A 52,659-nucleotide genomic window follows, 5' to 3' on the forward strand; every position below is an offset into this window, starting at 1 on the left:
GTCGCTCGAAGCCGTCGAGGACTGGGAGTTCTACCTCCGCGTCCTTGCAGTCGGGACGCTCGGCTTCATCGGGGGAGCGCCGCTGGCCTTCTGGACGCAGCGTCCGAGCGCGTCGGGTGCCGAGGGGAACAGCATGTTCGCGCTCGAGCACCTCCACGACCGCGACGACATGGTCGTTCGCGACCGCGAGCTCCGTGCCTGGGTGGCGGCGAACGGCGCCGGATTACCGCTCTACCTGGGCGCCATGGAGCGCCGCATCGTCGCGGAGCTGCGGAGCGAGGCCGAGTCGCTGCGGCGCGAACAGCGCGAGCAGCGCGCCGCGATCCGCGCTGACATCGACGCCCATCAGCCGATCTGGTCGCGTCTGCGCCGTCTGCGGCGCCGGATGTCGCGTCGACCGTCCCCGTAACGGACAGATGACGAATGGGGCGTCGACGCTGTGTGAACGAGGCGAGGGCCGCAGAATGAGAGGGTGACCTCTCTCCGCGCGCGCAGAACAACGTCCTCGGTGACCGCCACGAGCTTCCGACTCTTCGGGGGCCTCGTGATCGGCATGCTGGCCTTGACCGCCTGCGCCACGCCCGTCGGCGGTGCGATGACTCCGTCTCCGACGCCGACGGCGACGCTGGAGAGCCCGACGCCCGAGCCGACCCCGACGGCGGATGACACTGCGACGCCGGATGTGCCGGCCCCGACCGAGACGGTCGAGGTGGACACCCCCTACAACGGGGAGGTCCTGATCGTGACGGCCGAGCAGCGGGGGCCGACGCTCGAGGTAACGGCGATGATTCCGGGGGTCAGCGAGGATGACGGCACCTGCACGCTCCGCGTCGACGGCGTAGGAGTGGCCACCATCACCAGCACGGCCGGTAACGGTGTGACGTACTGCGGTCTCATGTCGGCCGACGTCGCGTCCGACTCCGCCGCGACGCGCTTCGACGTGCAGTACGAGTCCTCGTCGACGCGGGCGCGTTCCGCCGACTCGAGCGTCGAGTCGAGCCAGTGAGCGCGCGCCGCAGCATCCGCTCGTCCGTCGCGGTCCTCGCCGCATGGGTGTGCGCCGTCGCCCTGCTCGTCGCGGCACCGGTCGCGCTGTCGTCGTCGATCGCTCCGGCTCCGGCAGCCGCGGCCGCATCGGGCTCTGACTTCAATCCGGGCAACATCATCAGCGACGCCGCGTTCTACGACTCGAACGCGATGGGATCGTCGGAGATCCAGGCGTTCATGGAGCGTCAGGTGCGGTCCTGCTCGTCGGGCTACACGTGTCTGAAGGACTACCGCCAGAACACCGACAACCGTCCGTCCGACCGTTACTGCAACGGCTACGAGGGTCGCGGCAACGAGAGCGCGTCCACGATCATCGATCGCGTCGCCCGCTCATGCGGCATCAGCCAGAAGGTCATCCTGGTCCTGCTCGAGAAGGAGCAGTCGCTGGTCACCTCGCCTTCCCCCACCGCGCGCGCCTACGCGGCGGCGACCGGACAGGGATGTCCCGACACGGCTCCCTGTGATTCCGCGACGCTCGGTTTCTTCTACCAGGTCTACTACGCGGCCCGGCAGTACAAGATCTACAAGGCGTTCCCGCAGGACTTCGGCTACCAGGCCGGCCGCTGGAACAACATCCTGTACCACCCGTACAACAACTGCGGCACCCAGCGCGTCTACATCGAGAATCAGGCGACGGCGGGTCTGTACATCTACACCCCGTACGTCCCCAACCAGGCCGCACTCAACAACCTGTACGGCACGGGCGACACCTGCTCCTCGTACGGCAACCGCAACTTCTGGCGGCTCTACACCGACTGGTTCGGGTCGACGCAGGCCGATAACGAGAGCCCGTTCGGTGGTTTCAACGTCGAGGTCTCCCGGGGGATAGTCGGAATACGCGGCTGGGCGCTCGATCCCAGCGACCCACGGGCGGCTCTTACCGTCGTCGTCACAGCGAACGGGGCTCGTCTTGGAGAGTTCCGCGCGGACGATCCGCGTCCCGACGTCGCGGCCGCTCATCCCGGCTACGGACCCAACCACGGCATGCGCGCCGACTTCGAGGTCGTCGGAGGTACGACTGAGATCTGCGTCACGGTGCGCAACGTGGGCAGAGGGTCGGACACGGCTTTCGAGTGCCAGACGGTCGAGGTTGAGACCGCTTCGCCCTACGGGGGTACGACGGTCGAGGCGTTGAGCGGAGGCGTGCGCATCACCGGCTGGACGCTCGACACCGACACCCGGGATCCGCTCGACATCCACGTCTACATCGACGGTCAGGGGTCGGTCCACAAGGCGGACCGCCCTCGGCCGGATGTTGCCGCGGTTTTCCCGGGGTTCGGGCCGAATCACGGCATCGACGTTTCCATTCAGACGCCGGTCGGCAGCCACCAGGTATGCACGTACGGAATCAATGTCGGGCTTGGTATGAACAAGCTTCTCGGCTGCCAGACGGTGCAGGTCACGCGGAGCGCCGACCCGCAGGGAATGGTCGATGACCTCTACCCGGTGCCGGGCGGCTTCCGCGTGCGCGGGTGGGCTGTAGACCCCAACACCACTGAGCCCATGACTGTTCACGTGTACAGAGGAAGCTCGGGGCGTGCGATCCAGACGAGCGTGATCCGAGACGACGTTCTGAAAATCTATCCGAGCGCGAATCGCAGGAGTGGATTCGACGAGTTCATCAGCGCCCCCGCCGGGTCATCCACCGTGTGCGTCTACGGCATCAACGTCGGTTGGGGGCAGAACTCAACGCTCGGGTGTCGCAATCTGGAGGTGCGAGCGGGGCAGGCGTTCGGCGGCATAGATACGACGGTCACGGGAGAATCGGTTCGGATGCGCGGATGGGCCATCGATCCCGATACTCGGGACTCGCTGACGATTCACACATATATCGACGGAACGGCCGTCGTCGGGAGAGCCGATGTCACTCGAGCCGATATCGCGCGGGCCTACCCTGGTTATGGGGCCGATCACGGGATAGATGAGACTTTCGAGCTCGATCCTGGAACCCACCGGATTTGCGCGTACGCCATCAATGTCGGCCCCGGCACGAACCAGCTCCTCGGTTGCGAATCGCTCGTCGTCGAGAACCATTCGCCTTTCGGCGGTACTGACGTGACCGTCGAGGCCGGAGGCGTGCGGCTACGCGGCTGGACAATCGACCCTGACACGTCCGCATCACTCCAGGTTCACGTGTATGTCGATGGTGCCGGCTTCGCGGTCGCGACGGCCGCGGTCGCACGTCCCGATGTCGCGCGGGCGTACCCCGGGTTCGGGGACGCACATGGCATCGACCTCAGGCTGGCGCTCAAACCCGGACGGCACCAGGTATGCAGCTACGCGATCAATCAGGGCCCCGGCAGCAACTCCACGCTCGGCTGTCACAGCGTCTTGGTGCCCTGACCAAGGCGTTCCCGCACCGGCGCGGTAGGATCGGGTGATTCCTGGCCGCGTACGAACAGAAGCAGCACGAATGTTCTCATCCCCGGGAGACCCAGACCCCCGCGCACTTTTTACCCGAGACCGCAGAGGCGACCGAAGGTGGGAACGCTGGATCGCTCCCACGGCAGATGGCCTCCCGTCTCGACGCGTGCTGGCTTTGCCGTTGGCATTGCTCGCCGGTGTTTTCGTGGTGCTGGTCGCCTTCGGCGTGACGGGCAGCTCGACCGGGGTCCTCCATTCGATGGTGTCTGGCGGCGATGACCCCCGTCTCGTCGCCGGCGAGCCGCGTGAAATCCGCAGCGACGAGTGGTTCGTGCAGTCCAGCTGGGTGATCTCGCAAGTCGAGCAGTCACTTCCGGTCGAGAACGAGACATTCCCGGGCGGCATGGACGCGACCGTGCAGAACGACCTCCCGAACGCCGACTGGTCGACTGCCTTCCGGCCTCACTTGCTCGGCTTCTTCTTCCTCCCCCTGGACCAGGCGATGGCATTCCGCTGGTGGTTCCCGGGCCTCGGCGTCATCGCGGCGACATATCTGTTCGCGGTCACACTCCTTCCGCGGCGCCCGCTGACGAGCTTGGCGCTGGCGGTGGGATTCTTCTTTGCGCCCTTCTTGCAGTGGTGGTACCTCTCGCTCACGCTGTACCCCGCCTTGTGGGCGATGCTGGTCATGTCAGCGATCATCTGGTCGTTGCGATCGCGGAAGCGAGGACCCGTATGGATACTGGCCGCGCTCGTCGCCTACATCACTCCGGCGTTGGCGATGGGAATCTACGTTCCGTTCATCGTTCCTGTGACGCTCGTGGCGGCCGCCTTCGGCCTCGGGGCCGTCATCGCCCGTGACGTCGGTCGACCTCCCTTCACACAGCGGCTGGTCGACATCTCGCCGGTCCTGGTGGCGGGGCTCGCCGGCGGCCTGGTGATGGTGATCTGGATCCTGACCCGTCTGCAGACGATCCAGGCATTCACCTCGACGCTCTATCCGGGGGAGCGGCTCCAGCAGGTCGGACAAGCCGGCGTCAACGAGATGTCGCAATTGTTTTCCGCGTTCTCGTCTTTCGCTCTCGAACGCACACAGGGTGCCCCATTGAGCGTGAACTCATCCGAGGCCTCCACCTTCTTCCTTCCTGGCGTCTTTCTCGTGGTGGTGCTCGGTTGGCTGGTCTGGGCTCGACGGAAGAACGGCGCTGCGCTGGACATCCTGGCGATCGCGGTGGTCGGCGCGCTCGCCCTGATGTTCGCCTATCTTCTCGTGCCTGGCTGGGACCCGGTCGCGCATCTGCTCTTCCTCGACAGGACGACGAACGCTCGGATGCGAATCGGTTTCGGCGTCGTCAGCATCGTGCTGGTGGTACTCACCGCCGCGCGGTTCGACGATGCCCGGTCGCGTGGCCTCGTGCCGCCGCTATGGGTGAAGGCGACCGCGACGACGCTCGCGGCGGGGTCGGTAGGCGTGGTGGCTTGGCGAGCGGTCGACATCACGGGATCCGTGGATGCTATTGCACGGCGTGATCTGGCGCTGCTAGCGATATTCGCCGCGGCATTCGTGCTGATCGTGTGGCTCATGGCTTCGGGACGCTTCCTCACCGCGGCGACCGGCCTCCTCGTGCTGACCCTGGCGCAATCAGGGCTTGTGAACCCGGTCTACGTGGGAGTGTTCGATCTCCGCCAGACTGAGACCGTCCAGCGCATTGAGCAGATCGATGCGCGGGACCCCGGCGCGTGGGTAGGCATCAATACATCGCTCGTCACCACGATGATGCTCGTCGAGTCCGGCGTTCAGTCCTACAACGGTGTCCAAGGATCCCCCGCCTCCGAGATGTGGGAAGCAATCGATCCGACCGGTTCGTCAGAGCAAGCTTGGAACCGTCTCGCCACCCTCTCATGGGTTCCGGGCGAGGGTGAGCCGGCCCCACGCAACCCGGCACCTGACCAGATTCAGATGACGTTCGATTCCTGCAATCGGTTCGCCGCGGAACACGTCTCGTATGTGCTCACCCAAGCACCCCTCGACCAAGGATGTCTCGATCTCATCGAGAGCGTAGAGCAAGGGCCGGGTGTGATGATGATCTACGCCGTCCGGGGCGAACAGTGACCGGCGTTCCCTCGTTCGAGCGCGATCGGACGCCCGCGATATCATGCTGAGGATGTCTGAACAGCCGCCTAAGACGCTCGTGATCGTCCCGGCGTGGAATGAGGCCGAGAACGTCGGGAACACCGTAGCGGAGGTTCTGGCGGCGAGTCGCGACTATCACGTCCTTGTCGTCGATGACGGTTCGAGCGACGGTACCGGCACTCGAGCCCGCACGGCTGGCGCGACTGTGCTGACTCTTCCGTTCAACATGGGCGTGGGCGGCGCGATGCGCGCGGGGTTCACCTACGCGCAGCGGCATGGCTTCCGGCGAGCGATCCAGGTGGATGCCGACGGTCAGCACAACCCGCGCGATATCGCCGCCGTTCTCGCGGGACTCGACGTGGCCGACATCTCTATCGGGGCGAGGTTCGCTGACGTCGGTGATTACTCCGCGAAGGGGCCGCGCCGGTGGGCGATGAAGCTGCTCGCTGGTGTCCTGTCCCGGGTGGCGAAGACCACTCTCACGGACGTGACGAGTGGTTTCCGTGCTGCGAATGAGGTCGCGATCGACCAGTACGTCCGGTACTACCCGGCCGAGTACCTCGGCGACACGGTCGACTCGCTGGTGAACGCGCTGCACGCGGGTTTGACGGTCACGCAGGTGCCGGTCGCGATGCGGCCCCGGGCCTTCGGCCGGCCCAGTCAGAACCCGTTCGGTGCCACGGTCTACCTGACGCGATCGGTCTTCGCCCTGACCCTCGCGTTGATGCGCGGCCCGGCCAAACCCGTGGAAGCAGCATCATGATCATCGCCGCAGGAATAGCATTCGCTATCGTCGTCCTTGCGATCATCATCGGCCTTCTCCTGAAGCGTCAGCTTCGCGAGAAGTACGCCACCCTCTGGCTGATCATCGGCCTCGCCCTCCTCGTCATCTCCGTGTTCCCCGGACTGCTCCTGCAGCTGACTGAGGTGCTGGGTGTCGAGGTGCCGGCGAACCTCATCTTCGCCCTCTCCATCGTGCTTCTCGTTGGAGTCGCTCTCCACCTCTCGTGGGAACTCTCCCGGGCCGAAGACGAGATCCGTCGCCTCGCAGAGGAGTCCGCGATCCTCCGTACTGACCTGGACGAGTTGCGAACGCGAATGGATTCCCAGGTAGCAGGCTCCGGGGTTCAGGGTGATCCGCCTCGGGACGCGCCTGCCGGGTGAGAGTGCGTCGACGCTACTCGCTGCGCGCCGGCGGGAAGATCCAGTAGCGGTAACCGAAGTAGTTCCACACCGTCGTCGACGCGACGGCGATCCCTTTCCCCACGGCCCACGGCCAACCGAGAGCGTCGATGCCGGTGACGACCGCGGTGGTGGCGAAGGCGTTGAAAATGACGAGTGCCGTGTACTTGACGGCGCTCGATCCCCATCCGGCGCCGGTCTGGAACGTGATCGCCCGTTGCATCAGGAACGTGAGCGCGAAGCTCGTGAAGAATGCGACCGGCGTAGCGATGACCAGGTCGATGTGGACGAGGTCATGCAGGACGAACAGCAGCCCGAAGTCGACGAGGAAGGCTACGCCACCCACGACGACGTACCTGACCGCACTGTTCTTCCACATCCGCTTGATCGGTGCGGGGACGAGTGCGCTCAGCCGCACCGTCGGACACCCGTGTGAGGTCGAAAGACGGGGCCCAGCGTCGTGCAGCAGGGCAGCGTCACGATTTCAGGTAAGTGAGAAGGGCGTCGGCGCTGTCGGCGGGCGTGAATCCGGTAGCCTCCAGTGCGGACAGATCCAGTTCGCTGTTGCGCGGCCTCGGCGAGATCGGGTGCCCTAGCCCTGCGAAGTAGTCTTCCGTGCTGACCCCGCTGACTCGGCTGGCGTCATGACCGGTTTGCGCGAAGACATCCCGCGCAACGTCGAACCAGCTCGATGGCGTGCCCGCCGAACTGAGATTGTACGTGCCGTGTGCGGCCGCGCTCTCGATGAGGTGCCGGATGCCGCGCGCGATGTCATCGGTGAACGTCAGGCGCCCGATCTGGTCGTCGACGACCTTGGGGTCGATACCCCGCTCGGCGAGCGAGGCCATCGTGCGCACGAAGTTGTTGCCGTCGCCGATCACCCAGCTGGTGCGGACGATGTAATGACGGGGAACGACCGATACGACGGCATCCCCGGCGGCCTTCGTCTGCCCGTAGACGCCGAGGGGTGACACGGGATCGTTCTCGGTGTAGGCGCCGTCCTTCGTTCCATCGAACACGTAGTCGCTCGAGACGTGGACAAGAGTGATGCCGTTCACCGTCGCGATGCGCGCCAGCGCGGCGACCGCGGTGACGTTGGCCGCCCAGGCGTCGACGCGCCCCTCGGGGGTCTCGGCGAGGTCGACCTTGGTGTACGCGGCAGCGTTGATGATCGTGCTGTAGTCGCGCCACCGACGCGCGGAGGCGAGGTCGGGCGACGTCAGGTCGAGCTCGTCCCGTCCCGCGTACTCCATCCAGGGGTGATCGCCGAACTCGGCGCGCAGTGCCCGGCCGAGCTGGCCGTTCGCTCCGGTCACCAGGATGCGCTTGGGCGGCATCGGAACCACATCGGAAAGACGCGGGTGGTTCTTGTCCTTCTCACTGATCTCGACCTGATCGAGCGGGATCGGCCACTCGATCGCGGCGGTCTCGTCGGCGAGATTCAGGAAGGTGTAGGTCGCATCGGGCGACCAGTGGTCGTTCACGAGGTACGTGTAAGCGGTGTCGGGCTCGAGCGTCTGATACGAGTTCCCGACGCCGCGCGGGACGAAGATCGCTCGCGAGGGGTCGAGCTCAGCGGTGTAGACGGCCCCGAAGGTCGGCCCCTCGCGAAGGTCGACCCACGCGCCGAAGATGCGGCCCGTGGCGACGGAGACGTACTTGTCCCAGGGCTCGGCGTGGATGCCGCGGGTCGTGCCCACCGCGTCGTTGAACGAGATGTTGTTCTGCACCGGGCCGAAGTCGGGCAGGTCGATGCCGGCAGCGGTCATCTTCTCGCGCTGCCAGTTCTCCTTGAACCAGCCCCGTGAGTCGCCGTGCACGGGCAGATCGAGGACGATCAGCCCCGGGATGGGGGTCTCGATGACCGTGAGCGTCTTTCCGAACTCGATGGCCACGGTTCACTGTCCCTTCGAGGCGTAGAAGGCTTCGACGCCGTCTTTCGCGGGCGCCCACCAGTCCTCGTTGTCGCGGTACCAGTCGATGGTGGCTTTCAGGCCGGCTTCGAAGTCTTGGTAGCGGGGTGTCCAGCCGAGTTCGGTGCGGAGCTTGGTGGAGTCGATCGCGTAGCGGAGGTCGTGTCCGGGGCGGTCGGTGACGTGGTCGTACGCGTCGGTGGGGTTGCCGGTGAGGGCGAGGATGAGCTCGACGACGGTCTTGTTGTCCTTCTCGCCGTCGGCGCCGATGAGGTACGTCTCGCCGATGACGCCGCGGTCGAGGATCGTCAGAACGGCGGAGGAGTGGTCGTCGGCGTGGATCCAGTCGCGGACGTTCTCGCCCTTGCCGTAGAGCTTGGGGCGGATGCCGCGCAGGACGTTGGTGATCTGGCGGGGGATGAACTTCTCGACGTGCTGGTAGGGGCCGTAGTTGTTCGAGCAGTTGCTGATCGTCGCTTTCACCCCGAACGAACGCACCCATGCGCGCACGAGCAGGTCGGAGCCGGCCTTGGTGCTGCTGTAGGGCGAGGACGGGTTGTACGGGGTGGATTCGGTGAACCGTGCCGGGTCGTCGAGTTCGAGGTCGCCGTACACCTCGTCGGTGGAGATGTGGTGGAAGCGTTTGTCGTGCTTGCGTGCTGCCTCGAGCAGCGTGTACGTGCCGACGATGTTCGTGTCGAGGAACGGACGCGGGTCGTGGAGGGAGTTGTCGTTGTGCGACTCGGCGGCGTAGTGCACGACCGCGTCGACCTGCCCGAACAGCTCGTCCACGAGCGCGGCGTCGGCGATATCGCCCTCGACTAGCCGCACCCGGCCCTCGGGCAGGCCCGCCAGGGATGCGGCGTTGCCCGCATAGGTGAGCTTGTCGAGCACGATCACCGAGTGGTCGGTGTTGCCGACGACGTGGTGAACGAAATTCGAACCGATGAACCCGGCACCGCCGGTCACAAGAAGCGTGGACACGCCCACCAGGGTACCTGCCTACACCTGGCGGCTGAGGAAACGCGCCTGGAGCGCTCACGCTCGCTCGATAGAATTCAGCGGCCGCAAGCTGCGGCGCGAAGGGAGCCGTCCGCCGACATGGATCAACCGGCAGAGCGCGTACGACGCCGACTGGTGTATGCCGTCGAAGGCCCCCGCGCGGTGGTGGACGACCACGTCATCCACGCGCTCTCGGCGTTACGGCCGCTGATGGACGACATCGTCGTCATCGCGCCGGACGCGCTCGAAGTCGCCCAGCGCCAACGCCTTCGCACGATCTGTGACTCGATCGCCGAGCCCGCGGCATCGGTGTTCCAACCGACCGACTACCGCGATGCGATCCGACAGCGCGCGGACGAGTCGGGGCCCGCGCACGAGGTGATCCTGAGCGGTGACTCGTGGTTCGGACCCGTCTCGGACTTCTCGGCGGTGATGAACCGCATGGACGGGGTTTCCTGCGCAGCCTGGCAGCTCGTCGAGAACGCTCATGGTCATCAGCCGGAGTCCTTCCCCGGCGAGGGCTTCCCGCTGCTGACCGCGCCCTGGGTGTGGACGGTTCTGCGCGAGGAGGCACAGAGCAGCGAAGCCCTCGAAGACTTCTGGGCCTCGCACGCGGAGCTTCCGCACGACGCGGAGTACCTCCTCCCTCGTGCGCTGCGTGAGGGAGGGCTGGCAGTCGAGTTCGCCTTTCCCGCGTCTGCTTTCCGTAGTGGCGACCCGCTCGTCTTCAGTGCGCATGCGCTGTTGAACGCGGGGTGCCCTGTCGTAGGCAAGGCGCAATTCCGGCTCTTTCCCCCGTATCTCGACCAGCACGCGGTGATCGGGCGGGAGGTGCTGGCGCGCCTGGACGAGGACGGTTTCGCCACGGGCCTGGTCCGACAGAGCCTCGCGCGGACGGTCCCCCCGAAGGCGCTCAACACGAATGCCGGCATGCTCGACGTCCTGCCTCTGCAGGCACGCCCCGACACGTCAGCCGTGGACTCCCTCGCCATCCTCGTCGTCCTGCACGTCAGCGAGTTCGTCGGACTCGACGAGGTGCTGCAGGCGATGCGGAACGTTCCCGCTGGATACGACCTCCTGGTCACCGCGGGAGACGGCATGACCGCCGCACAGGTGCAGGCCCACCTGGAGGAGCGCGACGACCTCGGTTTCGGTTCGCTCGAAGTGCGCGTCGTGCCGCCCGGCCCGGGCCGCGACATGAGCGACTTCTTCGTCGGCTGCCGCGATGTGCTCCTCAACGGCGGGCATGACATCGTGATCAAGCTCCACAACCGGCCATCGCCGCGGAAGACCTTGAACCTGCGCCGCTACTCGCGGCGATACCAGCTCGACAACCTGCTGGGCAGCCGCGGGTACGTGGTCAATCTCTTGCAGTTGTTCGTCCGCGAGCCGGGTCTGGGCCTCGTCTTCCCCCCGATGGTCCACATCGGCTTCGGGACGATGGGGCGCGGATGGGCCGGTCTCGAAGGGCCGACGAAACGACTGTTGGACAAGCTCGGCATCCGAGTCCCTGTGGATGCCGTCTCGCCGCTTGCACCATACGGCGGCATGTGGGTGGCGCGTCCTGACGCACTCCGCAGAATGGTCGAACCGCGATGGCGGCACGCCGACTACCGTCGCGGAAAGCGTGATCGCGAACTCGCGCACGTTCAGGAGCGGACCGTCGTGCTGGCTGCCGCCGAGGACGGGTTCCACGCGCGAACCGTGCTGACGCCGGAGCACGCCAGCATCAGCCACACCGCGCTTCAGTTCAAGACCGATCAGGTCTCGATGTCTGTTCGTGGCTACCCGATCGATCAGATCCGATTCCTTCACGGTGCCGGCGGGATGGGATTCGGCGGCCCGGTGGCGTTGTTCCGCATGTACCTGCGCCTCAACCACTTCAGCGTGGCGCGGCGGCTGCTGCCGGTCTACTACGCGGCACGCCGCGGGTACGGTGTGGTGTCGCGCGTCAGGCGCATGGTGTCGCGCGGTCTGCGACGCGGGGAGGAGACGGAATGAAGACTGCGGAACTCGTGAACTTCCCGGCCCGCGCGGCTGCGGAGTTCCCCGAAGGCGGGAAGCGCGCGCTGATCTACGTCGTCTACGACCGTCGCGGAGACGTCGAGGCGTACATCCCTTATGCGCTCCAGCAGCTGCGCGCCCATTGCGACCACGTCCTCGTCGTCGTCAACGGCCTCCTCACCGATGCCGGCCGCGACGCGCTCGAGCCCGTCGCCGATGAGATCCTCGTGCGCGAGAACCGCGGCTTCGACATCACCGGTTACAAAGAGGGCCTCGAACACCTGTCCGATCGCCTCGCTGATTGGGACGAGGTCGTCCTCGCGAATGACACGTGGTTCGGACCGATCGGCGATTTCGCCCCGCTCTTTGAGCGCCTGGACAAGCGGCCCCTGCACTTCTGGGGAATGACCGACCATCCACGTGTCGAACCGAACCCCTTCACCGGGGACTCGTATCTCGCCTACCACCTCCAGTCGTACTGGATGGCGGTTCGGCGCGACATGTTCCTATCGGACGAGTGGGCCCAGTACTGGCGCGATCTGCCCTCGCTCGACAGCTACTCGGACGCGGTCGCCAAGCACGAGGCGGTCTTCACCGAGAGGTTCGTCGACTGCGGTTTCGTCGCGGAGGTCGCGTTCCCGAGCCTGACCGACAAGATCGAGAACAATGCCGTGCTCTACGCGCAGCAGCTCATCGAGGCGGGATGCCCGACGCTGAAGAGGCGGCCGTTCTTCCAATGGCCGCCGTTCATGGACCGGCTCTCGGTCATCGGCCGGTGGACACTCGAGGCCGCTGAGCGTCGCGGGTATCCGATGGAGCTGATCTACCAGGATCTCGCGCGAAACGTCGAGCCGCAGACACTGAACGCGGATGCCGCGATGCTTGAGGTGCTCGCGGAGGAGGATGACGGAACGTACGACCCCTCCCGTCCGCTGCGCACCCTTGCGGTCGCCCACATCTACTACCCCGAGATGACCGACGAGATCATGGATCGAATCGACACCCTTCCGGGTGCGTACGACCTGATGATCACGACCCCGGAGGAGGACCGCGCCCGTAGCATCCGCGATCATCTGTCTCGGCGTGCCGCGCGGGGCTCGGTCGAGGTGCGGGTGCTTCCCTCGAACAACGGCCGCGATCAGGCCGCGTTCCTGATCGGCTGCCGCGACGAGCTGCTCGACGGGGGATACGACCTCGTCGTGAAGGTGCACTCGAAGAAGACGCCTCAGGACTCCGACAACGTCGGACGTCACTTCAAGCTCCAGCAGTTCGAGAACCTGCTCTTCTCGAGCGGCTACACCGCGAACCTCGTCGCGCTCTTCCAACGCGAACCCGGCCTGGGCATGGCCTTCCCCCCGGTCGTGCACATCGGGCATCCCACCCTGGGGCACGGGTGGTGGGCGAACAAGCCCGGTTTCCTCGAACTGATGGCGAAGATGGGCGTGCGCGTCCCCGTCGACGAGGGGACGCCGCTCGCGCCCTACGGATCGATGTTCTTCGCCCGCCCCGAGGCGCTGCGTCGCCTCGTCGAGCAGCCGTGGGACTACGACCAGTTCGGCGGCGCGGAGGCGTACATCGACGGCGGGCTGGCGCACATTCTGGAACGTGTCCCCGCGTACGTCGCGGGCGACGCCGGGTACCACACGCGTACGGTGACGTCACCCGACTACATGGCCGTCAGCTACACCGCGCTGGACTACAACTTCGATCAGATCTCGGTGACGCTACCGCCCGCTTCGACGATGGAGCAGATCGAGTTCCTGCGCCGGGCCGGCGAGTTCGAATGGGGAACATTCCGCGATTTCCTGAAGATGTACGCCAGGCTGCACCGGCCCCAGCAGGAGGATCGCCTCCTGACGGCATACGACCGATCGGTGGTGTGGCGACGACGGGTCAGGCGGATGCTGCGTCCGCTGCGACGTCGCTAGCGCCGCTGGCCGCGTTCCGGCGCCGTGCGCTCGCGCAGCGCCGTCTCGAGCAGCGTTGTGGCGCGAGCGTCGAACGAGTGCAGGTGCCGGATGTCTGTCGAGATGAGCTCGGCCGCCTCTCCGGACGGGAAGACGTGCTGCGGGTCTTGCCGCAACAGATCGAGAAGCTCGGGAACGGTGCGGTACGTGCGCACCATGCCCCCGAACAGCTCGTCGATTCCCTCGACGTCGTCGCTGATGGCACGTCCGCCCGCGGCGACGACGTCGAAGAGCCGGTTCGATATGAACCCGGATGCCTGCATCGCCGGCCAATGGTCGTTGAGGACGAGGCGCGCGCCTTCGTAGAGCTGGGGAAGTTCGGCGTTCGCCACCCCCGACGCGACGACGGACGACGCGGGGATCCAGCCCGTCCAGTCGGGGCCATAGACGTCGACCTGGATGCCGGCGCGGATCGGCTCGATGACGGAGGGGCGCGGGATGCCGCGGGCCGTGCCGACGAACACGATCCGGTCCGTGTCTGCTGCGCCCGTGGGGTGGAAGCGGTGCACGTCCGTGCACTGCAGCAGCGGCTCGATCGGCCCCAGCGATCCGGCCGTCGACCGGATCCACTTCTCGGAGGCGGCGAAGACGTGGTCGAACGCGGCGGTCTCGTCGCGTGTCAGCTGGTCGGGGTGGCTGATGATCCACAGCAGCGAGATAGCCGATCGGTGGGGATCGATCCGCTCCGGTCCGCGCAGGACGACTTCGACGTCATCGAGATGGTGTGACGGCCGATTACGGGCCCCGATGGAGTCGATGACGACATCCTGTCCCCGGCGCCGGAGCGCATCGGCGAGCCCGCGCGCGAAGTGCGTGTCGCCCCACCACTCCGCGCCGAGTCCGGCTGGAGCAGCGGTCTTGAGCGCCCATCGCAGCCGCGGCGCCCCTGATCGAGCCGCGGGCGCGCGGCGTCTGAGTCGCGCGTCGTCGTCGTCGACCGTGGCCAGGCCGATACGGGCGACCAGGTGGTCGAGGTCGTCGGTCATGCCCCGGGCCGCCTCGACCCGCGCATGCGCCGGCAGATGATGCTCAGGGGAGATGACCCACGCGTCGGTGCGGACCTGGGCGGTGTCCGGCATCGGCGAGGTGCCCACGGTTACGGCGAACGTCGACGAGGCGATGCCGTCGACGGACACGCGCTGCCCGAGTCCGCGCGCATCCTCCGCGGGGTGTCCGAGCAGGAGCGGATGCAGCCGCGGCCCGCGCCGCACGAGCCCGCAGTTGATCACGACGCCGTCGACATCGAGGACGAGGGGCGACGTGATCCCGGCATCCATCTCGGCGAGGGTGACGACGCTCTCGGTCGTGATCTCGTCACCAGGCCCGCGGACGATCAGGCGAGAACCGGGAACAATCCGATCCGTGGCTCCGCTGACGACGGAGGACCGCGGCTCGTCGGCGATGACGAGTGTTCCGATGGTGCCGGCTGAGGCGACTACGGCCGGCAGCCAGGCATCCGGTCGTTCGCCATTGACCGCAAGGACGAGACGAGCACCGATGCGGCGACTCGCCTGAGTGGCCGTGGCCAACGTCAGGCTGAAGTCGCGCTCGTGCCCGGCGAGGCGCCACAGGAGGACGACGGGGCTGGATGCGAGTTCCGCGAGGTCGCTCTCGCCCGAGATCCGCCCTGCTCGGGACAGCGCTCGGGTCACGAGAGCCGAGATCCGGTCCGCGCGCATCTGCGCACGATCGCCCGGGAAGCCGAAGGCCAGGGCTGATCCCGCTTGCAAGCCGCGCCAGGCGTGACCGAGCGGACCGGCGGGGTCATCGGAGGACTCGGGGTGGGCGAGAGCGTAGCCGGGGGCGTCCCACAGCAGGCTCGTCCGGATGCGGCGGCGGTCGTTCACCAGGTACGCGTACAGCGCCGGAACCCTCCCGGCGTCGGAGAGCTGCATCGACACCATCTGTTCCGAGAACAGCGGGTTCAGGACGAAACCGTCGCGGAAGCCCCGGCGGACGTAATGTCGCACGGCGGCGCGTGGGCTCAGGCCGGGCCGCTGGGCGGAGACGGCGACCGGGTCGACGATGTCGGCACGGTTGATGGTCCGCGCCCACCAGACCCGGTCGATGCGACGGATGATGGGGCCGCCCCACCAGGAGTCCCGGACGTCTCGCACGCGCGAGCGGGCGACCGCGGCCGCGCGCCGGATCATCGTCCGGACGATGGTGCCGGGCGACGCGGCGCGGGGCGTCACCGACCGCGCTCGAGGACCTCGAGCAGGTACGTTCCGTATCCGGACTTCACGAGCTTCGCCGCGCGGTTGCGCAGTTCGTCGTCGGAGAGGAACCCCTGACGCCAGGCCACCTCCTCGGGAACGCCGATCCGCAGCCCCGTCCGCCGCTCCATCGTGCGCACGTAATCGCCGGCGTCGGTCATCTGATCGAAGGTGCCGGTGTCGAGCCAGGCGGTTCCGCGGGGGAGGACCTCGACCTGCAGCTTGCCCCGTTCGAGGTAGGCGCTGTTGATGTCGGTGATCTCGTACTCGCCGCGGGGCGAGGGCTGAAGGTTGCGGGCGATGTCGATCACATCGTTGTCGTAGAAGTACAGACCCGGCACCGCGAAATTGCTCTTCGGCTCGCGGGGCTTCTCCTCCAGCGAGACGGCGCGACCCTCGTCGTCGAACTCCACCACGCCGTACGCGGAGGGCTCGCCCACCCAGTACGCGAAGACAGCCCCGCCGTCGACGTCGGCGTAGCGCTTGAGCTGTGAACCGAGGCCCGGACCGTAGAGGAGGTTGTCGCCGAGGACGAGGGCGACCTTGTCGTCGCCGATGAAATCCGCTCCGATCGTGAACGCCTGTGCCAGCCCGTCCGGGGACGGCTGCTGCGCGAACGTCAGGGAGATGCCGAACTGCGTTCCGTCGCCCAGGAGCCGCTCGAAGAACGGCGCATCGTGCGGCGTCGTGATGATCAGGATGTCGCGGATGCCCGCGAGCATCAGCGTCGACAGGGGGTAGTAGACCATCGGCTTGTCGTACACCGGGATCAACTGCTTCGAGACGCCCAACGTGATCGGGTGCAGGCGCGTGCCCGAACCGCCGGCGAGAATGATGCCCTTCATGGTGGTCAAGTCTGCCAGACCTACAATTCAGGTCTCACCGGAGGGGTGTCCTGGCTGCGAGGCGAGGTCGAACGCCAGTAACCCGGTTCGCGCATGCGTATCGACCGGGCAAAGCCGATGCTCGAATCGATCCCGTCCCGTGGGAGCTCTCGCTTAGTGACCTTGCGGCCTTTTCTCCACCCGTCGATTCGGCCGCGGAGGGAGGCGACATCGCGTCGCAAGACGAGCCGGGCAGTGCACACGATTGCTTCCGTCGCCAGTGCCCGGATCATGTGGCGCGATCGCAATACGTCGTATACGCGCAGGGTGTATCCGCGTGCGAAGCCCGACAGGTAGCGCTGGCGACGAGACTCTCGGCCAGCGGAGGCTCCGCCCAGATGAACGCCGAGCTGGTGTGGGATGGCGACTGCAAGCCAGCCGGCGGCACGCAGCCGGTACGCGAGATCCAGTTCTTCGCCATACATGAAGATGTTCTCGTCGAAGGCTCCGACCTCTGCAAGCGCCGCTCGCCGATAGACGGCGACAGCTCCATACGGGCCGAGAAGGCGTGGCTCACTCGGATCTGTGGCGGACAGATCCGCTCCATGGAATCGAACGAAGCCGGCGCCGGTGACGTCGGCGACGATTCCGAACGAATCGACGGTGCCGTCCGGTGCGCCGAGAATCGGGCTCGCACTGCCGACACGCGGGCCTCGCTCGTCGAAGGTGGCTACCGCGGTTTCTACGGCGTTGGCGCCCAGCTCCACGTCGCTGTTGACCAGCATGACCAACTCATTCTCGCCAGCAGCGATGCCGACGTTGCAGCTGCGAGCGAAGCCGAGGTTCTGCGGGTTGCGGATGAGGCGCACCCGAGGGTAGGTCGCGGCGATCCGTTCCGGAGTGTCATCCGGCGACGCGTCGTCGACGACGATGACGTTCGCCTGGATGGTCTGCGCGAGGGCAGCGGCGATGCACGTCTCGACGAATTCCCATCCGCCATGAACGGGGATGACGATGTCGACTCTGGGCCTCGCGTGCGCCATCATCATGCTTCCTCCCGCACCAATCGTTGCAATGCTGTGGTCGTGCGCCGTAAGAGAAGCGCTGTCGAGATGGTCTCCGTCGCGGCGTAACCAAGTGCGACGCCAAGCGGGCCCCACAGTGACGCTCCGATCAACATCGCCGGAACGCCGACGACGGTTGCTGTCAATGTCGCCCGCATCACGCTCCTCTGCTCGGCTGCGGGAAAGAGTATGTGACGGGTCATCGACGTCCGCAGCGAGTACATCGCGAACGCGAAGCCGAGTGCGAAGCAGACACCTACCGCCGCGGCGTTGGGGCGACCGAAGATCATCGCTGTCACCGGCGGACCCGCTAGGCCGAGCACGACGGTGCCGAGCAACCCGAAGCCGCCATGCATCGTGAGCGCGATCTTCAGTCGCTTGCCGCGCTCACTTCCCCGCACCTCGGCGGTCCACGATTGCAGGGCGTTCGCGAGCGTGAGGGGAAGGAACTGACCGAGCTTGGCCAGCTTGTCCGCCGAGGCGAAGCCCGCGGCGGCGGAGCCAGAGGCGATCGTGTTCACCAGGGGCATCGGCACGGAAGAATATGCGCCGAGCGCGCCGTCATTCAGGGCCACGGGCGCACCGACGCGGAAGAGGCCGGGGACCTCGCGCAGCGGAGGCCAGGGCGAGGGGTACCGGCGCAGGAGACCCAGGGTGTAGGCCGCGGTACCGATCAGAGTCACGAGGATGCCGGCGATCGGATAGACCTCGACGGGAACCCCGTTCACGATCGCGAGCATCGCGACCACCGCGACGCACAAACGCGGAATCGCGTCGTAGAACAAAATAGAGCGCGGGTCGCCGACGCCGACGGCGAACCAGGTGAAGGAGAGACCGATGAGCGCGCCCTGAAGGCCCATCAGCGAAGCGAGGAGAGCATGCCCCGGGGCCGCGATGACCGAGCAGAGGACGATGAGTAGCGGCAGGGCGACCACGGACATGGCCAGCCGCACCACGACAGCGTCTCTGTAGAGCCTGCCGCGACGAACGTTGTCGATCGTTCCCGCGATGAGAGCCGGCCCGACCGTCGTCCAGCCGTAAGCGACGGCGATGGCGGCGAACGTTCCCACTGATTCTCCGGCGATAGCGCTCGCCCACCCGTCCTCGCCCGCGGAGCGCGACACGGCGGGCAGCACCACGAGGGGAGAGACGGCGGCGATTGCCGGGATCAGCGTGAAGCCGAAGAGACGCGAGCGGAGACTGCTGGTCTCACTCATGAGTGCGCGCCGTGTGCAGTTCGGATCGCAGAACCGCCGCGACAGCCTCTGCTGCGGCGTCCCAGTTGAATCGTTCGGCCCACGCGCGGCCCTCGGACCGACGCCGGTCGCCCGCGGCGCGGTCGAGATCGAACGCACGGGAGATCGCTGCGGCGAAGGCTGTCGGATTCGTCGCGTCCGCGTAGAACGCATACTCACCGCCCACCTCGTGCAGGACGGGCACGTCGTTGGCGACCACGATGCATTCTGCCCGTAGCGCGTCGACGACCGGGAGTCCGAAGCCCTCGACGAGAGACGGGCAGGCGTACACGCCGGCAGCCGAGTAGAGCGATGCCAGCTGGTCGTCAGACACCCAGCCGGGAAGCACGACGTCGGCGTCGAGGCCGCGCGCTGCCACGGCCGGCGTGAGGGGGTCGTCGGGTCCGCCACCGACGATGACGGAGCGCGGACGCTGATCGGGGGACAGAGCCGCGAGGGCGTCGAGCAGGCCGACGAAGTTCTTATGCGGCATTCGATTGCCCGCGCTCAACAGCAACGGGCGGCTGGCGTCGATGCCGAGCGGCTCCAGAGATTCCCATGGATTCTCGACGGTCCGAGGTTCGGCGCTCCCATTGTGCACCACGCTGATCCGCGCGGGAGGAACGCCGAGGTGTCGGGCGATGGCGGACGCCGCAGCATCCGACACGGTGAGAAGGCGGTCGGCGCTCCGCGCCGTCCTGGTCATCAGCCATGCCGTAACGGAGCGGGCGAGGCCCGCCAGCCCCGATCCGCGGACTTCGTGATAGATCACGTCATGCACTGAGACGATCCGGCCGGCTCCTCCACGAGTCAGGGGGCCGAAGTTCGCGGGTGACCAGATCAGATCGGCGCCGACGCGGCGGGCTGTGCGATTGACAGCCACTATCTCTCCCGCGGCCCACGTGGCACGGCCGCCGCCCACCCAGCGGATCGTCTCGACCGGTCCGGGGAAGAATGCGGTCACTCCCACGATCCCGGCCCGACCGGTCAGTGCGATGAGCTCGACTCCCGGAAGATGCTCGTGCAGCCGGGGGAGCAGCTCCCGCACGTACGTCTCGGTGCCTCCCCGGCCACCGGTATAGCCGAGGAGATCGACGAGGACGCGCACGGGTCAGCTCTCGATGACGGCTTCGGGCTTCTGCTCGCGGCGCGGCGTCGTGAGCACGCCCGAGAAGAAACTCATCATGACCGTCTGGAACCCGAGGATGATGCCCAGGGCGCTGGGGATCGCGATGCGGACGGCCTGCGCAGCATCCTGTGTGCCGAAGTCGATGCTGCCCCACCGGACCACCTGGACGACGCCGATCACGACGCCGAGCAGGAAGAGGCCAAGGCCGATGAGCAGACCACGCTCGGCCGACCACTTAGCCACGATCGCCCGATAACGGGCACTTGTGGGGAGGAAGCCCTCCTGGGTCGCGTAGAGCTTGGTGAGCCAGAAGAAGAGGAGGGATTGATACCCGAGAACCGTTAGTGCGCTGGCGTAGACCATCGTCGTGACATCGAACCCGATGCCGGCCACCTCGATCCCACCGAATGCGAGAACCGCGACGGTGACGGCTCCGAGGAAGAACGCGACGAGACCCGGGTAGACGAAGAGCCAGCGCGGAGCGAACAGCAGGAGGAACCGGAGGTGACGCCACCCGTCATGCCAGCTGCGCAGGTGCGGGGGACGCGATCGGCCATCTTTTTTGAGCGTGGTGGGAACTTCTTCGATGCGGTACTTCGACAAGGACGCCCTCACCACCATCTCGGACGCGAACTCCATGCCCGTCGTCTGCAGAGCGAGGTCGCGGATGCGGTCGCGATTGAATCCGCGCAGACCGCAGTGGAAGTCGCGCACGTTCGGCCGGAAGAAGAGCTGACCGATCGTCGAGAGCACGGGGTTGCCGAGATATTTGTGGAGGGGAGGCATGGCGCCCGGAGCGATGCCTCCAGCGAAGCGGTTGCCCATGACGAGGTCGGCGCCCGCGCGGAGCCGCTCGACGAACGGCTCGAGGTTCTCGAAGTCGTAGCTGTCGTCGGCGTCGCCCATGATGATGTAACGCCCGCGAGCGGCTTCGATCCCATTGATCAGAGCGGCGCCGTACCCACGACGGGGGGCGGGGGACACGCGAGCGCCGAGCCGGGTCGCGATCTCCTGGGATCCGTCGGTGCTGCCGTTGTCGGAGATCAGCACTTCGCCGCTGATTCCGGTACGGGCGAGGAAGCCCTGCGCCTTCCGGATGCAGACCTCGAGTGTCTCCGCCTCGTTGAGGCACGGCATCAGGATCGTCAGCTCGATCTCGGGCTGGTCGTTCACAGAGGTCCTTCCTGCGCGGAGGCTGAACGCGCCCCGCGGGTCTTCTTTCGGGCGCGGTCGAACGCCGCGAGGATTCCATCCACGGTACGCCCGATCGTGCGGGTCCGCACGGCGTCGTCGTACCAGGCACGCGTGCTGTGTCGGAGGTCGGCCCCGCCGCGCAGGACGGTCCGGATCGCCCCGCCCAGCGATGCTGGGTCGATGTCGGGGGCGATAGCGCCATTGACCCCGGGGCTGACGAGCTCGATGGCGGCGTTCGATGGGTCCGCGACGAGGACGACGGGAGTGCCGGATGCGGCGGCTTCCACCACGACCAGACCGTAGCCTTCGCGGCGAGACGGATTCACGAGCACGGCAGCCGTACTCATGAGCTCCGTCAACGTCTCCTCTGAGACGAACCCGGGACGCTCGCTCCAATCGGCGCCGTTGACCGCGCGGATGGCCTCATCGATGGCCGCGCTCTGCGGCCCCTCGCCGAGGATGACGAGTCTGAGGTCGGGGAAATCCTCGCGGGCGACAGCGATGGCGGCGGGAAGCGCCTCGACTCTCTTGTCGGGGATGTGACGCCCCGCGTAGAGGACGAAGGGAGGGTTCGCGACGGGTGCCGGTTGAGACGACGCGTCGGCCGTGCGATCGTCGATCAGTCCCGGACTGAGGAGGAGTTCTCCGCGGAACCCTTCCGCCCGGAGGCGGTTCGCGCTCAACTGCGAGTGGCAGGTGGCGATGGGCGTCACCGCGATAGCTAGCCGCTGGAGGCCCCATGCCACGTTGCCCATGAGTCCGCCGGCGTATTCGATCCACTGATGCCTGCCCCACACCTCGAGGTAGTCGACAGCCAGGGGCGTTCCGGAGCCCAGCAGGGCCAGACGTGCAGCGAAGACGTTGAGCACGGGCAGGCCGCTCACGAGGACGGCTGAGTAAGCCCGACGCCGGCGGAGGAGCGATCGGAAGAGTCCTGCGGCGAATCGGGCCGCGGCGCTGATACGGCGAACGCCTGAGGCGTCGTGCAGAGTCAGTTCGGGCGTGATCTCTCGGACGGCGAACGATTCGCGCGGGGGGTTCGCATCGTTCCACTGACGGGCGGTGAGGTACTCGACGGATTCGCCGCGACTCACCATCGCCTCGGCGAACGCGCGGTACTGCCGTTCACCGCCGCCGGTGGTGTACGGGAAAAGGCAGTCGTAGGCGACTGCGACGGGTCGAGCACCGCTCATCGATCGCACCCGACGACGCGGTAGAGCTTCGCGTCCGAGCCCTCCGAGTCGATCAGTTCGAGGGACACCGCCGGAGGGAGGTTCTGGATGCCGTCGCGGTCGACTGAGGCCGCCGGGTTGTTCCAGACGTTCTGTGCGCCGAAATCGAGGACGTAATCGACGCCGAGCGCGTCGATGGCCTCGCATACAAGGGGATCGGAGTCGATATTGCGGAGGTTCTCGTCCAAGTAGATCTCATCGGCGTCGCGCGAACCGAAGATGTGCTTCTCGACCACCTCGCGACCGGCGACGGCGTATGCCAGCGAAGTACCCGTCCATGGGCTTCCGGCGATGAGCGCATCCGCCGGAGTCGTCTCATCCAGACGCTCGAGAAGCCGCTGTTCTTCGATCGAGAGAAGCGGGGAGGTCGAGTCCATCATGTGGACGGTGCGTGTGTCACCTGCGACCCGGAGAACGTTGGGCCCGATGCCCACGGAGAAGATCGCGACGGTTGCGGCGGAAGCGGCGACCACCGACACCGCTGCAGGTGCTTGCCACCGTGACAGCAGATACCGCGCTCCATCGACGATCACGACCGCGCCCAGTGTCGCGACAGGAATTCCTGCGACCGGAAGGAGCGCGGCGAGGCGGAACGAGTCGTTGTACCAGGGGTTGGTGACCATCTCGCGAAGAACATTGTTGACGCGGGTCCCGGAGACCAGCACGAACAGGAAGCATGCGACGACGTAGGGCAGGGCGATCGGGTGGAGCCTCGGCCGCCGGACGATCGCGATCAGGCCTACGACGACGAGGACCGAAACCGTCACCGTGACCGGATAGGCGCGGGGCGACAGTAGGAGGGCCTCCCCGGATGCCTGTGCCGTGCTCTGCCAGGGGCCCCATCGCGACATCTCGTAGTTCGTGCGCGAGAGGCGCCAGAGGCCAGCGCCGGCCACCAGGATCGCGACGGCGAGGGTTCCGTTGAGCACCCAGGTCCGACGGGTGGGGTCTGCCATGGTCCGCTTTGCCAACTCGGCGACCGCAAGCACGGCTCCGAATGCGAAGAGCGCGAGGAAGGCGTTCGGGTGCGCAAGGCCGATCCCGGCGCAGAGCACGAGAAGCAGAACTGACCATCGCGCCATGTCGCGAACGGAGTCGGCTCGCAGGAGCCAGATGACGACCGCGACACCGGCCGGCAGGACCGCGTAGGCAGACACGTTCGGGTAAAGGACGCCGAAGAAGAACAGCAGCATCGGGAACGCCCCGAACCCGGTGGCGAGAGCTGCCGCCGAGATGTGAGCCGCGGTCCGGCCGCGGAAGAAGGCTCCCGCCAGTGCGATGCACGAGGCCGGCCATGCGATGGCGCCGATGGCGATGTTCGCGGCGGTCACGGCGACGGGTGTCGTGACACCCGTCGACAGCGCCGCAAGCGAGACGAGACTGTGCCAAGCGTTGGGATAGAACGGGATATCAGACGTGTCCCCGATGTGGAATGCCGAGGCGTCCGCTGTATCGATGGCGTAGGCCGCCGTGTTGAGGTGCACGATCGCATCGAACGTCTGCGAGATGTTCTCGGGCCGCCCGAACGCCCACACCAGCTGACTACCGACGACAGCCGCAGCGATCACGAAAGCGGCCATCGGTGCGAGCGCCCGCCACAGGCCGCGTGGTGCAGCGTTCTGTGGCCCGACCCAGCGACGGAGAGCGAAGGCGACAGCCACCGCTACCAGGGTCAGGAGCGCGAGCGGAATCGGCGACCACGGCAGTCGAATGATGGGAGCGATGGTCGCGGAAACGGCAAGCAGCGCCGTCGACACGGCCGGTGCGACGAAGAGCAGAGAGATGCGCGAAACGCCCCATCCGGCGATGAGGACGGCAAGGCCGGGAAGGATCATCGCCATGGCCGCGATGAGAAACGGCGGTATCGCGACATACCATTCCTGGAGCATCGTGATCCACCTTCTCGAATGACACCAGTGAAACATCGTAGCCGACGCTCTCTTTGGGCTTCCCATGCTCTCCTCAGGCCCGCGGGGCGGCTCGCGTAGAATCACACGATGCCCCTTACCGGGCTGACAGGCTTCTTCCTTGCCCCGAAACGAAAGCGTTCGCCCCATGGACCTCCTCATCGTCGGCTCCGGCTTCTTCGGCCTCACCATCGCCGAGCGTGCCGCGGCATCCGGTCGCAAGGTGACGGTCATCGACCGACGTCACCACATCGGCGGCAACGCCTACACCGAGAACGAGCCGACCACCGGCATCGAAGTCCACAAGTACGGGGCCCACCTGTTCCACACCTCGAACGCGACGGTGTGGGAGTACGTCAACCGCTTCACGCAGTTCACGAATTACGTCCACCGCGTCTATACGACCCACAAGGGCGTCGTGTACCCGCTTCCGATCAACCTCGGAACGATCAACCAGTTCTTCCAGGCGGCGTACACGCCCGGTGAGGCACGCGACCTCATCCAGGAGCTCGCGGGCGAGTTCGACCCGAAGCAGGCGAACAATCTCGAGGAGCGCGCCATCGGTCTGATCGGCCGTCCGCTCTACGAGGCGTTCATCCGGGACTACACCGCGAAGCAGTGGCAGACCGATCCGAAGGAGCTGCCGGCCGAGATCATCTCGCGCCTGCCGGTCCGCTACACCTACGACAACCGCTACTTCAACGACACCTGGGAAGGCCTTCCGGTCGACGGCTACACCGCCTGGCTCGAGCGCATGGCCGACCACGCGAACATCGAGGTGAAGCTGAGCACCGACTTCTTCGACGAGTCGCAGCCGCTGAACAAGAAGGCGACCGTCGGCCAGGTGCCGATCGTCTACACCGGCCCCGTCGACCGCTACTTCGACTACACGGAGGGCGAGCTGTCGTGGCGCACCCTCGATTTCGAGCAGGACGTCCTCGACATCCCGGACTTCCAGGGCACGAGCGTCATGAACTACGCCGACGCCGATGCGCCGTACACCCGCATCCACGAGTTCAAGCACTTCCACCCGGAGCGCGCCGACCGGTACCCGACGGACAAGACCGTCATCGTGCGGGAGTACTCGCGCTTCGCGACCCGCGCCGACGAGCCGTACTACCCGGTGAACACGGCCGACGACCGCGCCGGACTGCTGGCGTACCGCGACCTCGCCAAGGGCGAGCAGGACGTCCACTTCGGTGGGCGCCTGGGCACGTACCAGTACCTCGACATGCACATGGCCATCGGCTCGGCGCTGTCGATGTGGAACAACCACCTCGCGTGAGGACGTCGTGGGTTCGCTGACGGACCGCGTGAGCGGTATCGCCGGACCGAGGACGGAGACGGACCGCTGGGGGTACCGCGCCGACATCGACGGTCTTCGGGCCGTCGCCATCCTGCTGGTCGTGACCTACCACGTCTGGCTCGGGCGCGTATCGGGCGGTGTCGACGTCTTCCTGATGCTGTCCGCGTACTTCCTGACGCGTACGTTCCTGCACCGCATCCACACCGGAGCACCACCGGACATCGCGCGCCGGCTTGTCGGGACGTTCCGGCGTCTTCTGCCCGCCGCCGCGGTCACGCTCGTGCTCGTCCTGCTGCTGGTGCGCCTGTTCTACCCGGCGACGATGTGGCGGTCGCTCTGGGAGCAGACATGGGCGTCATTGCTGTACGTCCAGAATTGGGTCCTCGCGGCTGACGCGGTCGACTACTACAACCGCGGCGAGGGGCTCAGCCCGCTCCAGCACTTCTGGTCACTCTCCGTGCAGGGGCAGGCGTTCGTGCTGTGGGCCGTTCTCTTCGCGCTGTGCCTGCTGATCATTCGGCGATTCCGGCGGTCTCCGGATGCGGTCGTCGCGGTGGTGTTCGGCGCGGTCTTCGTGATCTCGTTGGGGTACTCCGTCGTACGCACGGATGCCGCGCAGCAGCTGGCGTACTTCGACACGGGGGCTCGCCTGTGGGAGTTCGCTGCGGGGTCGTTGCTGGTCGTCGCGCTCCCGTACCTGCGGCCCGGGCCCGCCTTGAGCACGGTCCTCGGCTGGACGGGCATCGCCGGACTGCTCGCCTGCGGGGTCGTCCTCGACGTCGAGGGCGGCTTCCCGGGGTACCTGGCCCTCTGGCCGGTCGTGTGCGCGGCGATGGTCGTGGTCTCGGGCACTGGAGACGCCGGTCACGGGCCCGCTCAGTTGCTCGCGTCGCGCCCCCTCCGGCTGGCCGGCCGTGACGCGTACGGTCTCTACCTCGTGCACTGGCCGATCCTCGTCACGTGGCTCGTCGTCCGCGAACGCACCGAGGTCGGTCTGGTCGGCGGGCTCGCCATCGTCGTCGCCTCCATGGTGTGCGCGCGACTGCTGACGTTCGCCGTGGACCACCCCGTGCGGCAGTGGCGCCGGGCCGAACGCGGCGTCATGCCGTCTCTCGCGGTGGTCGCCGTCGCTGCGCTCATCGTCGTCGTTCCGGTCGGGACGTGGCAGGGCATGACCGCGTACCGGGAGCAGAGGGCCGCCGAACAGCAGCTCATCGCGAACCCGGGTGCGCACGTGCTCTTCGACGAAGAGATCTCCGAGCCCGACGTGGCACTTCCGATGATCCCGCTCGCGACCGCGATCGAAGACGAATGGGTTCAGCTCGAGCTCGAGTGCAGCGGCCCGCGCGCCGTCACCGACGACATCTTGCACGGTTCGTGCTTCGAGATGCCGGGTACCCAGCGCGCGAGCGAGCTGATCGTGGTGATCGGAGACTCGCACGCGCAGCAGATGACGGCGGCTCTGGTGCCGGTCGCCGAGCAGCGCGGCTGGGGCGTCATCACCCTCGTGCGCGGTGGCTGCGCCATGGGCCTGGACGATCCCGGGTTCGATCCCGACTCCTGCCCGCAGTGGCGCGAAGCGGCGATCAGCCATGTGGAGGCGATCATGCCGTCGGCGGTCATGACCGTCGTCACCGCCGCCGACGCGGGCGACGAGGACGAGCGCCTCCGGCCGGGGATCGAGCGGTTCCTCGACCGCATGGACGCCGCCGGCATCCCGATCATCGCCGTGCGCGACAACCCGAGGTTCGGTTACGACATGTTCGGCTGCGTCATCGAATCGGACGACCCGGACGGTTGCTCCATGCCGCGCGGCAGCTCGTTGGCCGCTACGAATCCGGCACGGATCCTGCAGCGAGAGAGCATCACGCACGTCGATCTGACCGAGTGGATCTGCCCGGACGACGTCTGCCCCGCCGTGGTCGGCAACGTCGCGGTTTATCGCGACGACAACCACCTCTCCAGCTCGTACGCGCGCACCCTCGCGCCGGTACTGGAGGCTCAGCTGGGGGAGCGCTGGTGACCCGCGCCCTCCGCGGGCGGTTCACAGACGCCGCGCTGTATCGTTGGTCGTTGTGCCTGGCGAATCGAATGGAACTCCGCTGTGACCGATAGCGCTCTCGCTCGCTTCGAACGCCTCGAACACGAGCCACTCGCCCCGATAGCCTCAGGAACGGGCTTCGTCGCTTCGGTCAGAGCGGTCTGGGCTCATCGACAGTTGCTGGCGCTGCTCGTGCGGCGCGACATCAAGGCGCGGTACAAGGACAGCGCGCTCGGGCTGCTCTGGGTGCTCATCAACCCGATCGTCCAGCTCACCGTCTACTACGTCGTGATGGGGCAGTTCCTCGGGGCTGCGCGCGGGATCCCCGACTTCGCTATCTACATCTTCTCCGGCTTGACCATCTACGCCTTCTTCTCCGAGATGCTCTCGGGGTCCACGGGATCGATCGTCGCCAACTCGGGACTCGTGAAGAAGGTCTACGTACCTCGCGAGATCTTCCCGCTCGCCAGTATCGGGTCGGCGATGTTCACGTTCCTGGTGCAGCTCGCCGTCCTGATCGCGGCCTGCTTCATCCTCGGGGTTCCCCCCTTCTCCATGGGGTTAATCTACTTCGTCCCCGCCGTCGGCCTCATCATCGTCTACGGTCTCGCCACCGGCCTCTTCCTCTCCGCGCTGAATGTCTACCTCAGGGACGTCCAGTACCTGACCCAGGTCGTGCTGATGCTGGCGATGTGGGCATCGCCCATCGTCTACGCGTGGACAATGGTCAATCGCGTCTTCGATGAGTTCGGCTTCCCCGCCTGGCTTCTGGAGATCTACACCAACAGCCCCCTGACGCTCGCGGTGCTCGGATTCCACCGTGCTTTCTGGGTCTCGGGCTCACCGGCCGACTATCCCCCTCATCTGGCGCTCCGAATGGCGATCGCATTCGTGATCGGGCTCGTCCTCGTATGGGCATGCCAACGCCTTTTCGCCCGCCTACAAGGCAACTTCGCACAGGAGCTCTGACCGACGTGACCGAAAACAGGTCTACATCTCCCCAGGATCGACCGACCGGGCCCGACGTCGTCGTCGTCGAGGACGTGTCGAAGAAGTTCACCATCCGTCGAGACAACTCGATCAAAGAGCGCGTGGTGACCTTCGGCAGACGCGGGCGGTTGCACCAGGAAGTGTTCCAGTCTCTCAAGAACGTGTCCGTGAACATCCCGGCCGGATCGACCATCGGGCTCATGGGGCCCAATGGATCGGGCAAGAGCACTCTCCTGAAGATCATCGGCGGCATCATCGATCCGACCTCGGGATCCGTGCGTCGACGCGGCCGGTTCGCCGCTCTGCTCGAACTCGGCGCCGGATTCCACCCGGATCTGTCCGGTCGCGACAACGTCTACCTGAATGCCGCGATCCTTGGTCTGTCGCGGGAGCAGACCGACGCGGAGTTCGACAGCATCGTGGCGTTCGCGGAGATCGGCGATTTCATCGACACGCAGGTCAAGTTCTACTCCTCCGGGATGTACGTGCGACTCGCGTTCGCCGTCGCCATCCACACCGACCCCGACATCCTGCTGGTGGATGAGGTGCTCGCGGTCGGGGATGAAGCCTTCCAGCGCAAGTGCATGGACAAGATCCGCGAGTTCCAGGCGGAGGGCAGGACGATCATCCTTGTCTCTCACTCCGCGGCGCAGGTCATGGAGATCTGCGATCAGGGCGTCGTCCTCCACGATGGTGAGGTCGTCTTCTCGGGGTCTGCGGCGGCAGCCACCCGCGTGCACCGTGAGGTGCTGGAGGGCCGCCGGCGTCGCAATGCGGAGAATGCCGATGTCCTGGAAGCAGAACTCCACCCGGAGTCCGAAGAGAAGGCACCGACTTCGTCCATCGAAGCCGTTCGCATCGAGGCTGCTGATGGCACCCCCTTGTCTGATGTGAAGCCCGGTGAAGACATCCACGTCCGCATCGTCGTCAACCACACCCAGCCCTACGAGCGCTGGAACACCGGAGTCAGCATTGATACTCCGTCGGGTCAGCAGGTCCTCGGCACGGGGAGCCGGCGCCTCGAGCAGCCGCACGGCCGTGTCGAGGCGGGGAAGACCGAAGTGGAGTACGTGATTCGCAACTCGGCATTCGCGGGCGGACAGTACTTCGTCAATGCTGAGGTGGCTGACGAGAACGGTTCTTCGCTGGCCGTTGCTTGGCAGGCCGCGACCTTCTTCGTCCCGATGGAGCACCGCCAGACGGGGACCGTCCACGCGGACATTCAGGTGCGCTGAGGCCTTCCCGCGGAAGCCCAGATACGTCCGCGTGTCAGCTCGGTGTGTGTCGCACGCAGCTGCGCATCGTTGGCCCCGCCGACCACGTTGACCGCATTCAGCCCGGAGGTCTGCGAACCGGGGATGAACCACCAATGCAACGACCTCTCCTCGACCTGGCGGGTACGGAAGCCGTGAGCGACGGCGCATCGATGGATCCAGACATCGTCAGCAGTCGGACAGATCTCGATAAACCCCGGCCCTTCTTCTCGCAACGCGTTCTGCAAGCCCGTGGGTAGGAGCTGGCCCGAGACCGACGTCGCGAAGTGCGCGTAACTGGGCTCGGTGCTCGTGCATGTGGGCCACGAGCTGTACGGGGCGAAGTTGTCATGGTCGACCATGACCATGCTGTGCGCGCGGAACGCGATGACGTCATCCGGATAGCGCTCGTGCAACGTGTGCAGGTCCTGCAGCCAATTCGGCGGGTACAGGATGTCGTCGTCGGCGGTCACCAGCGGTCCGACGGGGTCGACGCGGGAGACATACGGCCAGTACTTCGTGTGGACGCCCCAGCCTCGAGCGACCTGCTGGATCTCGAGGCCGCGCGAGCGCAAGCGACGCAGCCGCCAGGGGACCTTCGTGCCCTCGTCGAGCCAGAGGATGATTCGGGAGGGCAACCTGTCTCCTCGCCCGATGGACTCGATGGCGAGCCAGACATCACGGATGCGCTGCCCGTGGGTGGTCATCGTCACGGTTTCGTCGCTCGTGCTGTCGGTGATCGGGTCGCGACTGGTCAGGTTCCGCAGCCACAGCTGGGTGACGTCGTGTGCGACGGGAGGCGGAGGGCTGTCCACCGTTCCGACCGAATGCGGCAGTCCGCCGTAGCGCACGGCGATGGTCCGTGCCGCTGCTCGCGTTCGTGAGCGTGCGGCTTCGGCCAGGTGGCTCACGCGCTGCAGCATGCGCTCCACTTTAGTTCGTCGAGCCTGAGCAGCCCGTGCGCGCACAGCGGCTACGGTTGGACCCATGTGCATGCTGTCCGTGCTGCCGCACGCTTCGTGGGGCTCCGCATGAGCCTCGTCGTCTTCACTTCGCTGTTCGGCCGCTACGACTCACTCCTCGATCAGCCGGTGGCCCGGGACAGCCAGGCTCGGTTCATCTGCTTCACGGACGACCCCGATCTGACGAGTGATACGTGGGAGATCCAGGTGGTGCAACCGGCTTTCGCCGCGGACCCCGTGCGCAGTGCGCGGCTGCACAAGATCCTCGGTCCTCAGACGGACGTCGAGTTCGACGTGAGCCTGTACATAGACGCGTCCGTGCGGCTGAAGGTGACGCCTGAAGAACTGGTCGCTGCCTGGTTGCCCGAGGACGCCGACATGGCGTTGCCAACTCACAGCTATCGCGAAATACTCATCGACGAGTTCGACGAGGTGATTCGACTCAATTACGACGATCGCGGCCGGGTCTACGAGCAGCTGACGGATTACGCGACTACCGTTCCCGACGTTCTCGAGGCGCGCCCGCACTGGACGGCGCTCCTCGTTCGCCGGCGCAATGCGCGGGTCGCTGGTGCCATGCGAGTCTGGGCCGACCATGTCCTGCGGTACTCGCGCCGAGACCAGCTCTCGATCATGGTCGCCCTCGATGGTGACATCGTCTACCGAGGCGTCGATGTCGACAATTTCGATTCCCGGTTCCACGAATGGCCGATCGTCGAGGGACGCCGCGTGCAGCAGGGCAAGGCGCCCTCGCTTCCGGCCGGGCCGCTCGTGGCGGATCTGCGCCGCGCCGTACGTCGTATCGCTGAACTTGAAGCGCGGCTGGATACCGCAGGCGAGGATGCTCTCGAACGCGCCGCGGCACAGATCGAGGATCTGAAGGCGCAGATCGAGCAAGGGACGCAGGAGCGGGCGCGGATCGAGGTGCGGCTGGACAACAAGACGCGGGAAGCGGTCCTCGCCTCCGAGCGTGTACGCGAACTGGAGGCGCAGGATGCTGCGGTCAGGCGGCTGCTGCGTAGGTTCCTGCCGCGTCGGTTCCAGCGATGAGTCTCGAGCCGTCAACACGTAAACTCGTCGGGTGAGTCCCGCCGTCGTCGGCGCCCCCGGATCGCCGCGGCGCTACTTCCACTCTCTGTGGCTGCTGTCGGCGCGCGACCTGCGGGTGCGGTACTCCACGAGCGCGCTCGGGTACCTGTGGTCGGTCCTCGATCCCCTCGTCATGAGCGGAATCTACTGGTTCGTCTTCACGCAGGTCTTCCATCGGGATGTCGGCGAGAACCCGTACATCGTCTTTCTCATCACCGCTCTGCTGCCCTGGGTGTGGTTCAACTCGGCGGTCACCGACTTCACGCGCGCCTTCAACAAGGACGCGCGACTGGTGCGGTCGACCTCCATCCCTCGCTCGATCTGGGTGGGACGCATCGTTCTGAGCAAGGGCATCGAGTTCCTCTTCTCGCTCCCGGTGCTCGCGATGTTCGCGATCTTCGGCGGTGCGACGGTGAACCCGGCTCTTCTGCTGTTCCCCGTGGCCGTCGTGCTGCAGGTGATCCTGCTGCTGGGATTGGGGCTCATCGTCGCCCCGCTCTGCGTCCTCTGGGGCGATCTGGAGCGCACCACGCGGCTCGTCCTCCGTGCGCTCTTCTACGCTTCGCCGATCATCTACGGCGTGGCCGACCTGCCCGGCGTCTTCAAGGAACTCGGGGCGTTCAATCCGCTGGCCGGTATCTTCACGCTCTACCGCGTGGGGTTCTTCCCCGATCAATGGGACACGCTGTCGGTGATCGTCGGGGCCGTCACCAGCATCCTGATCTTCGGGCTCGGCCTCCTCGTCTTCTCACGCCTCGAGCGTCCGGTGCTGAAGGAGCTGTGATGACGGGACTCGCGATCGAGGTGCGCGACCTCGGCGTCCGCTTCCGCCGCAACCGGCGCGGGCGGCGCAATCTGAAGGACCTGTTCGGCGGTGCGTCCCGTCGCAGCAGGCCGGGCGAGTTCTGGGCTCTTCGCGATGTCTCGTTCTCGGTCGAGCCGGGCGAGTCGATCGGCGTCGTCGGGCGCAATGGGCAGGGGAAGTCCACGCTCCTCAAGCTCGTCGCCGGCGTCCTGCTGGCGGATGAGGGACGTGTCGAGGTGCACGGCGGCGTCGCACCGCTCATCGAGATCACGGGCGGCTTCGTCGGCGACCTGACGGTCCGGGAGAACGTGCGCCTGACGGCGGGGCTGCACGGCATGTCGAAGGCCGAGGTCAGCCGTCGCTTCGACGACATCATCGAGTTCGCCGAGATCTCCGACTTCGTCGACACCCCGTACAAGCACCTCTCGAACGGCATGAAGGTGCGCCTGGCGTTCTCGGTGGTGTCGCAGCTGGACGAGCCGATCCTCCTCGTCGATGAGGTGCTCGCCGTCGGCGACCGTGCGTTCCGTGCGAAGTGCTACAAGCGCATCGACGAGTTGCTCGCCGAGGGGCGGACGCTGTTCTTCGTCAGCCACAACGAGAAGGACCTGCGACGTTTCTGCACGCGCGGCCTGTACCTCGACAAGGGCGTTCTGGTCCTCGACGGGCCGATCGGCGACGTGCTCGACCGGTACAACGCGGACCACAACGGCGAAGCCTAAGGGCTCAGCTTCCCGCGTGGTCGAAGATGCGCTCCCACGACTCGGGAGAGGTCAGCTGCCCCATCGCGCGACGATAGCGCCGCGACAGCTTCGGCCAGTCGCGCTTGAGCTGCGCGTGCAGGCGCAGGCTCTCGCGCAGCATCCGGCGGAAGGCCGCCCGGTCGCGCGTGTAGATGTTCTTGCCCGACCCGTCGGCAGCGCTCACCAGGGCGCTGTCATAGCGGGGAAGACGCCACCACTGCGCGTCGCCCTTGCCGAACTCCACCTCGGGCTGAGCGACGTTCTCAGGGCGAGGGGCGTGCAGCCAATGCGACGCGAGAGTGGACAGCGTGAACCACCGGAGCTTGAGGCCCGTCGGACTGTCGAAGGTGTGGCGGGGCAGACGCTTGAACACCTGACGCCCCTTTCGCGAACGGAGCGGAACGCCCGTGTCGCGGTGCACGACGGTCTCGGGGAAGTCCTTCTGCAGAGCCCGGGCGGCAGGCATGGCGGTTGCGATTCCCCTCGCCATGTGCTCAGGCCCCGAGAGGATGTCGCGCAGTGCGCGTTGACGCAGCTCGACGGGGTAGTACTGCATCATCATGAGGTGCTTGAGGTCGAGACGCCGGCTGTGTCGCAGCAGCGTGCCCCCCCGTGCGCTGTTCGAGTGCAGCAGCGCGGCGACGATGCGGTTGCGCGCGTGGAAGTAGGCCTGCCAGTCGATGGAATCGTCCTTGCCCACCCACGACACGTGCCAGAGCGCGACGCCGGGCATCGAGACCGTGGGGAACCCGGCCTCGCGGGCGCGCAGGCAGTACTCGGCGTCGTCCCACTTGATGAAGGCGGGCAGAGACAGTCCGACTCGGCGGATGACCTCGACCGGGATGAGGCACATCCACCAGCCGTTGTAGTCGGCGTCGAGCCGCATGTGCAGCTCGGGCGACTGCCGCAGGTTCGCCACCGAGAAGTCGTGCGGCATCTTCTCCTGCTGCAGCGTGCGCCACATGAACGGCGCATCATCGACGACCTCGGCCCAGGCATGGAGCTTCGGGCGGTCGAGCAGATCGAACATGTGGGCGCCGACGATCGTCGGCGTCGTCGCGTATCGACCGAAGACGATCGAGCGACGGAGCGACTCCGGCTCGATGCGCACGTCGTCATCCAGCAGCTGCACGAAGTCGCTCTCAGGCCGCTGCAGCGTCTCGTGCATCGCGCGGGCGAAGCCGCCCGAGCCGCCGAGATTGGGCTGTGTGACGATCTGGAGGGTCTCGCCGAGGCTGTCGGCGACCTCGGCGAAGTCGGGCTGAGCGTCGACGCGGTCCGTGCCCTGGTCGATGAGGAAGATGCGATCGACCAGCTCGAGTACGTCGGGCGCCGCATCGAGGGCGCGGAGGGTCTCGACGCAGTAGTCGGGCTTGTTGTATGTCGTGATGCCGAGCGAGGCCTTGCCCGAGCGGGTCGGCTCCTGCTCGGTCGTCCACTCCGCCCCGAGGAACCGAGCGTCCTCGCGGTCCGCCGCGATGTCGAACCAGATCCATCCGCCGTCGCTGTACTGATTCAGGGTGAGGTCGAACGTGCTCGTCGCCTCGCCGGTCACCTCGCGCGTCTCCAACCGCTGGCGGGTGCCGCCGCCGTTGGAACGGTAGACGAGGACCGTGGCGGTCCCCTCGGTGCGCACCGTGAGCGTGACCGCGCGCACCGGTGTCCAGTGCTGCCAGTACGACGCCGGGAACGCATTGAAGTACGTGCCGAACGACACCCGTCGCCCGCCCACGATGCGCGCCTCCGAGCGGCCGAGGATGTTCGACAGCTGGGCCCGCGACGACACGCGCACGGGCTCCTCGTCGATCTCGGTCCAGGTCTCGGGATCGACGTAGAGCGGAAGGAGGTCGGGATCGTGCTCGAGCGGGAGGACGGCGCGCTGCAGCAGGTGAGGCATGGTCTATCTTTCGTCAGGGACGGGCCGGCTGATCCATCAGCGGCTGCATCGGCTGCCAGGTACGGTCGCGCGAGATGCGCCGGCCGTCGCGGAGGCCGCGGAAGAGGTTGGACGTGCCGCGCACGGTGCGCTCGACGAGGAAGAGTCGGATGAGCTCCTTGCCGAAGGTCAGCGTCGTCCCGAGACCGAACAGCACCGGGTTGTACACGCCCTTGGTCCGGTAGTACTGCTTGATGTGCGCCCGGTTGCGCATGATGTAGTACCGGTAGGCGTTGCTCGAGGCGTTCATGTGTCGGATGCCCATGTCCCACTGGCGGATCTCACGCGTGCGGCGCAAGACGAACTCGTCGACGATGACCGACGTCGTGATGCGGGAGGCGAGCCAGCCGTAGAGCTGGTCGTCCCAGTAGATGAAGAAGCGCGGATCGGGCAGGCCGATGCGGGCCACGATGTCGCGGTGGATGAACATCCCCTCGAAGCAACCGGAGTTCATCTCCTTGTATCCCGACTCGCCGAACCCGGCGGGGGCGAAGGGGATCGGGATGCCCATGCGCTCGGCGATGCGGTACTGCCAGTAGAACTCGCTGCCGTCGTAGTCGTACCGGCGGCCCTGGATGCTGCGGAAGCGCGGCGCCCAGCGACCCATCTTGGCGAGCCCGTCGGGAAGCACCTCGACGTCGTCATCCATGAGCCAGATCCACTCGGAGCCAAGCTCGTACGCCACGCGCACGCCCTCGCTGAATCCGCCGGACCCGCCCGTGTTCGTCTCGAGTCGCCGGTACTCCAGCTGGGTCCCCAGCCGATCGCGGAACGACTCGACGACGGATGTCGTGTCGTCGGTCGACGCGTTGTCGACGATCACCACGCGCCCGGGCTTCGGATCCATCCGGACGATGCTCTCGAGCAGCCGCGACAGGAGCGCGGAGCGGTTGAAAGTGACGATGGCGATGCTCGCCGATGTCGGGTCGAAAACCTGCGCGCTCACCGGCCCGATCCTACCGTGCGATGCCGTGCGTTCCCGTCGAGGTGTCGTCGGGCAGTCCGCTCGCGGGCGATGCCGGCCGCGCGGCTTCCCGGATGTTCTCCCGCCAGGACCTCGATTGCCCGGCGCGCAGGGCGCAGAGGACGAGCATCAGCCAGCCGTACCCGTGGAGAGGGAAGCTCTCGAACAGGGCATCGACGAGCACCGTCACGAGGATGAGCGGCGTCCAGGCGTAGAGGATCGACCGACGCTCGCTCGCGACGAGCCAGGCGCGTCCCAAAGCCAGGCCGGCGAACGCGATGAAGATGAGAAGACCGACCCACCCGAGCTGCAGGACGACGTCCACGTAGGCGTTCAACGCCGAGGTGTGACGATCCCCGAGCGCGAAGTTGATCGCGTTGAAGGGGAAGTCAGTCCGCGACCACGTGCCGAACCAGCCCCACCCGCGCACGGGCTCGACCCGGACGAACGAGGCGATCTGGTCCCAGAGCTCGGCGCGGATCGAGAAGTCGGTGCCCGCTCCGATCCAGGCGATGATGCGTTCGCGGAAGAGGTACCCGACCAGCGCACCGACGACGACGGTCGCGCCGAGGATGGACTGCACCGTCCGCCGCAGCCCGCGGCGTGTGCGTCGGACGAGGCCGAGCGCCGCCGTCGCGATCCCCGTGGCGACGGCGAGGACGAGCACGGTGGGGGAGTCCGAGAGCGCGGCGAGGAGCGCGGCCAGCACCGCCGAGAAGAGCGAGACGCCGGTGCGCACCGACACCGTCCGCCATTCGATGTAAAAGGTGATCAACGTCAGGACCGCGATGAAGCCGAGCGAGTTGCGGGTGCCGAAGATGCCCTGGACCGGTCCGAGGGCGGCGATGTCGCCTTCGATGCCGAGGAAGGTGAACGGCATGTCGAAGAACACGCCCGAGAGCAGCTCTAGCGCCAGCGACAGCACCAGGAGCACGCGGAACACGTCGGCCAGCGCGCGGACCGTCTGCAGCGTGTCGCGTGTGTTCGCGATGACGACGGCGAGGAACGCGATCGACGCGAGCGAGAGCCATCCGGCGAGGGTGCCGGAGGTGTCGGTGGTCCAGGTGACGCTGGCCAGCGCCCAGCCCAGGAAGATCACGAGGGTCGATGGGATCAGCCGCACGAGGGTGAATTCGCGACGGCGGACCAGGAGCACGGCCGCCCCGACCACGCACAGCCCCGCGATCACGGTGAGCCAGGTGACCCGGCCCGCCGTCCGCTCGACGAGGTGCTGCGCGAAGACCGCGGCGATCGCGGTGTGTGCGAATGCCTGCGCGAAGGCGGCGGAGTCGAGGGTGCGGACGATCCACGAGGTGGACAGCGCCGGCGGAGTCTTCACGCCGCGCCTTCCACGGGCGCGCCGCGCTCGATCGGGGCCCCGCCTTCGAGCGGCCACGCGGCGGCCAGCGTCGATCGACGTCGCACGGGCGTGCCGCGCACGGAGGCGGGGGCCTGCTTGATCGCGAAGGCGAGCATGACGAGCAGGAACCAGCCCCAATTGAGCAGCGGCGACGACTCGGTGATGCTCTGGACGAGCAGGATCGTCGCGACGAGCGCGGGGATGAGCAGCAGACGCGACCGGGGCTCCCGTGCGTCGCCGGGACGGGGGATGCGGCCGAGCGCGAGGAACCACGCGCGCCAGGTGAACGCGCCGAGGGCGACGGCGAAGAGGAGCACCCCGACGATGCCCAGCTGCATCGCGACGTCGAACCAGGTGCTGTGCGCCTGCATCACCGTGACGCCCCGGTCGACGATCCATCCGTCGAAGAACGGGTCGGTGGGCACCCACGGCACGGAGTAACCCCAGCCGATGATCGGGCTCTGTGCGAAGCGCTCGCCCACGGTCGCCCAGATCTCCTTGCGACCGCTCAGATCGGAGGAGCGCCCCAGCATCTCGAAGAGGGCTTCTCGCGCGATCCACAGCGACGTGATGAGGGCGAGGCCTGTGACGGTGAAGACGATGTAGAGGACGCGGCGCGTCCGTGCCGTTCGCGCGCGCCGCATGAGCAGCACCACGACGATGACGATCGCGATCGCGATCGCACACATCGCCGCCGTCGCGGATGAGCCGCGCCAGAAGCAGAACGCGGCCAGCAGCGACCAGACCACGAGCGGTCCGCGCCGGCCGGCGCGGGTGTTGATCTGCAGCCCGAACACGACGAGTCCGAGGAGCGCGATGTAGGCGAGAGAGTTGGCGTTGCCGAAGATCCCCTGGATGCGGTCGTCCGTGAAGAGCTTGTCGCGCGACCAGAACATGATCGGATCGCCGGTGAAGTCGGGCCCCGGGCGGACGAATCCCGGCAGGATCGGTCCCTGCCAGACGAGCGAGACCCAGAGCTCGAAGGCGAGCGAGAGGGCCAGCATCCACTTCACCGCCGCGGCGATCGCCTCGATGATCTGGCGCCCCGTGAGGACGGAGGCGACGAAGATCGCCTGCGCCGTCGTGGCCAGCAGCAGCGCGAGCGTCATCGCGGTCGCGCGCGGCCATTCCGTCCACAGCAGCGAGAGGACCGCCCACGCGACATAGGCCAGGGCGAACCAGGGGAGTCGCCGCCACCGTCGGCGGGGCCGCTGGATCAGCCAGATCGCCGTCGACACGGTGGTCGTGAGCGCCACGACGACGGCCGAACCGCCGACGCCGACCGCCATGAGCCATGCCGTGCCGGCCATGGACGACGCGATGACCAGCGTGCACCACGCGCGCACGAGCCGAAGGGGGAGGCGCCTGGGGGTCGGGGTCGCCGACGCATCCGTTCCGGATCCCCCACGCGTATGACTGGCCATGATGCTCTCAGAGTAGCCGGAGGCCCCTGAGAGCACTCATGCGTGGCGGAGCGCCTCCCGCTGCTCGGGAAGGCGGTCGCCCTGCTCCGCGTCGAGACGCTGCTCGGCCGGCCCGCGCCCGACGAGCGGGGCCTGCTTGATCTTGAACGCGAACAGGATGATGAGGAACCATCCCCAGTTCAGCAGCGGAGCCGACTCGGCAAGGCCTTGGACGAGCAGGATCGTCGCGACGAGTGAAGGGACGAGGGTCAGGGCGCTGTACGGCCGATCCGCGACGAGGTCCCAGCGGGGTCGGTCGACCGCGAAGAACCACGAGCGCCATACGAAGGCCAGCAGCGCCAGGCCGATGAGGGCGACACCGACGAAGCCGAGCTGCAGGGCGACATCGAGCCACATGTTGTGCGCCTGCATCACGCTCACGCCGTGGTCGACGATCCAGCCGTCGAAGGCAGGGTCAGAGGGCACCCAGGGGGTCGAGTAGCCCCACCCGATCACGGGGCGCTCGGCGATGCGCTCACCGACGGCATCCCAGATCCGCTGCCGGCCCGTCAGGTCGGAGGACCGACCCAGCAGCTCGAAGACCGTGTCGCGGGCGAACCAGGCAGCCCCGCCCCCGATCCCGGCGACCGCCGCGTACATGAGGTAGAACCGTGTGCGCTCACCGGGGCGCCGGGCCGTGCGCATGAGCAGGATCGTCACGAGGACGACCGCCACGGCGAGGGCGCAGAGGAACGCGGTCGCCGACGACGCGCGCCAGAAGAGGAACAGCGCGAGGACGGTCCACAGGCCGAGGAGGAATCGTCGCGGTGCTCCGGAGGCGATCCGCACGATGAAGACGATGATCGCCAGGAGCGCGATGTAGGCGAGGGGGTTGGCGTTTCCGAAGATGCCCTGCAGTCGGCCTCCGTTGAAGAGGTTGTCACGCGACCACAGGGTGATGGCGTGACCCGTGTAGTCCTCGCCCGGTCGCACGAAGCCGGGAAGGATGTCGCCGCGCCAGATCACTGCGACCCACAGCTCGAAGACGATCGAGAGCCCGAGCATCCATTTGAGCGCCGCCGCGACCGCGCGCAGGATCTCGCGCCACGTCAGCACGGCCCCCACGAACATGGCCTGCACCGTCGTCGACACGAGCAGGAGGAGCGTCAGCTCGGTTGCGCCCAGCCACGCCGACCACAGCATCGAAGCCACCGCCCACGCGACGTAGGCCAGCGCGAACCACGGCAGCCGGCGCCACTGCACCCGTGGTCGCAGCGACACCCACAGGATCACCGACACGATGCCGGTCCCGACGACGACGACCGCTGCGCCCGCCGAGCCGAAGGCCATCAACCAGCTCGTGCCGGCCATGGAAGCGGCGATGACGAAGACGCACCAGGCGCGGAGCAGGAGGTGGCCCGTGGTCTCGCGCGCGGGAGCCGTGGGCGGCGCCGAGACGGGATGTCGGGAGTAGACGGCCATGGTGCAGACAGGCTACCGCGGCGTCGCGTCTCGGCACCGGGTCTCACGGCCCTGCGTCCTAGGCTGGGTCCGTGCTGATTCCGATCTCGAACATCGCCAGAGACTACGCATGGGGCTCCGAGACGCTCATCGCTGAGCTGCAGGGGCGGGAGCCCTCGGGGGCACCCGAAGCGGAGATCTGGTTCGGCGACCACCCGGGCAGCCCGTCGCGCGTGGACGACGGCACCGGACGTCCGCTGAACCTCGCCCTGTCCGAGGCGGGGATACCGCCTCTTCCGTATCTGCTGAAGATCCTCGCCGCGGCGACGTCGCTGTCGATTCAGGCGCACCCGTCTCGGGAGCAGGCGGCCGTCGGGTTCGCGCGCGAGGAGGCGGCCGGCATCCCCCGGGATGCGGCCGAGCGGCTGTACCGCGACGAGAATCACAAGCCCGAGATCATCGTCGCCCTGTCGGAGAGCTTCCGCGCGCTCGTCGGGCTGCGGCCCGTCGTCGACACGCAGCGTCTGCTCGCGTCGCTGGGCGCAGGCGGCGGTGTCGGCGCGCTGTCGGCCGCTCTCACGCCGACCGACGCCGAGGACGAGCCCGCTGCGCTGCGCCGTGTCATCGGCTGGGCCCTCTCGGGCGAGGCGGCCGATGTCGTGACCGACCTCTCCGCCGCGCTGGAACGCTCGGCGGGCGACGCTGCGGATGCTTCGGACTTCGCGGCCGAGCGCCGCGTCCTCCGCGAGATCGCGGCGGCGTTCCCCGACGATGCCGGCCTCATCGTGGCGACCCTCATGAACCTCGTCGAGCTGCGGCGCGGAGAAGCGCTCTTCGCTCCGGCCGGCGTGCTCCACGCGTATCAGGACGGCCTCGGCGTCGAGCTGATGGCGGCCAGCGACAACGTGCTCCGCGGGGGCCTGACCCCCAAGCACGTCGATGTGCCGGAGCTGCTGCAGGTGGTCAGCACCGCGAGCGGTCCCGCGCCGATCGTCGAGCCGGTCGAGGTCGCGCCCGGGGTCTTCGGCTACGACGTCGGCGTACCGGATTTCCGTCTTGCGCGCGTCGAGACGACCTTCGAAGCGGTTACCGAGATCGCGCTCGCGGGACCGGCCGTCGTGCTCGCGACCGGCGGTGACATCGTCGTCGAAGCGGACGGAGAGCGCGTGGAGCTCGTTCCCGGCACGGCGGCCGTGGTCTCGGCGGCGTCGGTCGCGATCGGCGGCGCGGGGGAGGCGTTCGTCGCTCAGCCGGGCGGCGAGTGAGCCGCGACACGCCGACGAACCGCCGCGAAGCTTAAACATGCGCTTGAGGGTTTACGATCCGCGACTTGACCCGAGGGAATGACACGGGTGTAATTAATGCGAGACACGCGGCTCGCGTGCCGGCCGGCGAGGAGGGGACACGATATGACGGCATACCGTTCGGGCGTTCCCGACAACTGGTTCGTCGACCCGGTCAACCTGGGTGTGCCCGGAGTGCGGCGCGTCGATACCGACGGTGACGACAACGCTCTGGCCTGGCAGACCGATGCACTGTGCGCGCAGACCGATCCCGAGGCGTTCTTCCCCGAGAAGGGCGGCTCGACTCGTGATGCCAAGCGCATCTGCACGTCGTGCGACGTGCGGGGGGAGTGCCTGGAGTACGCCTTGCAGAACGACGAGCGCTTCGGCATCTGGGGCGGTCTCAGCGAACGCGAGCGTCGCAAGCTGAAGCGCCGCGCGGTCTGACGAGGGACGGCGACAGCCTCCACCGATATCGGCGAACCGCCCCGCTGCTGCCGGGGGTGCTCAGAATCGCCGCCTAGGCTTGCTCCGTCATGCCCGCCCGTGTTCACGCGCTCCTGGTCGTGCGTCCCGACGGACGCACACCGGCGGCCTTCCATCTCATGCGCACGCTCGCCGCGCTGCGCGATCAGACGCGCGCCGTCGACGCCCTCACGATCGTGCTCTGCGGCGGCGACCAACGCCTGCGCACTCTCGCCGAGGAGTCGGGCGCGGAAGCGGTTATCTCAGCGCCCGCGCGCACGGGTTTCGCCGCGGCGCTCCGGCTCGCCTCGCGTCGGATCGACGGCGACGCCATCTGGTTGCTGGCTCAAGACGTCGCGCCGGAACCTGAGGCGCTGCAGCGCCTCGCGGCCGCGCTCGAGACGGCCCCGTCCGTCGCCATCGCCGTCCCCAAGCTCGTCGAGTGGGACGACAACACCCGCATCGTCTCGCTCGGACGCTCCATGACCAGGTTCGGCGCCGCCGTCGGGCTCGCCGACGGCGAGCACGACCAGGGGCAGCACGACGGCACGGACGACGTCCTGGGCGGCGACGTGCGCGGGCTCCTCGTCCACACGGCGGCGTGGCGCGAGCTCGAGGGGCTCGACGAGGCGCTCGCCGGTGCCGACGAGGGGCTCGATCTCGGTGTCCGGGTGCGCCTGGCCGGCGGTCGTGTCGTGCTCGCCCCCGGCGCGCGCATCGCCGTGGCCCACGATGGCGTGGCCGGTGCGCCCGCACCGCGCACGACCGCCGCGCGGGCTCGCGCCGTCCACGCCGCCCGTGTCGCGCAGCTGCACCGCAGGCTGGTCTACGCCCCGCCGCCGGCGGTTGTGCTGCACTGGCTCTCGCTCCTCCCGCTCGCGCTCTGGCGCAGCATCCTCCACCTCGTCGGCAAGCGGCCCGCGCGGATCGGCCCGGAATGGTCGGCGGCCGCCGTCGTGATGGTGCGTCTGCCGGCAGTGACCCGGACCCGGCGTCGCATCGCGCGTCACCGGCGTGCATCGTGGTCGCAGCTGGCATCTTTGCGCGTGAGCTCGCGCGTCATGCGTCAGCGGCTCATCGAGGACCAGCCCGCCGGCGACGGTCCCCGCCGCACCGAGCTCGGATTCTTCTCCGGAGGCGGTGCCTGGGCCGTGCTCGCCGCGCTCGTGGTCTCGATCGCGTCGATGCCCGCCGCGCTGAGCTGGCCCTCGATCGGTGGGGGAGCGCTCGCCCCACTCGCCGCCAGCGCCGCGCGCGCCTGGTCGGAAGCGACGGGTGCGCAGCGCCCGCTCGGCTGGGATGCCGTCGGGCCGGCCGACCCGTTCAGCGCGGTCCTCGCCGTGCTCGCATCGTTGTCGCCGGCGGACCCGTCGCGCGCGTTGGTGGTGCTCTGGCTGCTCGCACTTCCACTCGCGGTACTCGGCGGCTGGTTCGCGGCGACCCGCATCACCGAACGCCCGGTTCTGCGCATCGTCGGGGCGGTGACGTGGGCGCTCGCGCCGATGTTCCTCGTGGCTCTGGGCGATGGGCGGCCGGCAGCCGTCATCGTCCACCTCGTGCTGCCGTGGTTGGCCTTCACCGCGGCCGCGGCGCACCGGTCGTGGGGCAACGCCGGCACGGCCTCGATCCTGCTCGCCGTCGTGCTGGCATGTTCGCCCGTGCTCGCGGCCCCCGTCGTGGTCATCTGGGTGTTCGCGGTCGTGCTGTCGATGGTGCTCCGCGGCCGACGTGCGGCGTTCCGGTGGCTCTGGATCATCGTCCCGTCCGTGGCGCTGTCGGCACCGCTCGTGTTCGCGCGGCTGCGCGTCGGCGACCCCTGGTCGCTCCTTGCCGACCCCGGCGTGCCATGGAGCGGCCCGCGGTTCGCCGATGACGTCCTCGGGAGCTTCCTGCTCGCGGCAGGCTTCCCCGCCGACGCGGGCTGGGCCGCCTTCACCGGTGCCGCGGGGCCACTCTGGTGGCTCATCCTGTTCACGGCGCCGCTGCTCGCGCTCACTCTCGCCGCCGCCATGTCGGCTCGGCGATTCGTCGGAATCGTGCTTCTCGCCATCGCGGGGCTCGGTGTGGCGACGGCCTTCGCCGCGGCCGGCGTGGCCGTCGTCATCGACGGCACGACCGCGATCGCGCTGTGGCCGGGAGCGGCGCTCAGCCTCGCCTGGGTCGGAGTCGCCGGCGGTGCCCTGCTGACGCTCGACAGCGTCGTGCCGGCCCGCGTCGTCCGCGCCGCTGCCGCCGGGCTCGCCGTGGCCGGGCTCGTCGTCGCCGCCGTTCCGATGCTGACCTCCCATGCCCGGGAAGCCTCGGTCGTCGGTCGCGGTGCGACCAGCACCCTCCCTGCGTTCGTCGCCGCCGAGGGGGCGAACTCGCCGGGGCTCGGCACGATCGTCCTCACGCCCACCGACGACGGCGTCGCCGTGGATGTCGTGTGGGGCGGCAGTGCGACCCTCGGTGGTCAGTCGACTCTCGTGACCGCGCGCACCGAGCTGACCGATGCGGACCGAGAAGCGGCCCAGGTCGCTGCCGACCTCGTCGCCGATACCGCGAACGACGTCGTCGCGGAGCTGCGAGACCACGGGGTCGCGTTCATCCTGCTGGCGTCGTCCGGGGACGACGAGTCGGCCGCGGCCCGCAGCACGCGGCTCGCGGCGGCGACGGCCCTGGGCGGCCGGGATGGGCTCGACGCCGTCGGGTCGACGGACAGAGGCGAGCTATGGCGCCTGTCGGGCGACATCGCTCCCCGCGCTGAGGCTGCGACGTCGGCTCGCGCCGTCGCGTCGGCCGCATGGAGCGGGATCGCAGCCGTCTTCGCGATCGCCCTCCTCCTGGCGCTGCCGACACGTGGGAGCCGCTCGGCCTCGCGAGCGGCACCGCGCCTCGTGGGCATCCGACCGCTTCGCCGGAGGGACCGATGAACACGCGAACCGCACTCGTGACCCGTCTCGCCGCGGGAGCGGTGGCCGCTGCCGTCGTGGGAGGGGGCGTGATCGTCGCGGCCGCCGCGCCGTGGCCGACCCTCGCCCGCGAGCCCATGTCCCTGGACGTGGTACCCGAGGCCGCGCGCTCGGTCGCGGCCTGCGACGGTCCGCTCCTCGCGCTCGGGCGAGACGCGACGGCGGCGGGGGCTATCACCGCGGCTGCGCCCTCGAGCGTCGTCTCCGCCGCCGACAGCGGCGACCCGACCTCCTACACCCTCGCGACACCCGACCGCGCCGACGAGGGCGCACCGCCGGCGGCGTTCTCGGCGGAGCCCACGGGCGGTGTCCCCACCGATCTCGGCGCCGCATCCTCGGCCTCGCTCGATGACCCGGACCTGCGCGGCCTGGCGGTCTCGGCATGCACCCGGCCCGCGATGGAGTCGTGGCTCGTCGGTGGATCGGCTGCGACGGGCGCGAGCGACCTCGTCCTTCTGACGAACCCGGGGGATGTCGCGGCGACTGTCGACCTGCGCGTGTTCGGCGCCGACGGAGCTCAGGACCCCGTCGCGGGCCGCGACATCGTCGTCGCCGCCCGCTCGCAGCGCGCCATCCCTCTCGCGGCGCTCCGCCGCGGTGAGCAGAGCCCCGTCGTGCAGGTCACGGCACAAGGTGCCCCGGTGCGGGCATCCCTGCAGTCCGCGCTCACGCGCACCCTCATCGCCGGCGGCGTCGACCAGGTGGGGGCGAGCGCCCTTCCCGCGACGCAGCAGGTCATCCCCGCGGTCGACGTCACCGTTGCGCCCGACTCCGTCGCCTCAGCGGGCGGGATGTCGGTACGCCTCATGGCGACGGCCGCCGACACCCTGGCGAGTGTGACGGTGCGCTCCGTCGCTGACGGCAGCGTGGTGTCGCAGCAGGACGCCATCGCGCTCGCCGCGGGACGCCCGCTCGAGCTCGAGGTGACGGGGATGCCCGTCGGCGACTACACCGTGACCGCGACCGCGGCCGATCCGCTCGTGGCGGCGGCGTGGACCTCGACCGATCAGGCGACCCCCGCCGACTTCGCCTGGGCTGTCGGTGCCCCCCTCGTCGACGCGCCGACCCTCGTCGCCGTCGCTCCGGGCCCCGGTCCCACACTGACGCTCACCGCAGACCAGGAGACCGCCGCGACTCTGACGCCCGTGTCCGGCGGGGAGTCGCAGACGGTGCAGCTGGCCGCGGGGCAGTCGCGGACGATCGATGTCGCGGCGGGGACCGTCTACCGCCTCGATCCCGGTCCCGGCGGCATCCGCGGCTCCGTCGGCTTCTCGGGTGCCGGGCAGCTCGGGACCTATCCCGTGACGGGTTCGGCCGCCGCAGCGGCCGAGCTCACCGTGTATCCCTGACCTCTCGGTCAGAGGAAGCGGAACCGGTCGGGCCCGAGGTCCCAGGGATCGCGGTCGAGGTACTCGGCCGCCGCGCGGAAGACGCAGCTCTCGACCATCATCCGGCGGTGCAGATCGTCGTTGCGGTGCAGCCGGTTGAGGCGCTCGATCGGCAGCCGGTACAGCACGATCCGCTTCTCGGCCGCGAAGACCTGCCAACGCGGGATGCCGTCCTCGTCACTGGCCGCGGGCATCCCGGCGACCTCGAAACGGACCTCCCGCAGCTCGGGCCAGGCGCTGCGCAGGAACTCGGCGGCCGTGCCCACCGACAGATCGAATCGCTCGGAGCGGGTCTCGAGGGGCGGAAGCGGCGGCCGGACGACGGGGCTCCTGTCATCGCGGCCGTGACGGCCGTGACGCGACGGCCGGTTCCGCCGGGGCGGCACGGGTCGGGAACGACGCCGGATCATGAGGCCATCCTATGCGCCGCCGGATGAGGCACCGGCGCGGCATCCGCTCACGCAGCGTCCGCGGCGTTACCGTGGACGGGATGCGCGAGAGACTGTGTTCGAAGGTGGGCTGCGCCCGCGAGGCCGTGACGACCCTGACCTTCGACTACGGCGACCAGATGGCTGCGCTCGGCCCGCTGGGCGGCGGAACCGACCCGCACGCGCACGACCTGTGCGCCATCCACACCGAGCGCCTCTCGGTGCCGAAGGGGTGGGTCGTCATCCGTCACGAGACGCTTCGGGTCTGACGGGGAATCCGCGCGGTGTCTCGGGAGCCGCGCCGACGAGGGCACGCGCCCGGTCGTCGATCCGCTGGATCGCGGCGTACTCGCGGTCGCGCCGGACCGCGACCACCGCGCGGACGAGCGTCTCGGGGTCCGTCTGCGGCAGCGGCGAGACGAAGGGCGCGACCTCGCTGGCGATCATCGTCGCGGAGCGCAGTCGTGCCGCCGGTTCCATGCCCTCGGCCGAGCGCGCGAACTGGGATGCTCGTCGGGCGACGCGGTCGGGCAGGCGCGCCACGTCGGCGACGTCCGACCATTCTCGCAGCTCGATCGGGACCGGTCCGGCGGGCGGTGGGAGGCGCGGGGCCCGGGTTCGCTCGCAGTAGGTCCCCGCGACCATGTCGCCCAGTCGAGTCGAACGCGGGGTGAAGGCCGCGACCACGCCCGCGAGCGCGCCGAAGGTGAACCAGATCTCCAGGACGCCGACGAGAGCGCGGATGAACGCCTGGCGGAATCCGGTCGCCCCGCCGTCGGTGCGCACGATGCGGCCACCGACCGCGAGCTTGCCCAGGCTGCGGCCGTGAGAGAGGGTCTCGACGGCGGTCGGGATGACGACGAGCACCAGGACGAGTGCCGACACGACGAGAATCCCCGACAAGCTCTCGAGGCCGAGCCCGCCGACCACGAAGCCTCCGACGAAGAAGAACAGCAGCAGAAGCGCGATGCCGCAGAGGACGTCGATGAGCGCGCCGAGGGCGCGGAGGAAGAAGCCCAGCGGCTGAACGTCGAGCGCCACCGCCTCGCCGGTGAGGATCTCGTCCTGGCGGATCTGCACCGGGGGAGCGGGCGTGGTCATGGGTACAGTTAAGCAAATGGACCTCGACGCCCTGGTCGCCGCGCGTCGCGCCGAGTGGGATCGGCTCGACGCGCTCGGTCGTGCACGCCGCCTGTCGAGCGACGAGGTCGACGAGCTGGTCACGCGCTACCGCGCCGCATCCGCCGACCTCGCCGATATCAAGACCTCCGCGGGACGCAGCGTCGAGGGCGACCGGCTCTCGATGATCCTGTCGCGCGCCCGGCTACGGCTCACCGGAGCCCCCGAGAACGTGCTCCGGCAGCTGCCCCGCTTCTTCGTGCACCAGTTGCCGGCTGCGCTGTATCGCGTCCGCTGGACGACGCTCGCCGTCGCCGTCGCCTTCGTCGTGATCAGCTCGCTCGTCGCGTTCTGGGTCTCGGGCGACCCCGCCGCAGTGGCGGCGCTGGGATCGCAGGCGCAGCTCGAGCAGTACGCGAAGAACGACTTCACCGCCTACTACAGCGAGAATCCCGCGGCGGTGTTCGCGGGCACCGTGTGGACGAACAACGCCTGGATCGCTGCCCAGTGCGTGCTGTTCGGGATCACCGGCCTGTGGCCCGTGATGGTGCTCATGCAGAACGCGGTGAGCATCGGTCAGGCGGCGGCGATCCTCATCTCCTTCGACCGCGGTGACGTCTTCCTTCTGCATATCGCACCGCATGGCCTGCTCGAGCTCACCTGCATCTTCGTGGCCGGGGCGACGGGACTCCACATCTTCTGGGCGTGGATCGCCCCCGGCAGGCGCAGTCGCGGCGAGGCGCTCGCCGCCGCAGGGCGCTCGCTCGCGACGGTGGCGATCGGCCTGATTCTCGCTCTCGCGCTCTCCGGTCTCGTCGAGGGGTTCGTGACGCGTCAGCCCTGGCCGTGGCCGATCAAGATCGGTATCGGCGCGCTGGCCCTCGCGGTCTTCCTCGCTTACATGCTGGTGCTCGGCCGCGCGGCGGCACGTCGGGGGGAGACCGGCGACCTCACCGAGTACGAGGCCGGAACCCCGCGTCTCGTTGCGGGCTGACGTAGCCGTTCACCACTGCTTAATTTGATCTGATCAAAAATGCGGGATACGATCGAGGCATGACGATCGCGACCGCTCCCGAGGCCATCCGTGCCTCCGGTCTGCGTGTGACCGAGTCCCGCTCCGCCGTCTACGCCGCTCTGCGCGCGCGGCCTCACGCCAGTGCCGACGAGGTCTACGCGGCTGTCGCGGAACGGATGCCCCAGACCAGTCGGCAGTCGGTGTACAACGCCCTCAACGACTTCGCCGACGCCGGCCTCGCACGCCGCATCGAGCCCGCCGGTCGCCCCATGCTGTTCGAGCTGCGCGTCGGCGACAACCACCACCACCTCGTCTGCACCGCGTGCGGGCGTGTCGAAGACGTCGACTGCGCCGTCGGGCACACGCCGTGCCTGCACCCGTCCGACGACCACGGCTTCGAGGTCGCCTCGGCCGAGGTGACCTACTGGGGGCGGTGTGCGGCGTGCGCCGCATCCGCGGCCCCGGCGGCATCCTGACCTTCTCTCTCTCCCGAAAACCCCCAACGGAAGGATCCCCATGAGCGATCGCGACCAGCAGTCCGCGCCCATCGGCGAGGACGTGACCGACACCGACCAGGCGGTCACCCCCATCGACACACCCGAGGACGAGCGCGCCGACGGCGAGACCCGGCCGCGTTCCAACGACGCCGGCGGCTGCCCCGTCATCCACGGCGGCGAGCAGGGACAGGGGCATGGCCACGGCTCGCACGGCGGACAGCCCCACCCGACGGTCGGCAACGCCAACCACGTCTGGTGGCCGAACCAGCTCAACCTGCGCATCCTGAAGAAGAACCCCGCCGTGGCCAACCCCGTCGGCGAGGACTTCGACTACAAGGCCGCTTTCGAGTCGCTCGACCTCGCCGCCGTGAAGAAGGACATCGAAGGGGTCCTCACCACGTCGCAGGACTGGTGGCCTGCCGACTTCGGTCACTACGGCCCGCTCATGATCCGCATGGCCTGGCACTCGGCCGGCACGTACCGCGTCACCGACGGCCGCGGCGGCGGCGGGGCCGGCCAGCAGCGCTTCGCCCCCCTGAACAGCTGGCCCGACAACGTCAACCTCGACAAGGCCCGGCGCCTGCTGTGGCCCGTCAAGAAGAAGTACGGCCAGTCGATCTCGTGGGCCGACCTCATGATCCTCGCCGGCAACGTCGCGCTGGAGTCCATGGGCTTCTCGACCTTCGGCTACGCCGGCGGCCGTCCCGACGTCTGGGAGCCGGACGACGACGTGTACTGGGGCCCGGAGACGACGTGGCTCGCCGACGAGCGCTACTCCGGCGACCGTGACCTCGAGAAGCCCCTCGCCGCCGTGCAGATGGGCCTCATCTACGTCAACCCCGAGGGCCCGAACGGCGAGCCCGACCCGCTGAAGTCGGCGCGCGACATCCGTGAGACGTTCGGCCGCATGGGCATGAACGACGAGGAGACCGTCGCCCTCATCGCCGGTGGTCATACCTTCGGCAAGACCCACGGCGCAGCTCCCGACTCGAACCTCGAGGACAACCCCGAGGCCGCGGGCGTCGAGATGCAGGGCCTGGGGTGGAAGAACAACTTCGGCACCGGCCACGGCGACGACACCATCACGTCGGGCCTCGAGGTCACCTGGACCTACCACCCCACCCGCTGGGACAACGAGTTCTTCCACATCCTCTACGCCTACGACTGGGAGCTGATGCGCAGCCCCGGCGGCGGACACCAGTGGCGTCCCGTCAACGGTGCCGGCGCCGACATGGTGCCGCTCGCGCACTCGAACGGCCGCCGCGAGCCGCGGATGCTCACGAGCGACCTCGCGCTGCGCATGGATCCCGCCTACGACGCGGTCTCGCGTCGCTTCAAGGACGACCCGGTCGCCTTCGGCGACGCGTTCGCCCGCGCCTGGTTCAAGCTCACGCACCGTGACATGGGCCCCATCGCCCGCTACCTCGGCCCCGAGGTTCCGCAGGAGGAGCTCATCTGGCAGGACCCGCTGCCTGCCGTCGACCACGAGCTGATCGACGACGCGGATGCCGCCGACCTCAAGGCCCGCATCCTCGCCACCGACCTGACCGTGAGCGAGCTCGTCTCGACGACGTGGGCCGCGGCCTCGACGTTCCGAGGCAGCGACAAGCGCGGCGGCGTCAACGGCGCCCGCATCCGTCTCGCCCCGCAGAAGGACTGGGAGGCGAACAACCCGGCCCAGCTGCAGCGCGTGCTCGGCGTGCTCGAGAGCGTGCAGGCGTCGTTCAACGACGGCCGTACCGACGGCAAGAAGGTCTCGCTGGCCGACCTCCTCGTGCTGGCGGGCAACGCCGGTGTCGAGAAGGCCGCGCGCGACGGCGGCGTCGAGGTGACGGTTCCCTTCCGTCCCGGACGCACCGACGCCACGGCGGAGCAGACCGACGAGCTGTCGTTCAGCCACCTCGAGCCGGTCGCCGACGGGTTCCGCAACTACTACGGCCCGAACGCGTTCCTGCCGGCGGAGCACCACCTCATCGACAAGGCGAACCTGCTGACGCTGAGCGCCCCCGAGATGACCGTGCTCGTCGGCGGCCTCCGCGCCCTGGGAACGAACTACGACGGATCGTCGTTCGGCGTGTTCACCGAGCGCCCGGGCGTGCTGACGAACGAGGTGTTCGTGAAGCTGCTCGACCTCGGCGCCACGTGGAAGCCGCTCGACCCGGGGTCGCACGCCTTCCGCGGCGTGAACGCCGACGGGTCGGAGATCGGCATCGGCACGCGCGTCGACCTGCTGTTCAGCTCCAACTCCGAGCTGCGCGCCATCGCCGAGGTGTACGCCTCGGATGACGCGAGCGAGAAGTTCGTGCGCGACTTCGTCGCCGCCTGGACCAAGGTCACCGAGCTCGACCGCTTCGACCTGCGCTGACCCGCAGCATCCGTGCGAAGGCCCGTCCCGATACCCGGGGCGGGCCTTCGCCGTTGCTGGTGGGATGGGCGCTGTGCTGCGGGGCTCGGGTGGGCGGGCCTTTGGGTTGGCGGGCCTTGGGGTGGCAGTTGTGGCCTCTTTTGGTGCTGGGTGGGGGCGCGAGCTGCCAGGTGAGCGTGAGGCGCGGGTTTGGGTCGGCAGTTGTGGCCCCTTGCAGGCCGGGGTGGGGGTGCGAGCTGCCAGGTGAGCGTGATGCTGCGGCCCGGGCTGGGCGAGGGCTGCGGGCCTTTGGGTTGGTTGTTCTGGCCCCTTCGGGGGGAGGGTGGGGGCGCGAGCTGCCGGGTGAGTGTGAGGCGCGGGTTTGGGTCGGCAGTTGTGGCCCCTTGCAGGCCGGGGTGGGGGTGCGAGCTGCCAGGTGAGC

Annotated in this window: 42 protein-coding genes (1 of these 42 running past the window's edge); 23 read left to right on the forward strand and 19 right to left on the reverse strand. The window is 68.1% G+C overall.

Annotation, left to right across the window (positions count from 1 at the left end; translation table 11 throughout):
- The 6 genes from C3481_RS14850 to C3481_RS14875 all read left to right on the forward strand — a co-directional run.
- Positions 1-409, forward strand: the 3' portion of a protein-coding gene (locus tag C3481_RS14850) for a glycosyltransferase family A protein (RefSeq protein WP_103843085.1). It extends 536 nt beyond the left edge of the window; 409 of the gene's 945 nt are visible here — the last part of the coding sequence; its start codon lies off the left edge, out of view; it ends in the stop codon at positions 407-409.
- 63 nt (positions 410-472) lie between these two features.
- A complete protein-coding gene (locus C3481_RS14855) occupies positions 473-1,006 on the forward strand; it encodes a hypothetical protein (protein WP_137750617.1) in 534 nt (177 codons plus the stop codon).
- Positions 1,007-1,224: 218 nt separating this feature from the next.
- A complete protein-coding gene (locus C3481_RS14860; RefSeq protein WP_146053665.1) occupies positions 1,225-3,390 on the forward strand; it encodes a hypothetical protein in 2,166 nt (721 codons plus the stop codon).
- A 187-nt stretch (positions 3,391-3,577) separates the two neighbouring features.
- Positions 3,578-5,524, forward strand: a complete 1,947-nt coding sequence (locus tag C3481_RS14865; protein ID WP_137750616.1) for a hypothetical protein — start codon at positions 3,578-3,580, stop codon at positions 5,522-5,524.
- 52 nt (positions 5,525-5,576) lie between these two features.
- Complete coding sequence (locus tag C3481_RS14870) at positions 5,577-6,308, forward strand: glycosyltransferase family 2 protein (RefSeq protein WP_103843093.1); 732 nt, start codon at positions 5,577-5,579, stop codon at positions 6,306-6,308.
- A complete protein-coding gene (locus C3481_RS14875) occupies positions 6,305-6,709 on the forward strand; it encodes a DUF2304 domain-containing protein (RefSeq protein WP_103843095.1) in 405 nt (134 codons plus the stop codon). The genes C3481_RS14870 and C3481_RS14875 overlap by 4 nt, the downstream gene beginning before the upstream one ends.
- A gap of 13 nt (positions 6,710-6,722) precedes the next feature.
- On the opposite strand, the gene C3481_RS14880 is transcribed toward C3481_RS14875, so the two are convergent.
- The 3 genes from C3481_RS14880 to rfbB are packed head-to-tail and all read right to left on the reverse strand — an operon-like array spanning position 6,723 to position 9,624.
- A complete protein-coding gene (locus C3481_RS14880) occupies positions 6,723-7,145 on the reverse strand; it encodes a GtrA family protein (protein ID WP_258039139.1) in 423 nt (140 codons plus the stop codon).
- Between the two features lie 58 nt (positions 7,146-7,203).
- A complete protein-coding gene (locus C3481_RS14885; protein WP_103843099.1) occupies positions 7,204-8,622 on the reverse strand; it encodes a bifunctional dTDP-4-dehydrorhamnose 3,5-epimerase family protein/NAD(P)-dependent oxidoreductase in 1,419 nt (472 codons plus the stop codon).
- Positions 8,623-8,625: 3 nt separating this feature from the next.
- On the reverse strand, positions 8,626-9,624 hold the full coding sequence (gene rfbB, locus C3481_RS14890; RefSeq protein WP_103843148.1) for a dTDP-glucose 4,6-dehydratase: 999 nt from the start codon (positions 9,622-9,624) through the stop codon (positions 8,626-8,628).
- Positions 9,625-9,741: 117 nt separating this feature from the next.
- Here rfbB and C3481_RS14895 point away from each other — a divergent pair, with 117 nt between their 5' ends.
- Complete coding sequence (locus C3481_RS14895) at positions 9,742-11,643, forward strand: rhamnan synthesis F family protein (RefSeq protein WP_103843101.1); 1,902 nt, start codon at positions 9,742-9,744, stop codon at positions 11,641-11,643.
- Positions 11,640-13,574: a rhamnan synthesis F family protein gene (locus C3481_RS14900; protein ID WP_103843103.1), complete on the forward strand. Its 1,935-nt coding sequence runs from the start codon at positions 11,640-11,642 to the stop codon at positions 13,572-13,574. The genes C3481_RS14895 and C3481_RS14900 overlap by 4 nt, the downstream gene beginning before the upstream one ends.
- On the opposite strand, the gene C3481_RS14905 is transcribed toward C3481_RS14900, so the two are convergent.
- Genes C3481_RS14905 through C3481_RS16595 form a run of 8 tightly spaced genes read right to left on the reverse strand, consistent with a single transcriptional unit; the run spans position 13,571 to position 24,348 of the window.
- Positions 13,571-15,766, reverse strand: coding sequence for a glycosyltransferase (locus C3481_RS14905; RefSeq protein WP_137750613.1), 2,196 nt, complete (start codon positions 15,764-15,766; stop codon positions 13,571-13,573). The genes C3481_RS14900 and C3481_RS14905 overlap by 4 nt on opposite strands.
- A 38-nt stretch (positions 15,767-15,804) precedes the next feature.
- Complete coding sequence (gene rfbA, locus C3481_RS14910) at positions 15,805-16,674, reverse strand: glucose-1-phosphate thymidylyltransferase RfbA (RefSeq protein ID WP_103843107.1); 870 nt, start codon at positions 16,672-16,674, stop codon at positions 15,805-15,807.
- A 20-nt stretch (positions 16,675-16,694) separates the two neighbouring features.
- The gene (locus C3481_RS14915; protein WP_103843109.1) at positions 16,695-17,702 is read right to left on the reverse strand and encodes a glycosyltransferase family 2 protein; all 1,008 of its coding nucleotides are present in this window, start codon (positions 17,700-17,702) and stop codon (positions 16,695-16,697) included.
- Positions 17,699-18,934 (reverse strand): lipopolysaccharide biosynthesis protein, encoded by a 1,236-nt coding sequence (locus C3481_RS14920; protein ID WP_103843111.1) that lies wholly within the window; start codon positions 18,932-18,934, stop codon positions 17,699-17,701. Before C3481_RS14920 ends, C3481_RS14915 begins: the two co-directional genes overlap by 4 nt.
- Positions 18,927-20,060, reverse strand: coding sequence for a glycosyltransferase family 1 protein (locus C3481_RS14925; RefSeq protein ID WP_103843113.1), 1,134 nt, complete (start codon positions 20,058-20,060; stop codon positions 18,927-18,929). The genes C3481_RS14920 and C3481_RS14925 overlap by 8 nt, the downstream gene beginning before the upstream one ends.
- 3 nt (positions 20,061-20,063) lie before the next feature.
- The gene (locus C3481_RS14930) at positions 20,064-21,254 is read right to left on the reverse strand and encodes a glycosyltransferase family 2 protein (RefSeq protein WP_258039140.1); all 1,191 of its coding nucleotides are present in this window, start codon (positions 21,252-21,254) and stop codon (positions 20,064-20,066) included.
- Positions 21,251-22,468 carry a glycosyltransferase family 4 protein gene (locus tag C3481_RS14935; RefSeq protein ID WP_181021951.1) on the reverse strand — a complete coding sequence of 406 codons (1,218 nt, stop codon included), beginning with the start codon at positions 22,466-22,468 and terminating at the stop codon, positions 21,251-21,253. Before C3481_RS14935 ends, C3481_RS14930 begins: the two co-directional genes overlap by 4 nt.
- Positions 22,465-24,348, reverse strand: coding sequence for a DUF6541 family protein (locus C3481_RS16595; protein WP_181021952.1), 1,884 nt, complete (start codon positions 24,346-24,348; stop codon positions 22,465-22,467). Before C3481_RS16595 ends, C3481_RS14935 begins: the two co-directional genes overlap by 4 nt.
- A gap of 214 nt (positions 24,349-24,562) precedes the next feature.
- Here C3481_RS16595 and glf point away from each other — a divergent pair, with 214 nt between their 5' ends.
- The 4 genes from glf to C3481_RS14955 all read left to right on the forward strand — a co-directional run bounded on the left by glf (position 24,563) and on the right by C3481_RS14955 (position 29,986).
- Complete coding sequence (glf, locus tag C3481_RS14940) at positions 24,563-25,699, forward strand: UDP-galactopyranose mutase (protein ID WP_103843117.1); 1,137 nt, start codon at positions 24,563-24,565, stop codon at positions 25,697-25,699.
- A gap of 7 nt (positions 25,700-25,706) precedes the next feature.
- Complete coding sequence (locus tag C3481_RS14945) at positions 25,707-27,743, forward strand: acyltransferase family protein (RefSeq protein ID WP_181021953.1); 2,037 nt, start codon at positions 25,707-25,709, stop codon at positions 27,741-27,743.
- 195 nt (positions 27,744-27,938) lie between these two features.
- Entirely contained in the window at positions 27,939-28,730 is a 792-nt protein-coding gene (locus tag C3481_RS14950) for an ABC transporter permease (RefSeq protein WP_258039141.1), read from the forward strand.
- Positions 28,731-28,804: 74 nt separating this feature from the next.
- Positions 28,805-29,986, forward strand: a complete 1,182-nt coding sequence (locus C3481_RS14955) for an ABC transporter ATP-binding protein (RefSeq protein WP_258039142.1) — start codon at positions 28,805-28,807, stop codon at positions 29,984-29,986.
- Here C3481_RS14955 and C3481_RS14960 read toward each other — a convergent pair.
- Positions 29,974-30,927 (reverse strand): hypothetical protein, encoded by a 954-nt coding sequence (locus tag C3481_RS14960; protein WP_146053666.1) that lies wholly within the window; start codon positions 30,925-30,927, stop codon positions 29,974-29,976. The genes C3481_RS14955 and C3481_RS14960 overlap by 13 nt on opposite strands.
- Positions 30,928-31,035: 108 nt before the next feature.
- On the opposite strand from C3481_RS14960, the gene C3481_RS14965 reads away from it, so the two are divergent.
- The 3 genes from C3481_RS14965 to C3481_RS14975 are packed head-to-tail and all read left to right on the forward strand — an operon-like array spanning position 31,036 to position 33,582.
- The gene (locus C3481_RS14965) at positions 31,036-32,016 is read left to right on the forward strand and encodes a glycosyltransferase domain-containing protein (RefSeq protein ID WP_103843125.1); all 981 of its coding nucleotides are present in this window, start codon (positions 31,036-31,038) and stop codon (positions 32,014-32,016) included.
- A gap of 31 nt (positions 32,017-32,047) precedes the next feature.
- Positions 32,048-32,839, forward strand: a complete 792-nt coding sequence (locus C3481_RS14970) for an ABC transporter permease (RefSeq protein ID WP_023955423.1) — start codon at positions 32,048-32,050, stop codon at positions 32,837-32,839.
- On the forward strand, positions 32,839-33,582 hold the full coding sequence (locus C3481_RS14975) for an ABC transporter ATP-binding protein (RefSeq protein ID WP_103843127.1): 744 nt from the start codon (positions 32,839-32,841) through the stop codon (positions 33,580-33,582). The genes C3481_RS14970 and C3481_RS14975 overlap by 1 nt, the downstream gene beginning before the upstream one ends.
- A gap of 4 nt (positions 33,583-33,586) precedes the next feature.
- Here the strand turns inward: C3481_RS14975 and C3481_RS14980 are convergent, their stop codons facing one another.
- From C3481_RS14980 to C3481_RS15000, 5 genes are all read right to left on the reverse strand, one after another.
- On the reverse strand, positions 33,587-35,500 hold the full coding sequence (locus tag C3481_RS14980) for a glycosyltransferase (RefSeq protein WP_103843130.1): 1,914 nt from the start codon (positions 35,498-35,500) through the stop codon (positions 33,587-33,589).
- Between the two features lie 13 nt (positions 35,501-35,513).
- Positions 35,514-36,485, reverse strand: coding sequence for a glycosyltransferase (locus C3481_RS14985; protein WP_023955415.1), 972 nt, complete (start codon positions 36,483-36,485; stop codon positions 35,514-35,516).
- Positions 36,486-36,495: 10 nt separating this feature from the next.
- Positions 36,496-37,842 carry an O-antigen ligase gene (locus C3481_RS14990; protein WP_181021954.1) on the reverse strand — a complete coding sequence of 449 codons (1,347 nt, stop codon included), beginning with the start codon at positions 37,840-37,842 and terminating at the stop codon, positions 36,496-36,498.
- The gene (locus C3481_RS14995) at positions 37,839-39,173 is read right to left on the reverse strand and encodes an O-antigen ligase (protein ID WP_146053667.1); all 1,335 of its coding nucleotides are present in this window, start codon (positions 39,171-39,173) and stop codon (positions 37,839-37,841) included. The genes C3481_RS14990 and C3481_RS14995 overlap by 4 nt, the downstream gene beginning before the upstream one ends.
- Before the next feature lie 150 nt (positions 39,174-39,323).
- Entirely contained in the window at positions 39,324-40,748 is a 1,425-nt protein-coding gene (locus tag C3481_RS15000; protein WP_023955409.1) for an O-antigen ligase, read from the reverse strand.
- 71 nt (positions 40,749-40,819) lie between these two features.
- Here C3481_RS15000 and manA point away from each other — a divergent pair, with 71 nt between their 5' ends.
- The 4 genes from manA to C3481_RS15020 all read left to right on the forward strand — a co-directional run bounded on the left by manA (position 40,820) and on the right by C3481_RS15020 (position 46,775).
- Entirely contained in the window at positions 40,820-41,992 is a 1,173-nt protein-coding gene (manA, locus tag C3481_RS15005; RefSeq protein WP_023955407.1) for a mannose-6-phosphate isomerase, class I, read from the forward strand.
- 144 nt (positions 41,993-42,136) lie between these two features.
- Positions 42,137-42,457, forward strand: coding sequence for a WhiB family transcriptional regulator (locus C3481_RS15010; RefSeq protein ID WP_023955405.1), 321 nt, complete (start codon positions 42,137-42,139; stop codon positions 42,455-42,457).
- An 89-nt stretch (positions 42,458-42,546) separates the two neighbouring features.
- Complete coding sequence (locus C3481_RS15015) at positions 42,547-45,387, forward strand: glycosyltransferase family 2 protein (protein WP_103843134.1); 2,841 nt, start codon at positions 42,547-42,549, stop codon at positions 45,385-45,387.
- Positions 45,384-46,775, forward strand: a complete 1,392-nt coding sequence (locus tag C3481_RS15020; RefSeq protein ID WP_023955401.1) for a DUF5719 family protein — start codon at positions 45,384-45,386, stop codon at positions 46,773-46,775. Before C3481_RS15015 ends, C3481_RS15020 begins: the two co-directional genes overlap by 4 nt.
- Before the next feature lie 8 nt (positions 46,776-46,783).
- Here C3481_RS15020 and C3481_RS15025 read toward each other — a convergent pair whose 3' ends face one another.
- The gene (locus C3481_RS15025; RefSeq protein WP_023955399.1) at positions 46,784-47,224 is read right to left on the reverse strand and encodes a metallopeptidase family protein; all 441 of its coding nucleotides are present in this window, start codon (positions 47,222-47,224) and stop codon (positions 46,784-46,786) included.
- 80 nt (positions 47,225-47,304) lie between these two features.
- On the opposite strand from C3481_RS15025, the gene C3481_RS15030 reads away from it, so the two are divergent.
- On the forward strand, positions 47,305-47,511 hold the full coding sequence (locus C3481_RS15030; RefSeq protein ID WP_036305938.1) for a DUF3499 family protein: 207 nt from the start codon (positions 47,305-47,307) through the stop codon (positions 47,509-47,511).
- Here the strand turns inward: C3481_RS15030 and C3481_RS15035 are convergent.
- The gene (locus tag C3481_RS15035; RefSeq protein WP_023955395.1) at positions 47,483-48,343 is read right to left on the reverse strand and encodes an RDD family protein; all 861 of its coding nucleotides are present in this window, start codon (positions 48,341-48,343) and stop codon (positions 47,483-47,485) included. The two genes, C3481_RS15030 and C3481_RS15035, sit on opposite strands and share 29 nt — an antisense overlap.
- Before the next feature lie 16 nt (positions 48,344-48,359).
- Between C3481_RS15035 and C3481_RS15040 the strand changes: the two genes are divergently transcribed.
- Genes C3481_RS15040 through katG form a run of 3 tightly spaced genes read left to right on the forward strand, consistent with a single transcriptional unit; the run spans position 48,360 to position 52,238 of the window.
- Positions 48,360-49,355, forward strand: a complete 996-nt coding sequence (locus tag C3481_RS15040; RefSeq protein ID WP_023955394.1) for a stage II sporulation protein M — start codon at positions 48,360-48,362, stop codon at positions 49,353-49,355.
- Between the two features lie 59 nt (positions 49,356-49,414).
- A complete protein-coding gene (locus C3481_RS15045; RefSeq protein ID WP_023955392.1) occupies positions 49,415-49,852 on the forward strand; it encodes a Fur family transcriptional regulator in 438 nt (145 codons plus the stop codon).
- 40 nt (positions 49,853-49,892) lie between these two features.
- Positions 49,893-52,238 (forward strand): catalase/peroxidase HPI, encoded by a 2,346-nt coding sequence (gene katG / locus C3481_RS15050; protein WP_103843136.1) that lies wholly within the window; start codon positions 49,893-49,895, stop codon positions 52,236-52,238.
- Positions 52,239-52,659 lie beyond the last annotated feature (421 nt).

Source organism: Microbacterium sp. Ru50, assembly GCF_002920555.1.
In the GTDB taxonomy this organism is placed as follows: Bacteria; Actinomycetota; Actinomycetes; order Actinomycetales; family Microbacteriaceae; genus Microbacterium; species Microbacterium arborescens.

Coding starts and splice junctions, on each gene's coding strand:
- C3481_RS15030 (WP_036305938.1), top strand. CDS start 47,305: ATGCGCGAGAGACTGTGTTCGAAGGTGGGCTGCGCCCGCGAGGCCGTG.
- C3481_RS14995 (WP_146053667.1), bottom strand. CDS start 39,173: ATGGCCGGCACGGCATGGCTCATGGCGGTCGGCGTCGGCGGTTCGGCC.
- C3481_RS14980 (WP_103843130.1), bottom strand. CDS start 35,500: ATGCCTCACCTGCTGCAGCGCGCCGTCCTCCCGCTCGAGCACGATCCC.
- katG (WP_103843136.1), top strand. CDS start 49,893: ATGAGCGATCGCGACCAGCAGTCCGCGCCCATCGGCGAGGACGTGACC.
- C3481_RS16595 (WP_181021952.1), bottom strand. CDS start 24,348: ATGGCGATGATCCTTCCCGGCCTTGCCGTCCTCATCGCCGGATGGGGC.
- C3481_RS14875 (WP_103843095.1), top strand. CDS start 6,305: ATGATCATCGCCGCAGGAATAGCATTCGCTATCGTCGTCCTTGCGATC.
- C3481_RS15015 (WP_103843134.1), top strand. CDS start 42,547: ATGCCCGCCCGTGTTCACGCGCTCCTGGTCGTGCGTCCCGACGGACGC.
- C3481_RS14915 (WP_103843109.1), bottom strand. CDS start 17,702: ATGATGATGGCGCACGCGAGGCCCAGAGTCGACATCGTCATCCCCGTT.
- C3481_RS14975 (WP_103843127.1), top strand. CDS start 32,839: ATGACGGGACTCGCGATCGAGGTGCGCGACCTCGGCGTCCGCTTCCGC.
- C3481_RS14895 (WP_103843101.1), top strand. CDS start 9,742: ATGGATCAACCGGCAGAGCGCGTACGACGCCGACTGGTGTATGCCGTC.
- C3481_RS15010 (WP_023955405.1), top strand. CDS start 42,137: ATGACGGCATACCGTTCGGGCGTTCCCGACAACTGGTTCGTCGACCCG.
- C3481_RS14905 (WP_137750613.1), bottom strand. CDS start 15,766: ATGATCCGGCGCGCGGCCGCGGTCGCCCGCTCGCGCGTGCGAGACGTC.
- C3481_RS14860 (WP_146053665.1), top strand. CDS start 1,225: ATGGAGCGTCAGGTGCGGTCCTGCTCGTCGGGCTACACGTGTCTGAAG.
- C3481_RS15035 (WP_023955395.1), bottom strand. CDS start 48,343: ATGACCACGCCCGCTCCCCCGGTGCAGATCCGCCAGGACGAGATCCTC.
- glf (WP_103843117.1), top strand. CDS start 24,563: ATGGACCTCCTCATCGTCGGCTCCGGCTTCTTCGGCCTCACCATCGCC.
- C3481_RS14900 (WP_103843103.1), top strand. CDS start 11,640: ATGAAGACTGCGGAACTCGTGAACTTCCCGGCCCGCGCGGCTGCGGAG.
- C3481_RS14965 (WP_103843125.1), top strand. CDS start 31,036: ATGAGCCTCGTCGTCTTCACTTCGCTGTTCGGCCGCTACGACTCACTC.
- C3481_RS15020 (WP_023955401.1), top strand. CDS start 45,384: ATGAACACGCGAACCGCACTCGTGACCCGTCTCGCCGCGGGAGCGGTG.
- C3481_RS14870 (WP_103843093.1), top strand. CDS start 5,577: ATGTCTGAACAGCCGCCTAAGACGCTCGTGATCGTCCCGGCGTGGAAT.
- C3481_RS14920 (WP_103843111.1), bottom strand. CDS start 18,934: ATGAGTGAGACCAGCAGTCTCCGCTCGCGTCTCTTCGGCTTCACGCTG.
- C3481_RS15025 (WP_023955399.1), bottom strand. CDS start 47,224: ATGATCCGGCGTCGTTCCCGACCCGTGCCGCCCCGGCGGAACCGGCCG.
- C3481_RS15000 (WP_023955409.1), bottom strand. CDS start 40,748: ATGGCCGTCTACTCCCGACATCCCGTCTCGGCGCCGCCCACGGCTCCC.
- C3481_RS14935 (WP_181021951.1), bottom strand. CDS start 22,468: ATGAGCGGTGCTCGACCCGTCGCAGTCGCCTACGACTGCCTTTTCCCG.
- C3481_RS14960 (WP_146053666.1), bottom strand. CDS start 30,927: ATGCTGCAGCGCGTGAGCCACCTGGCCGAAGCCGCACGCTCACGAACG.
- rfbA (WP_103843107.1), bottom strand. CDS start 16,674: ATGAAGGGCATCATTCTCGCCGGCGGTTCGGGCACGCGCCTGCACCCG.
- C3481_RS15040 (WP_023955394.1), top strand. CDS start 48,360: ATGGACCTCGACGCCCTGGTCGCCGCGCGTCGCGCCGAGTGGGATCGG.
- C3481_RS15045 (WP_023955392.1), top strand. CDS start 49,415: ATGACGATCGCGACCGCTCCCGAGGCCATCCGTGCCTCCGGTCTGCGT.